Below are 56969 nucleotides of genomic sequence, written 5' to 3'. Positions count from 1 at the left end.
CAGCGTACCGGCGTTGGTGCCGGCGAAGCCCAGCAGGTCGCCGCGATGGTCGCCGGTCGCGTCGATCCCACCGAACTGACCCCTGGCACGCGGCTCGATATCACGCTCGGCCGTCGCGACGCGCCCAGCCAACCACGTCCGCTCGAACGCCTCGCCTTCCGCGCGAAGTTCGATCTGGCGCTCGAAGTCGTCCGCGAAGGCGGCACGCTGCGCCTCGACGCACGCCCCATCGCGATCGACCACACCCCGCTGCGTATCCAGGGTCGCGTCGGTGCCAGCCTGTACCGTGCCGCGCGCGCCGCCGGTGCGCCGGCCAAGGCGGTCGAATCCTATATCCGCACCGTCTCCGGCCTCGTCCCGATGGGACAGGTCGGGCAGGACGACCGCTTCGACATCATCGTCGAGCAAGCCCGCGCCGCCACCGGCGAAGTACAGCTCGGCCAGCTGCTCTATGCCGGGCTTGAGGGGCGGCGCGACGTCCGCCTCGTCCGCTGGCAGGATGGCAGCCGCACCGAATGGCTCGATCCCAAGGGGGTGGGCGAGCGCAAGGGTTCGATGATCTGGCCGGTCGCGGCGCGCATCTCGTCCAATTTCGGCTGGCGCGTGCATCCGGTGCTCGGCTTCCGTCGGCTGCACAAGGGCATGGACTTCGCCGCAGCCTATGGCAGCCCGATCCGCGCAACCACCGATGGCCGGGTCGCGATTGCCGGACGCCATGGTGGCTATGGCAATTTCGTAAAGCTCGACCATGGCGGCGGGCTTGCCACCGGCTATGGCCATATGAGCCGGATCGTCGTCGCGCCCGGCACGCGTGTTACGCGCGGACAGGTGATCGGCTATGTCGGATCGACCGGCCTTTCGACCGGTCCGCACCTGCATTACGAATTGTGGAAGAATGGTGTGCCGGTCAATCCGCGCTCGGTTGCCTTCGCCACGGTGCAACGCTTGCAGGGTGAGGAACTCGGTCGCTTCCGCGCGTTGGTCGGTCACCTGATGGGCGTCACCGCGCGCTGATCAGCGTCCCGTGCGCCAGCGGCGGATAGTGCGTTCGACCATCGCTTCCTCGCCGCCCGATTCCTGCCACAGCGACGTGAACGACGGCGACCCCGATGCCGGGCGGCGTTCGGCCTCCAGCGGATCGAACGCGACCCGGATCGGCGTCGTCACCCCTTCGCCGACGATGATGCATTCGCGATTGCGCAGCGCCGGGATCGCATCGAGGAACCCGCGCGCATCCTCGGGCATCGCCGCGCGCACGAATGCCTGATCGCGTTCGTTGTTGAGCCGCATGGTCAGGATCGTGCCGCACTGCGACAACACTCCTTCGGCAAGGTCGGAGGGGCGCTGGGTGATCAGCCCCAGCGACACGCCGTATTTGCGCCCTTCCTTGGCGATGCGGCCAAGGATGTTGGCCGCCGCCGAATTGGCGCCCGACCGTTCGTTCGGGACATAACGATGCGCCTCTTCGCAAACGAGCAGTACCGGGCGCGATGCCTCGCCCCGCGACCATAGCGCGAAATCGAACACCAGCCGGCTGAGCACCGCGACGACTACCGACGTGATTTCCGACGGTACGCCCGACACGTCGATGATCGAGATCGGCTTGCCCTGCGCCGGGAAGCGGAACACGCGTCGGACGAACGCCGCCATCGTATCGGCGACCAGCATCCCCGAAAACATGAACGCGTAGCGTGGATCGCCGCGCAACTCCTCGATCCGTGCTTTCAGCCGAAGGAACGGCGCATTGTCGCTGGCCCGGTCGAGCCGCGACATTTCCGCCTGTACGATGTTCGACAGGTCGGTCAGCAGATAGGGGATCGGGGTATCGACGGTAAGGCGCGCGACATCCTGCGCCATGCGGCTCTTGCCCTTGGCGGCGAGCAGGCAACGGGCGAGGATATCGGCCTCCACCTGCCGCGCCGCCCCATCGGGCGACAGCAGGATGTCGCAATGTTCCTGGAAATTGAGCAGCCAATAGGGGAGTTGCAGGTTCGATACATCGAGCAACTCCCCGATACCGACAAAGGCCGCGGCATATTCGCCGTGGGGGTCGATCACGACGATATGCCCATGCGGGCTGTTCTCGCAAATGCGGTGCAGGATTAGCGCGGTCGAGGTGGACTTGCCGGTGCCGGTCGATCCGACCAGTGCGAAATGCTTGCCGAGCAGCGCATCAACATACACGGCGGCTCGCATGTCGGGCGCCATATGGACGCGGCCGACGGTGATATGCGGCCGGTCCTGCTTGGCATAAATCTGCCGCAGCGCGTCGCGCGATACCGGATAGACCGGACTGCCCGGCAAGGGATAGCGGGTAACGCCGCGCCGGAAGCCGCGCAGCCCCTGCGTCGGTTCGGGCCGATAAGCCTCGCCCATCAGGTCGACATCGGCGACCAGGTTGATGCCGTCATCGGCCAGCCGGATCGACCGGATGGCAGCGACGATCCACATCCGCCCGACCTGCATCGTCACCAGCGACCCGACCTGCCCGACTTGTCCGGCCGGATCGTCGGGATCGGTTGCCAGTGCCTGTAACGACGGCAGGTCAAGCAGCAGCCGGCTCGACGCACCGGCAATGTCCAGCAGGACGCCGATCGGTGTCGCAACGTCGATCGATTCGGCCGCCCCGGGAACGGACGATGGCGGGCGGGTGTGAGGCGTCATGCCCGGTAAGGTACGGCCGGACCCGTAAATTTTGCGTGTTTAGGTAGGATCGACCTCCACTGACGGTTCGACGTCTTCCCTCCCTGACAAGGGAGGGGTCGCGGGTGGGTCAGCCTGCGAGGGAGCTTTACACAGTCTCTCACCTACCCACCCAAGCGAGCGCAGTGCCCCGCACTGTTCTGGTCATGCCAGGGGCATGACCGACCCAAAGCCCTTGTCAGGGAGGGGAGCAGCTCGCCGATGTTTCAACTGAACGTCGATCGGCACTCGCACGGAGGCGGGAGTCCATATGCGCCAACGTCGCGAATTCGGCCGGAACGTAAGCGATGATGGATTCCCGCCTGCGCGGGAATGACGAAAATTCATGATCGTGGCTGAATGTCGATCGGCCCTATATCCGTTCGCCGCTCAGCCTTTGGCAGACCATGTCGAGCTGCCCCAGCGTCGAATAGCCGACCGTGATCGTTCCACCCTTCTCGCCAAAGACGATATCGACCTTTAGGCCCAGCACGTCGCCTAATTGTCGTTCGAGTGCCCGAAGATCGGCATCGCTCGCGCCGTCTCCGCTGCCGCCCTCGTTCGATGGACGCGGCGTGCGCGCCGGCTTGTCTTCGCGCGGTTCGCGCGCGTTGCGTGCCAGTCGCTCGGCATCGCGGACCGAGAGCCCCTTGGCGACGACCTTTTCGGCGATCGTCTCGGCCCCCGGCACATGGATCAGCGCACGGGCATGGCCCATGCTCAGCCGTTGATCGCCGACCATGTCCTGAATCGGCTTGGGCAGTTCCAACAGGCGCAGCAAGTTGGTGACGTGGCTGCGCGACTTGGCGACGAGGTTCGCCAGCGCTTCCTGCGTATGGCCGAACTCGTCGATCAGCCGGCGATAGCCTTCGGCTTCCTCGATCGCGGTCAGGTCTCGACGCTGTATATTCTCGACCAGCGCGATTTCCATCGTCTCGGCATCGGTGAAGTCGCGAACGACCACCGGCACCTCGTGCAGCCGCGCCCGTTGCGCCGCGCGCCAGCGGCGCTCGCCAGCGACGATCTGATAACCCTTGCCATGCGGCCGCACGACGATCGGCTGGATAACGCCGCGTGCCGAGATCGATTCCGCCAGTTCGTCGAGGGCCGATTCATCGAAGAAGCGCCGTGGCTGTCCGGGCAACGGCGACAGCGCGGTCACCGGCATCTGGCGAACGCCGCTCGGTGGGCCGGAATTGCGCGGGCCAGTCCCCTCGCCATCAGGCTCGCCCAACAGCGAACTGAGGCCCCGGCCCAATCCTCCGGCACGCGGACGGCGCGGTGCTGCCTGCTCGCTCATGCCGCCTCCGCCAAACCGGGCAGCCGCGCGATCACTTCCCGCGCGAGCGCGATATAGGCTTCCGACCCGGCGCAGCGATAATCATAGATCAGCGCCGGCATACCGTGGCTGGGTGCCTCGGACAGACGGACGTTGCGCGGAATCACCGTATCGAACACTACTTTCCCCAATACCGCGCGCACATCGTCCGACACCTGATCGGTCAGCCGGTTGCGGCGATCATACATGGTCAGGACAACGCCGAGGATTGCCAATCCCGGATTGAACCGTCCCCGGATACGCTCGACCGTCGTAAGCAACTGGCTCAACCCTTCGAGCGCGAAGAACTCGCATTGCAGCGGCACCAGCAGCGCATGGCTCGCCACCATCGCATTGATCGTCAGCAGCCCCAGTGACGGCGGGCAGTCGATCAGGATCACGTCCCATTTGCCGCCGCTTGCTTCGACCACCCGATCTAGCCGGTGGGTGCGCGCTTCGAATTCGATCAGCTCGATCTCGGCGCCCGACAGGTCGACCGTCGCCGGCACGATCGACAGGCGCGGCACCCGCGTCGCGACCGCCGCTTCGTTCAGCATCATGTCGCCGACCAGCAAATCATAGGTCGAATATTCGCGATCGTTGCGACCGATCCCTAGTCCGGTCGAAGCATTACCCTGCGGATCGAGGTCGAGGATGAGCACGTCAAGCCCGGTCGCGGCCAGCGCGGTGCCGACATTGATCGCGGTAGTGGTCTTGCCGACGCCCCCCTTCTGGTTCGCGATGGCGATGCAAATCATGCTCGGCGCACTCCCCTGGCGACCACGATCGACGAGGTCGGATCGGTTACGCTGTGTTCCACGTGGAACGTCCCGGCCCAGTCGACACCGGCCTCTGCAACCTCGTCGGCCGCCGAACGTCCCTTCGGCAACACCCATATCGTATTGGAGTCGCTATGCCGATGGCCGATTGCGAACAGCATCGAAAGTTTCGCGACCGCGCGGGCACTGATGATCGCAGCGGGTCGATCGGCCGCGAGTTTTTCGATTTTCGCCTGATGTACCACGACGTTGGTGAGCCCGAGTTCCGTCGCTACTTCCGCCAGTAGCGTCGCCCGCCGCGTGCGCGGTTCGACCAGCACGACCCGCCGATCGGTAAGGATCGCAGCGACGATGCCCGGAAAGCCTGCGCCCGACCCGATATCGATCCAGTCACCATGGGGTGCGGTTTCGGCGAGCGGTATCAACTGCGCTGAATCGAGCAGATGCCGTTCCCAGATATGCTCGATCGTCGACGCCGCGATCAGGTTCTGTTGCGCCGTTTCCGTGACGATGCGATCGGCGAAACGCGCGAGCAACTCGGTCCGGTCCTTGCCGAAACGCGACTCGATCCAGTCGCGCGCTCCCAATTCGTTCATGCCGCCAACTTGCTCGATCGATGATGCAGCAGGATCGCGACCAGTGCTGCAGGCGTTACCCCCTGGATCCGCCCGGCCGCTGCGAGTGTTTCTGGGGCAGCAGAGGTCAGTCGCTCGACCATTTCGTTCGATAGTCCCGGTACCGCGCGGTAAGCGAAGTCGGACGCCAGATCGACATGATCGACCCGCGCCGCCGCCAATTCAGCCGCCTGCCGTTCCAGATACGGCGCATAGCGCGCATCCTCGATCAGTTCGCCAAGGACGTCATCGCGCTCGACAATCCCAAGATGCTGCGGTTCGATGCCGGCGACCAGCAGCCATTCGCTACCGCTTCGCGTATCGGTACCGCTCACCGGCCCCCCGTTGGCGGCCAGTGCATTGGCGACATGGCGCTTGGCAAGCTGATGCCGCAATGCCTCTCGACGCTCGGCGCGCATGTCCTGTTGCGCCTTCCGTTCAGGCGACAATAATTCTGCGGCGGCACCGATCGTGCCGAGCCGGCTTGCGGCATTATCCGACCGCAGGTGCAGCCGATATTCGGCCCGCGCGGTCATCATTCGATAGGGTTCGGACACACCCTGCAGCACCAGGTCATCGATCATCACCCCGATATAGCTCGACTCACGCGGCAGGAGCAGCGGGTCCAGTCCCAGCGCCGCACCGGCGGCATTCGCCCCGGCCACCAGCCCCTGTCCGCCCGCTTCTTCATAGCCGGTCGTGCCATTGATTTGTCCGGCGAAATACAATCCGGCGAGCGCACGCAACGCCAAGGTCGGGGTTAGCGCGCGCGGATCGATATAATCATACTCGACCGCATAGCCGGGCGTGACGATCTCGACCCGTTCCAGCCCGGCGACACTGCGTAGCATTGCCAGCTGCACATCGGTCGGCAGCGAGGTCGAAACGCCGTTGGGATAGACCAGATGCGTATCGAGGCCCTCGGGTTCGAGGAATATCTGGTGCCCGTCGCGATCGCCGAAGCGATGCACCTTATCCTCGATCGACGGACAATAGCGCGGCCCCCGCCCCTCGATCAAACCGCTGAACAAGGGCGACCGGTCCAGCCCGGCGCGAATGATCTCGTGTGTCTCCGCCGTCGTCCGGGCGATCGCGCAGGCCAGCTGCGGCAGCCGCCGGGCGGGATCGGATAGGGGCGACATCGTCCAGATATCCGTATCGGACGGCTGCTCGGGCAGCGCCGCCCAGTCGATCGTTCGCCCGTCGAGCCGTGGCGGCGTACCGGTCTTCAACCGCGCGATCGGCAGTCCCAGATCGCGCAACTGCTGCCCCAGCCGCGTCGCCGCGCGTTCGCCGGTCCGGCCGCCGACAGCACGCTCCTCGCCGCGGAACATCGTTCCGCCCAGGAAGGTACCAGTCGCCAACACGACCGTCTTCGCCGCGATCCGCGTTCCATCGGCGAGTTCGACACCGCTGACCCGATCCCCTTCGACCGACAGCGCCACGGTATCCCCCGCGATGACCGTCAGCTTCGGATGCGCCAACAACGCACGAACCGCCGCCGCATAACGAACCCGGTCGGCCTGTACGCGCGGTCCCTGCACCGCCGAACCCTTCGACCGGTTGAGCATCCGATGATGGATCGCGGCGGCATCCGCCGCGCGTCCCATCAGTCCGTCGAGCGCATCGATTTCGCGGACGATATGTCCCTTGCCCAACCCGCCGATCGCCGGGTTGCACGACATCGCCCCGATCCGCGCCGGTTCGAAATCGATCAACAGCGTGGTCGCGCCGCGCCGTGCTGCGGCCGACGCCGCTTCGGTGCCGGCATGGCCGCCACCGATTACTATCACATCAAAGGTCATGCATAGGTTCCACGTGGAACATCATTTGCCGATACAGAAGCGACCGAACAGATCATCGAGAACCGCCTCGGTCGCACGCATCCCGGTCAGTGCCGCGAATGCCTGAACGCCATAGCGCAGTTCTTCGGCGAGCAACAGTGGATCCTGTTGGTCGGCAGCACGACGTAAAGTTGCGGCCGCGATACGGGAATGCCCGGCTTGCCGCCGGTTGAGCGCCAGGTCATCGATCCTCGGCAACAACGTCCCGGCTTGTTCCTCCAGCGTCCGCCACAACGTGTCGAGACCCGCACCGGTCGTCGCCGATACCGCGATCCGATCCGCAGGGACGCTCCCGTCACGGACGTCGCAGCGTGCGTGCAGCGCAATCGCCTCGACCGGTGCCGGGTCATCGCCCAGCCACAATACGATATCAGCCGTGGCCATTGATCTCGTCGCGCGATCGATCCCGATCCGCTCGATCGCATCGCTGGTGTGTTCGCGAAGTCCGGCGGTGTCGAGAAACAGCCAGGCGATGCCATTGCGGGTAACGGGTATCTCGATCACGTCGCGCGTCGTGCCGGCCACCGGCGAAACGATCGCCGCCTCGCGACCGACCAGCGCGTTGAGCAGGGTCGACTTTCCGGCATTGGGTGGTCCGGCCAACACCACCCGGATGCCATCACGCAACCGCTCGACCGGCGGTATCGCGAGCACCGTCTCGATCGCATCGGCCAAGGCACCGGCATCGCGCCGGACGCTCATCAACACCTCGTCACCGGCGTCGACATCGTCTTCGTCGGCGTGGTCGAGCACTGCTTCGACCATCGCCGACAGCCGCGTGGCGATGGCGGTCCATTCGGCGACGGTCCGCCGCAACCGTCCGTCGCTATTCGCCAATGCCATGCGGCGCTGCGCATCGGTCTCGGCCGACAACAGGTCGCCCAGCCCCTCGGCCTCGGTCAGGTCGATCCGCCCGTTCGCCAGTGCCCGCCGCGTGAACTCGCCGGGTTCGGCGGAGCGCAGCCCATCCATCGCCCCGAGCGTCCGCTCGACTGCGGCAACCACCGCCCGCCCGCCATGGAGATGCAGCTCGACCAGATCCTCTCCGGTCGCGGTCGCCGGTCCCGGAAACACCAACACCAACGCACGGTCGAGCAATTGTCGGTCGACCGGGTCGCACAACATGCGGACGCCCGCCCGTCGGGGCGGCGGCAGGCCGCCGGCCAATCGGGTAGCGGCGGCGACGGCACCCGGCCCCGACATACGCAGCACGGCGATCGCCGCAGGCGGACGCCCGCTCGATACCGCAAAGATCGTGTCAGCCGCCACGGCCCGTCGTCTCGAACATCTTGCGCCAGAAGGTCATGCCCGCTTCGCCCATTGGCGCCCAGCTCTGCATCAACTGGTTGAGCAGTTCGGGACTGACGCCCTTTTCCATCGTATCGGTCAGCATCGCGACATAGCGTTCATGGACCGGCGTGAAGTCGGGCAAGCCCATCGCACGGCGCGCTTCCTCCGGGGTGCAATCGACTTCGACGTGGATTTTCATGGGAGCCCTTCCCGATGGGAGTGATGACATATGATAGGGGGAATTATCGCGGAATGCGACAACGCCCGCCTTTCCGGATGGAGAAGCGGGCGTTGGGTCTGGGGCGGACGCGGGCGAAGCCCGCGTCGTCGGTCGGGGCGGTGCCCCGCCGGCCGGATCGATACGAGTCAGGCAGCGGCACGCCGCCTGCCGCATTCGATCACTGGTTCATGCTGTCGAAGAAATCCTCGTTGGTCTTCGAATTCTTCATCTTGTCGAGCAGGAACTCCATCGCGTCGATGGTGCCCATCTGCATCAGGATGCGGCGCAGGACCCACATCTTCGACAGCTTGGTCTTGTCGACCAACAGCTCTTCCTTGCGGGTGCCCGACTTGCCGACATCCAGCGCCGGGAAGATGCGCTTGTCCGCCACCTTGCGGTCGAGGACGATTTCCGAGTTGCCGGTGCCCTTGAACTCTTCGAAAATGACTTCGTCCATTCGGCTGCCGGTATCGATCAACGCGGTGGCGATGATCGACAGCGACCCGCCTTCCTCGATGTTACGCGCCGCACCGAAGAAGCGCTTCGGCCGCTGGAGCGCATTGGCGTCGACACCGCCGGTCAGCACCTTGCCCGACGACGGCACGACCGTATTGTAGGCTCGGCCGAGACGCGTGATCGAATCGAGCAGGATCACTACGTCTTTCTTGTGCTCGACCAGCCGCTTGGCCTTTTCGATCACCATCTCGGCGACCTGGACGTGACGCTGCGCGGGTTCATCGAAGGTCGAGGACACGACCTCGCCCTTCACGCTGCGCTGCATGTCGGTGACTTCTTCCGGGCGTTCGTCGATCAGCAGGACGATCAGGAACACTTCGGGATGATTGTCGGTGATCGCCTTCGCCATGTTCTGCAACATGACGGTCTTGCCGACGCGCGGTGGTGCTACGATCAGCGTGCGCTGGCCCTTGCCCTGCGGACTGACGATATCGATTACCCGCGCCGACTTGTCCTTGACCGTCGGGTCGAGCTGGTCGAGCGTCAGCTTCTGTTCGGGATAGAGCGGCGTCAGATTGTCGAAATTGACCCGGTGGCGGACCGCATCGGGATCGTCGAAATTGACAGAGACCAGCTTGCTCAGCGCGAAATAGCGCTCGCCATCCTTGGGCGCGCGAACCTCGCCCTCGACAGTATCGCCGGTGCGCAGGCCATGCTTGCGGACCTGGTTCGGCGATACATAGATATCGTCCGGGCCGGCCAGGTAATTGGCCTCCGGGCTGCGCAGGAAGCCGAAGCCGTCCTGCAGAACCTCGATCGTGCCGACCCCCATGATCTGCTCGCCATTTTCGGCGCGCGCCTTCAGGATCGCGAACATCAGGTCTTGCTTGCGCATCGTCGACGCGCCTTCGACGCCCAGTTCCTCGGCCATCGAGACCAGGTCGGCGGGCGCGTGTTTCTTTAAATCTTTGAGATGCATCGGGGGGTGGTCCAGATCAGCGAGGTAGAGGCAAGGTCGGCAGAAAAGGCGGACACAAGCGGCTGGGACGGGCGCACCGAGGACCGAGCGCCACTGCTGATCGACCTAGGTCGCACCTTGCCTCAAGTCAAGCGTCGCTGCTTAGAACGGCTTCACCACCGCCAGCACCACCGCCGCGATCGCCGCCAGCGCGGGCACCTCGTTCGCCAGCCGCAACTGCTTCGGCGTCAGCGTCGGCCGCCCCGCCGCCAACTTCTTCGCATAGCCGACCGCCCAGCCGTGATAGCCGCTCAGCAACACCACCACCAACAGCTTGGCGTGAAGCCAGCCCAGCCCGGCACCACCATCGAACAGCCCGACATTGGCGGCCAGCAACAGCCCCAGCACCCACACGATCACCATCGCCGGGGTCAGGATCATCCGCTTGAGCAACGCCTCACGCCGGATCCAGCGCGGCGGCTCGGCGGGATCGCTCAACCCCTCCTGATGATGCACCAGATAGCGCGGCAGCATGAACAGCCCCGCCATCCAGAAGATGACAAAGATGATGTGCGCCGCCTTCACCCACAGATAAGCGCCGCCCAGAAACCCGCTCACGTGCGCCGCACCCGCGCCACCAGTCGCTCGACATGCGCGATCGGCGTGTCCTGCTGGATGCCATGGCCGAGGTTGAAGACATGCGGGCGATCGGTGAGGGCGGCGAGCACCCGGTCGACCCCGGCGTCCAATGCCTCGCCACCGGCAATCAGCAGCAGCGGGTCGAGATTGCCCTGCACCGGCAAGCCTGTCGGCAGTGCGCGGTCGGCCCAGACCGGATCGACCGTTTCGTCCAGCCCGATCGCGTCGACTCCGGTTTCACGCGCATAGGCGGCGAGCTTGCCGCCGGCCCCCTTGGGAAAGCCGATGATCGGCACCTGTACGCGCGCCCGCAACCCTTCGACGATCGCTACCGTCGGTGCGATCACCCAGCGTTCGAACTCGGTGGGGGCCAGGCTGCCGGACCAGCTGTCGAACAACTGTACCGCCTCGACCCCGGCTTCGACCTGACCGACAAGATAGTCGACCGTCATCGCGACGATCCGGTCGACCAGCGCCTGGACCGCCGCCGGATCACCATAGGCCATCCGCCGGGCCTCGGCCTGCTCGCGGCTGCCCTTGCCCGCGATCATGTAGGTGGCGACCGTCCACGGCGATCCTGCGAAGCCGAGAAACGTCGTCGCTTCCGGCAACGCCGCTGCGACACCGCGCACCGTCGCATATACCGGGTCGAGGATCGTCGCATCGGGTACCAGCGCATCGATTGCCGCCCGCGTCCGCAGTTCGGGTGCCAGTCGCGGCCCCTCCCCCACCTCGAACCACAGCTTCTGCCCCAGCGCGTTCGGCACCATAAGGATGTCGCTGAACAGGATCGCCCCGTCGAACGCGAAGCGGCGCAACGGTTGCAACGTCACTTCGGTCGCAGCAGCCGGATCGTTCACGAGATCAAGGAAGCCCCCCTTCTCGGCCCGTAGCGCGCGATATTCGGGCAGGTAGCGCCCCGCCTGTCGCATGAGCCACATCGGCGGCACGGACAGCTTCTCGCCGGCCAGCACCCGGAGAAGCGGTTTCGGAGAGGGAGAACCGGTCAGCGTCGTCGCTCCTCTACTAATAAGTAGAATCTAATAGGATTGTTGGAAGTGGTTGGGCGGTGGGTAACGGGGCTTATGGTGGATTACCCGAAATGCCAACAGATTGACGCCGCGAAAGCCGCCCAAGTCCGCCGATTCACCCGGCGCCATCCCCGTTATCCACAGCCTATGGGCGGAATCGCTGCCTGTGTCGGGATTGTGGATAAGTCGGGATCGATATCGCGCTTTTCCACAGCTTGGCGGCGGGGGCGAGTTACGCTAGCCCCTGCCCCCGACTTATCCACAGCCTTGTGCAGAAAGGCCCCCGATGCGGCTGCACCTTCACCTCCTGTCCGACTCCACCGGTGAGACGCTGGAGAATATCGCCAAGGCGGCACTGGCCCAGTTCGACGATGTCGATACGATGCGCCATTTCTGGCCGATGGTGCGCTCCGAAGCACATCTCGAACGCATCCTGACCGAGATCGCGGTCAATCCGGGGCTGGTGCTCTACACACTGGTGAACCCGGCCATCCGGCGGATGCTGGAGGCGCGCTGCGCCACACTCGGTTTGCCGATCGTCGCGCCGATGGACGCGGTGAGCAACGCGCTGTCGAGCCTGTTGGGGCAAGAGGCAAAGGCCCGACCGGGGCGGCAGCACAGCCTCGACGCCGCCTATTTCGCGCGTGTCGATGCGATCCAATGGACCATCGCCCATGACGACGGCATCGCGTCGGAGGATTGGGAAGAGGCCGATATCGTCCTCGCCGGCGTGTCGCGTTCCTCGAAAACGCCGACGTCGATCTATCTTGCCAATCGTGGGTACAAGACCGCGAACATCCCGATCGTCGTGGAAAGCCCGCCGCCGCCGATCCTGTTCCGGCTGAACAGCCCGCTGGTCGTCGGGCTGACGACCAGCGCCGACCGGCTGATCGCGATCCGGCGCAACCGGCTGCTATCACTGAACCAGATGCCCGACACCGATTATGTCGAACAGGATGCGGTGGTGCGCGAACTGTCCTTTGCCCGCCGCATGTTCGCCGACAATGGCTGGCCGGTGATCGACGTCACCCGCCGCTCGATCGAGGAAACGGCGGCGGCGATCATCACCCTGTGCAACGAACGCCGTATGGAGCCGCGCGCATGAGCTTCGTCCTCGCCTCGATGAGCGCTACCCGCCGAGCGATGCTCGACGCTGCTGGCATCCCGCATGATGCGATCCCGAGCGGTCTGGATGAAGAAGCGGCCAAGGCAGCGCTTGCCGGTGAAAATCTAAAGCCCCGCGACCTTGCCGATGCGCTGGCCGAGATGAAGGCGATGCGTGCCGCCACCCGTGTCGGCGGGGCGATGGTGCTGGGTGGTGACTCCGTCGTCGCACTGGCCGACGGCACCGTCCTCGACAAGCCGGTCGATCGCGTCGACGCCGCGGCGCATCTCCGCGCCCTGTCGGGTGGTCGCCATGATCTGTTCAGTGCGGCGGTATTCGTCGAGGGGGGCCGTCCGGTCTGGCGCCATATCGGCCATGCCAAGCTGACCGTCCGCCCGCTCTCCGACGCATTCATCGAAACCTATCTCGATGCCGAATGGCCCGCCATTGCCGGTTGCGTCGGCTGTTTCCGGATCGAGGGGCCGGGGGTGCAGTTGTTCGACCATATCGACGGCGATCACTGGACGATCCTCGGCATGCCCTTGCTCGAAATAGCGCGCTATCTGCGCCAACGGGGAATGTTACCCGCATGAAGCCCTATGCCGAAGTGATCGGCGATCCGATCGCCCAGTCCAAATCGCCGCTGATCCACGGCTTCTGGCTCGACCAGCTCGGCATCGATGCCGAGTATAGAAGGTTCCACGTGAAACCCGAGGCGCTGGGGGACTATTTCGCGGCGCGCCGTACAGATCCGCACTGGCGCGGCTGCAACGTCACTGTCCCGCACAAGCTGGCTGCACTCGATCATGTCGCCGATCCGGGCGACGTGCGCGGATCGATCGGTGCGATCAACACCGTGTTCCGTGGCGAAGGCGGCGCGTGGATCGGCACCAATACCGACGCCGCCGGGTTTCATGCGCCGATTGCCGGCCTGGACCTGACGAAGCAGCCGGTCGTGGTGATCGGCGCCGGTGGTGCGGCCCGCGCAATCCTGTTCGGGCTATCGAAACTCGGCGTTGGCCGGGTGACGATCCTCAACCGCAATCCGCTGAAAGCTGCGGCGTTGCTCGCTACCTTCGGGTTGAAGGGCGATGCCCTGCCGCTGACCGCGCCGCTGCCGTCGGCCAAGCTGCTGGTGAACGCCAGCACGCTCGGCATGACCGGTCAGCCGCCGCTCGACATCGATCTGACGCCATTGCCGCAGGATGCGGTGGTGTATGACGCAGTCTATGCCCCGATCGAAACGCCGCTGCTGGCGCAGGCGCATGACCGCGGGCTGGATACCGTCGACGGCCTCGAAATGCTGGTGGGTCAGGCGGCGCTGGCGTTCGAACTGTTCTTCGGCGCGGCCCCGCCCCGCGACCGCGACGACGAACTGCGCGAACGATTGCTGGCATGAGCGCCATTCGCCCCAGCCACAGCGTACCCTCGCAGGCGGGGGTCCAGAGCCGCGCAAAACGGGCGGTTGCTCTTGGCAACCCTGGACCTCCGCCTGCGTAGGGGGACAGCTGGGTTGCTAAAGCCGATCTAAACGTCGGCGAACTGCTCCCTCCCCGATAAGGGAGGGGCTGGGGGTGGGTCGGCTTGGGGCGGGTGCTGCCGTTCCCTCGCAGGCCGACCCACCCCCGACCCCTCCCTTGTCAGGGAGGGGAGAGATAGAACCGTCCTCGAATGTCGATTGGACCGAGTAGAATGACTCACATCCTCGGCCTGACCGGCTCGATCGGCATGGGCAAGTCGACCGTGGCGGCCATGTTCCGCGATCTCGGCGTGCCGGTGTTCGATGCCGATGCGACCGTCCACGCCTTGGAAGGACCGGGCGGCGCGTTGCTTCCGGCGATCGAAGCCGCCTTCCCCGGGACCACCGGTCCGGCCGGACTTGATCGCCCGACGTTACGCGAACGGATCTTCAACGATCACATGGCACGCCGCCAGCTCGAATCGATCGTCCATCCCGCCGTCGCCGCTGCACGACAGCGCTTCCTCGACGACCATGCCGACGCGCCGCTGGTCGTTCTCGATGTGCCGTTGCTGTTCGAAACCGGCGGCGATGCGCGTTGCGACTCCGTCGCCGTCGTCACCGCCGCCCCGGAGGTTCAGCGCGCCCGCGTCCTTGCCCGCCCAACCATGACCGAGTCGGCCTTTGCCGCGATTCTAGCCTCGCAACTGCCCGACTGCGAAAAACGACAGCGCGCGACGCATCTTATCCACACCGACACCACACTCGCCGCGACCAGGGCGCAGGTCGCCGCGCTCGTCGCTTGCATGGGGGGCGGCGAAGGCGGATAAGGTCTCAATGCGCGAGATCGTGTTCGATACCGAAACCACCGGCTTCAAATTTTCGGAAGGGGACCGGCTGGTCGAGATCGGCTGTGTCGAACTGATCAACCGGGTCGAGACGGGCAATGTCTATCATGCCTATTTCAACCCCGGCCGTTCGATGCCGAAGGAGGCGGAGGCGGTGCATGGCTTGTCCGACGCCTTCCTTTCCGACAAGCCCGCCTTCCACACCGCGATCGACGATCTGCTGGCGTTCATCGGCGATAGCAAGCTGATCGCGCACAATGCGACGTTCGACTTCGGCTTTCTGAACGGCGAACTGGGTGCGTGCGGACGCGATCCGATCTGCCTCACCCGCATGGTCGATACGCTGGCGATGGCGCGCAGCCGGCATCCCGGCGCCAAGCATACGCTCGACGCGCTGTGCGTCCGCTTCGGCATCGACCGCAGCCGCCGTGTGCTGCACGGCGCGCTGCTCGACGCGCAATTGCTGGCGCAGGTCTATGTCGAGCTGATGGGCGGTCGTCAGATCGGCTTCGGTCTCGACGCCTCGCCCGCCATCATGGTGGAAACGGTCGAGACCATCGCCCCTTCGCGGGCGCGGCCGCCGCGCCATTTCGCGCCCAGCGCCGACGAACTGGCGGTCCACGCCGCCTTCGTCGCGACTTTGAAGGATCCGCTTTGGGGCCAGTCGCCAACGTGAGGCGTTGACGCTACCCGCTTTCAGCGGCTCACATGATTTCACAATGACGGAGGATTACATGGACATCCGGGTTTCGGGGCACCAGGTCGACACTGGGGACGCACTGAAGGAGATGGTCCAGGAGCGTCTCCAGGGCATCGCCGACAAATATTTCCAGCGCGCGATTTCGGCGACCGCGACCTTCAGCAAGGGACCGCACGATAACGGCTTCGTCTGCGACATCGTCTGTCACGTCACCCAGGGATTGGTGCTGAAGGGGCATAACAGCGGACAGGAGGCACAGGGCGCGTTCGTCGGTGCCGCCGACAAGATCGAAAAGCAGCTGCGTCGCTACACCCGCCGCCTGAAGGATCGCAACGCGGCGCAGGTCGTGGCGATGAACGAAGCCGGAGGATACGATAACGGCTTCGACAATGCCGGTTACACCGTCTTCAACGGTGGCGAGCAGGAAGAAGAGGAGGTTCCGGATGCCCCCCTCATCATCGCCGAAACCCGCGTCGACGTGCCCGATGCCAGCGTGTCGGATGCGGTGATGATGCTCGATCTGCGCAACACCAACGCGCTGCTGTTCAAGAATAGCGGTACCGGATCGTTCAACATGGTCTATCGCCGTCACGACGGCACGATCGGCTGGGTCGAGCCCAATCGCGCAGCCTGACTTGTACGACTTCCACGATCTTTTGACACCCGAAACGGTGCTGGCGGATAACTCCGCCGGCACCCGCAAGGCGTTGTTCACCCACATCGCCTCCGTCGCCGAACCGGTGACGGGGGTCGATGCGAAGCTGCTCGCCGATCGCATGGCTGATCGCGAGAAGCTGGGCACGACGGCGTTCGGTGGCGGCATCGCCATTCCCCATGCCCGGCTCGATCGACCGGGCGCGGTGCGGGGCGTGTTCGTCCGCCTGGCCCGCCCGATCGATTTGGGTGCGGTCGACGAATTGCCGGTCGACCTGGTCTTTGCGCTGTTCTCCCCCGCCGATGCCGGGGGCGATCATTTGAAGGCGCTCGCCCGCATCTCCCGCGCGCTGCGGGACGCGGCGTTTCGCGCCAAATTGCGTGGGGCTGGTTCGGCTGATGCGCTCTACGCGCTGTTGTCGGGTGTCGAGGCGCGTGACGCTGCCTGAGACGCCCGCCGGCGAAGCGGCGCATTTCCGGGCGTTGGAGGCACTCTATGCCGCCGCGCCGATCAACCGCCTGTTCGATTCCCGGCTGGAAATCGTCGAGGCCGGTGTGGCACGCATCCATTTCACCATCGACGAACGCCATTTCCACGCCGCCGGCGCGGCGCACGGCACGACCTATTTCAAGATGCTCGACGATGCCGCCTTCTACGCGGCAAACAGCCTCGTCACCGATCGTTTCCTGCTGACCACCGCGTTCAACCTCTTGCTCCAACGCCCGCTCGGTCCCGGTCGGGTCATTGCCGAGGGACGATGGGTCAGTGGCAAGCGCCGTGTCTTCATTGCCGACGCGCATCTGATCGACGCCGAGGGTGAGGAAGCGGCACGCGGCACCGGCACGTTCATGAAAAGCCGCATCGCGCTCGCCACCCTGCCTGGCTACGTCCAGGGATGAGCGACTGGCCGACGGCGCTGCGCGTCAACGCCTTTGCGCGCGCTGTCGAACAGGCCGGCGGCAGCGCGATGGTATTGGCGAAGGGCGACCGCGATTCCGGCATCGTCCTGCTGCTCGCCATCGATCGCGACGGCACCGCGCGACTGTTCGAACGCGAGCGCGACCTTGATGGCCGGTCGCGGATCGTCCAGCGCAAACCGGATATGGTGGGTGAAGCGGCGCTGACCGACTATTGGCAGGGGCGCCGCGCCCGCGACCCCGATTTATGGGTAATCGAGGCGATCGTCGCAGCAGTCGAACCGTTGGCCGCTGAAACCCTGTGGGCGAATTGACCTGTTAACCTTTTGGGCCGTACCCGCTCTGCAACGAAGAACAGCGCTGTATCGATCCGGGTCTCGATCGGTGGCGCAGTCGGGGGGCAGGCGCGCAGGTTCCACGTGGAACGGGTTTGGCGCACCGGTTCACCGCACGACAGTGACGACGGATGACGCTGCGCTTCCCCATGGCGGTTCTCGCCGCCATGACCTTTTTCGCCGGACTGGGCGCGCCTCTGTCTGCCGAGGAAACCGCCTCGCCCGGACGCGTTACCAACCTGCCGACCGCGGCAAAGGTTCCCGTACAATTCGCCGCTCGCGCTGAAATCGTTCAGGAAATTGCCAAGCCCGCAATCGCTACCGACACCGACGCCGATTTCTCCACGCTCGACGCCGCCGTCGCCGCGCAAACCGCCACGATCGACGACGAAGAACTCAACTGCCTCGCCATCGGCGTCTATTATGAGTCCAAGGGTGAACCACTCGCCGGACAGCTCGCCGTCGCCGACGTCATCCTCAACCGCACCACCTCGGGCCGGTTTCCTGCCTCGGTCTGCGGCGTCCTGACCCAGCGCGGCCAGTTCTCGTTCGTAAAGGGTGGCCGCTTGCCCGACGTCGATACCAGCCGTCCGGCATGGAAGACCGCGGTCGCCATCGCCCGCATCGCCACGCAGGAGCTGTGGGACAGCCCCGCCGAGGGCGCGCTGTTCTTTCACGCCAGCCGTGTCAGCCCGAAATGGCGTCACACCCGCGTTGCCTCGCTCGGCAACCACATCTTCTATCGGTGATTTGGCGGAAGCCACGACGGAAGGCGCTTCCCTCGTTCGCATAATGTTCCTATAATCTGCCGATGGCCAGCCTAGCCCTCGGCGCCCTGCCGCCCGCACCCGACACCTATCCGCTGATCGCTGCCGAGGTTGCGCGTGGCGTTACCCGCATGTTGCTCGCGCATGATCTGACTGCGATGGCCGAAGTACCCTTGGACGGCGGCCGCCGTGCCGACCTGATGGCGATCGATGCGCGCGGACAGATCGTTATCGTTGAGATCAAGGTATCGCGCGCCGACCTGCTCGGTGACGGCAAATGGACCGACTATCTGGGCCATTGCGACCGCTATTTCTGGGCGGTCCCGGCCGGATTCGACGTAAGTCCGCTGGCTGGCGAAGCATTCCTACCCGATCGCACAGGCATCATCGTCGCCGACCGCTACGAAGCGACCATCCTGCGCGAGGCATCGACCACCCCCCTGCCCGCCCATGTCCGCAAGCGCTGCACCCTCGCCTTCGCCCGCCGCGCCGCCCGGCGCCTGATCGGCGCGATGGACCCGGACGCGATCCAGGGGTTCTAGCGTCGCCACCCCGTTCCGTTCGAGCAGCTTCGAGCGCAGTCGAGAAGCGTCCGTCGAGAACCGCCAACGGATCGACGCGTTAAAACCGCCGCCACAACGCCCCGGCCGCCCAGCCGAACCCGACCGACAACAACACCGCCGCCAGCCCGTACAGCACCGACGCCTGTTCCGCCGCCATCGCCACGAACCGTTCGAACCCCGATTTGCGGATATCGATCTCGCGGACTGCAGCCGCCAGCACCCGCCCGTCGCGGATCAGGAACGTCTCCGCCGTGAACTTTCCCACCGGTACGCGCGCCGGAATGGTGATGTTGGTGCGGTACAGCACGTCGTCGGTGATCTCGACCGCGTTTGGTGCCTCGACATACAGCCCAGCTCGCTCGCGCAGGTCGACGAACCCCTTGGCAAAGCGCGCCTGATCCTCCGCCGACGTACCGGCGCTGGGGGATAGTTGCAGGCTACCGAGCCCCAGTTCGTAGATGGCGCGCGTGCGTTCATCGACGATGCGCCCGATCGGCCGCGCCGACGCGATCGCGTAAAAGGACGGGGCGGAGCGGTAGCGCATGCGGTCGGCGTTGACCCAGATACCGGCAACCTTTTCCTTTTCGCGCACCATGATCGACTCGGGCGGCCCCTTCACCACCACGACCACTTCGGCAGGCGTATCGCCCTGCGGCACCCGCCCGCCGGGATAGAGGATCGCCCCGAACAGCAGCAGTTCCGCGCCGGTAAAGCTGTACGCGATCCGCACGTCGCGGGTCGACACGTCGGGCACCAGCACCGGCGCCGCCGCCGCCATCGTCAGCGGGGCGAGCAGCGCAAGGGTCAGCGCCCGCTTCACGCCGGCTGCACCGTAAAGATCTCATCGGGCCGCCACCCCAGCCCAAGCGCCATGCGAAACGCCACCGCCAGCACGATGATCGCCAGCGCCAGCCGCAGATATTCGGGCTTGGCCCGTTGCGCGAACCGCGCGCCGATCTGCGCGCCGGTAACCGATCCGATCAGCAACAGCACCGCCAGCACGATATCGACCGCCTTGGTCGTCAGCGCATGGACCATCGTCGCTGCGGCGGTCACGAACAGGATCTGGAACAGCGAGGTGCCGACCACTACCCGCGTCCCCATGCCGAGCAGATACAGCATCGCCGGCACGAGGATAAAGCCGCCACCCACCCCCAGCAGCACCGTCAGGATACCAGTTGCGAACCCCAGCAGGAGTGGCGCGAACGGCGAGATATACAGCCCCGACGCATAGAACCGCCAGCGCAAGGGCAACGCCGCGACCAGAGGATGATGCCGCCGCCGGGCCCCGCGCGGCGGGATCGCGCCGCGCAACACCCGCACCGCGCCGATCGCTTCCTTCAGCATCAGGCCACCGATCGATCCGAGCATCACGACGTACAGGATGGCAATGACGGTATCGATTTGCCCGCTTGCTTGCAGCAGGCGGAAAATGCCCGCTCCGGCGATCGACCCCAGCACGCCGCCCGCGACCAGCACCCCACCCATGCGGAAATCGACACCGTCGCGGCGCAGGTGCGCGAACACGCCCGAAACGCTCGCCCCGGTGACCTGGCTGGCGGCCGACGCGGCGGCGACGGTCGGCGGAATGCCGTAGAAGATCAGCAGCGGCGTGGTCAGGAACCCGCCGCCGACCCCGAACATCCCCGACAAAAACCCTACCCCGCCGCCCAGCAGGATGATGACCAGCGCATTGACCGACAGGTTGGCGATGGGAAGGTAGAGATCCATGGCCACTCCGGTTACCGCGTTCGCGGGTCCACGGCCAGCCGCCGCTCCTAAAAGTCGCTGCCCAGCGTCAGCGCCAGCCCCGATCCCGGGGCGGCCTTTCCCGCCACCCGCTGCCGCCAGTCGAGCGACAGTCGCACCGCCTGTTTGCCGATCGGCAGTACCGCGACCGCCGATGGCCCGATATCGACCCGCGCCCCCTCACGCTGCGCCACGCCCCAACTGCCAACGCCCAAGCGCAATTGCCCCGATCCGACCCGGTACAGCGCCCGCGCCGCGCCATCGGCATAGGGCTGCGTCCCCGCGCGCAGCACGACCCCGGCCTGCCCATAGCCCTCGACAACGATCCGCTCGCCTATCGCCCGATCGAGGCCGGCGATCACGCCCAGCCCGGTCCCGTCGCCGCTGCGATCGAGTGCGATCCGTCGTTCGGCGACGACCGCCACCGCGCCCCCGCCCGGCCGCCATTCCAGACCGAACGCAGCCTCACTCCCCTGCCCCGCCAGCGGCGCGGCAACTCGACCGACCACTGCGACCCGGTTGCTGGCGCTGACCGGCAACCGCAGCCGCACCCCGGCCTGCCCGCCGCCCAGCTGCACCGGACCGCCCGTCGCCGACCCGCCACGCACCGCCACCCACGCGCTGCCGCTCAGCCCCGGCCGGGCACGACCCGGCGGCAGATCGGGTCGCGGCAGGACCGGCGCGTCAACAGCCGCGGCAACCGGTTGTGCGACCGCCGGCGCAACCGGCGCAACCAGTGCCAGTTCCACTTGGTCCGTAGGCACCATGACGGACCGCACGATCCGCGCCTGTGGATAAGTCCGTCGAAAACCCTGTGGAAAAACCGAGGGCAGCTTCGGGCCATTTGCGTTCGGCGCGGCTACGACCTTCGGCACCACCAGTCCCGCTGCCCCCCGCGTGACGACCTCCACCGCGTCGGGGAGCAGCAGCACGACGCGCATACCGACCCATCCGGCGGTCACGATCGCCAGAAACCGCACCGGCCGCCCCCGCCCCGGCGCGCTCATGCCGGCAGGTCGGTCGGGAAATGATGCGCGGTCTTGTCCCAGCGCACCGGTTGTCCGCGCAGCAGCGCCGCATAGCGCACCACCGCCCGCCGCGCCGCGAACAGCGCCACGAAATTGCTGACGAACACGCGCGGGATCGATCGCAGCGCCTCGCGCCGGCCATAGGCCCGCCGCACCATTCCGAAGCGCACCGCCATCCGCCACAGGAACAGCGCGACATTGGCATACAGCATCCACAGCATGTCACCGTCGATCGCCGCCGGCTCGCTACCGCGCCACCAATGCACCGCCTCGTCCAGTCCCCAGGCAAGCAGCGCGACATAGGCGATGGCGAGTACCGGAATGGCAAGGATCGTGCGCCGGTCGCGCATCCGCATCCAATGGTCGCGCCAGCCGCGGTGCCAGCCGGTGCGGTCCCATCCCGCCAGCGCTATTCCGGTCATCCAGCGCGCCTTTTGCCGGATCGCGGTGGCGAGCGTCGCCGGGAAATAGGCGCGCACCGCGACCGGCGGCCCCTGCGGCGTTTCGCGCGCATGGACGAACACCCCGCGCCCGCCCAGCGCGCGGACGGTCAGGCCCAGTTCGTAATCCTCGGTCAGGCTGGCTTCGTCGAACGGCACCCCACCGCGCGCCACAGCGATCCGCGCCAGCATCGCGATCGAGATCGCGCAGCCGACCCCGGCGAACGGCAATCCAGCGCCCAAGGCATGGCGCACCGGCAATTGCCTCCCATGCGATTCGGCGAATTCGTCGATATAGTGCCCCGATACCCATCGCGACGCCGGATCGGGCAGCGGCAACACCGGAATCTGCACTGCATCGGCATGGCGCAGCATATGGTCGTACAGCCGCAATTCGCCGGGATGCACGACATCCTCGGCATCATGCAGCACGATCGCGGTGAACGCCCTGCCCTCCGCCGCGCCGTCGGCCAGTACCGCGCGCCAGAGCGCGTTGAGGCAGTCGGCCTTGGTCGTCGGCCCGGGTCGTGGCGTCAGCACCATCCGGACACGCCCGTCCTCCGCCGCCACCGCTCCGATCGCCGCGATCGTCGCCGCATCATTGGGATAGGCCCCGGCATAGAGCCGCCAGTCGGGATGGTCGAACCGGCCAAGCGTCGCGCGCATCATCGCACCGATCACCGCCGCCTCGTCCCATGCCGGCACCAGCACGGCGATCCGCCCGGTACAGGTCGCCAGTGGAAAATCGGCCATCACCGGCACCGTCGATCCGCGCCACCGCCTGCGGATCGCCCGCACCAGATACGCGGCATCGACCGCCAGATCGTCGAGGCCGCCGATCAGGAATCCGACAGCGGCGAACAACATAGTTTCGCGCGCGATACCGTCGATCCACGCGACCGCCGCATCCATGATTGCCCCCAACATGCCCCGTATACGAAGCTATTCGGACAGCCGGCAGCGCGGCAAGCGGTCTCAACCGAAAGCATGAACACCATGGTTAAGATTTTTGTGCGTTGCGAATGAACCGTTGCGAGTCCCGGACGTTCGCAAAACCGGTCCTAAATCCCCTTTCGGGACTGGTGCCCCCGCGCACCGGCCGCGCCGAGCGTACCGACGGCGCGGCCGAACCGCGGGCTTGGTTTGATCCCAGCTCGTTGTTTTACCAATAGAAATTGCGAACGACGTCGATCACCCGCCCGCGCCGGGTATCGACCAGCAGCACGTCGTCATAATGGCGGACCCAGCGCTGCGCCCCACGTGCCGGCGGCAGGCGATACCGGCCCGGCTCGTTCACCCAGTAACGCTGTCCATAAAAGGGACGCCCGACCGCCGCGCCGGGGCGAAATGTTTGATAGCGGAACGGCGCGTTCCAGTTGCCGCGCGCATACTGCCCGCGATGGCCGTTGCGATAGCCGCGCCAGTCGTCGCGCCGCCATTGCCGCTCGCGCAGCGTCTGATGGTAATCGGCCCGCGCCCGGTTCAGGTCGCGGCGTTCCTCGCGAATGTCGCGGCGGCTGCCATACCGCAACGCGCGGTTATACTCCTGCCGGGCGTCCCGATAGTCGGCCCGGTCGCGCCGCAATTCGCGCGCCGATTGCGCGGCGGCAGGTGCGGCCATGGTCGGCACGGCGACCGTCGCGGCCAGCATGGCGAGGATGATCTTACGCATATACTCTCTCCCGTCCTCGGTGGATGACGACGGGATGCCCGAGTCGCGCTGAACGACCGGCGAATGCGCTTGTCAGCTTTTTGAAAGGGTTGGGTAGACCGTTTTCGACGGTTCGCTGTTATTGCACGCTCTCGCGAACGTCATTCCCGCGCAGGCGGGAATCCATATGCGCCGACGTTGCGGATCGATCGCTGGTGCAGCGGTTATGGATCCCCGCCTACGCGGGGATGACGCTAAGGAAGGAGCGAGGCCCCTCCCCAACCCTTATTGCTGGCCCGGTCCCGGTCCACCCGTACCCGGCGCACCAACGGTACCGATATTGCCGAACAGGTCGCTGAAGAAGTTCGATTCGCGGCCCAGTGTCGGCGTCTTCTTGTCCGACGGGCTGATGCCGACGACCTGATCGATACCGGTCCGGTCGATCTTGGTCACGTTGCCCGATGGATCGAAGGTGATCTTCAGCGTCGTCTGGTCGACGGCGCGCGGGCGGTTGAACGCCAGATTGCGGCTGTCGCGCGACAGATAGAACCATTCGCGGTCCGAAAACTGCCCGACGAAGGTCGGGGTGCCCAGCGTCTGCAACACCGACTGGCGGGTATCGACGCCCGGCTGCACCGCGTTGACCAGATCGGGATCGATGACATAGCCCTGATGGCTGCGCAGCTTCGTGCAGCCTCCCAGGCCCGCCGCGGCACAGGCGATCATCAGCGCCACTGCGCCACGGGTGGGGAAGCGAACCATAAAATCTCCGTCCAGCGAACGCGCGACCGGGCCACGCCCGATTGCATCGCGCGGCCACGCGTTCAATATGACGGACCCGCGTTATCCACAAGCGCGCCTTTGTCTGCCGGAGAGTCATGCGCCTGCCACGCCTGTTCCGTCGCGCGCCGCCCCCACGCGTCGCCGCCACCCTGTACGACGCGGTCGTCGCGCGCGGGCGGCAACCGCATTGGTATCTGGAGGGCCAGGTGCCCGACACGCTCGACGGCCGGTTCGACATGATCGCCGCGATCCTCGCCATGGTCATGCTGCGACTGGAAGGCGAGGGGGCAGGGGCCGCGCCCGCCGCGTCGCTCGCCGAATGTTTCGTCGACGACATGGACGGGCAACTGCGCCAGATCGGTTTCGGCGACATGGTCGTCGGCAAGCATATCGGGCGGATGATGGCGATGCTCGGCGGGCGACTGGGCGCGTATCGTGACGGGCTGGTCGACGGTTCGTTCGAAGCGGCGCTGGTCCGCAACCTCTATCGCGGCGTCGAACCCGATGCCCATGCGCTCGTTTACGTCGCGGCACATCTGCGCCGGCTGCGCGCCGCGCTCGATACCGTATCGGTCGACGATCTTCTTGCTGGAAAGCTGCCCGAATGACCCCCGAATTCCACCGCCCCGTCCGCATCGACCAGATCGGGGAGGGCGAATTGAAACAGCACATCGCCGCCGATGCCGACGAACGCCGCCGCCTGATGGGCCGCTTCGGCCTGCTCGCGCTCGATTCGCTCGAGGCGGACTACAGCCTGCGCCGCGATGCCGCCGGCATCGTCGCCACCGGTCGGCTGACGGCCGAGGTCGCGCAGCCTTGCGTCGCCAGCGGCGAACCGGTGCCCGAGTCGGTCGACGAATCCTTCACGCTGCGCTTTTTGCCCGAAGGCAGCGTGGAGAGCGGCGAACTCGAACTCGACGACGACGCCATGGACACGATGTTCTATGCCGGGTCATCGATCGACCTCGGCGAAGCCGCCGCCGAAACGCTCGCGCTCGCGCTCGATCCCTACCCACGCAGCCCCCATGCCGAAGAAGCGTTGCGCGCCGCAGGCGTGCTGAAGGAGGAAGAGGCGGGGCCGCTGTCGGCGCTTGGCGGCCTCAAGGACCTGCTCAAGAAATAGGGTTCGCGCGAAGGGCGCGAAGATCGGATTTCGCGCAGAGGCGCGGAGGCGCAGAGAAGGGCAGGGCGGTCGCTGCGAAGCAGCCCTCTTTTCCCGCCACCAAAAAGCGAGCCGTCTGCCGTTCGCGGAGGTCACGCCCGGCGCACAACCCCTCCGCGTCTCCGCGTCTCCGCGTCTCCGCGTCTCCGCGTCTCCGCGTCTCCGCGCCTCCGCGCCTCCGCGCCTCCGCGCGAACCCCTAATCTTCCTTCTTCGCGCCTTCGCTTGAACCAACCATCCCCCGCGCCAGCAACACTGCGACCGCGTCGGCCACATCCTCCGGCGAACGATCCTCGTCCCACACGCCGTAGCGCAGCCCCAGAAACACGTTCATGCCCATGATTGCCCAGGCATGGATTTCGGACACCTTGTCCGAAACCTCGCCCCGTTCCGCCGCCGCACGCAGCCGCGCCGCGATCCGGTCGGCGGTCGTCGAATAATGCAGGCGGAAGCTCGCTGGATCGACGAACTCGGCCTCGTCGATGATCCGATAGATTTCCTTGTGCGCGCGGACGAAGCGGATGAATTCCAGCAACCCGGCCCGCTCCGCCGCAATCTGCCCGTCGGCCTCGCGAATCGCCGGTGCGACATGATCGCGCACCTGTGCCGACATATCGGCGACCAGCGCCCGGAACACCGCGTCCTTCGAATCGAAATAGGTGTAGAAACTGCCCAGCGCCACACCGGCGCGCCGCGTAATCCCGCTGATCGATCCTTCGTGAAACCCCCTTTCCCCGAACTCGGCGGCGGCGGCGTCGAGGATCGTGCGACGCGTGCGACGACCGCGTTCGGTGCGCGGCATCTTGTCGTCGCCGCTGCTGCTCGCCCCCGTCTCGGCCATAAATTTCCTCCCCGGTCCGGGCGGAAGTTGAAACCCGGTTCAGCTTTCAGTATAGCCAAGCGCAACGACGTACAACCCGGCCAAATGGGTGGCGTCCATGCAGGGAGAGGTCGATGCGTCGCACGTTCGGAATCCGCGCCGGTTTGCTGATGGGGGCGGCACTCGTCACCGCACCGGCGCTTGCGCAAACCACCGAAACGCCACCCGAAACCCCCGCCGAAACGGCATCGGTGGTCGAGGATCAGGGCGATGGCGACATCGTCGTCACTGCCCGCCGTCGCGCCGAAAGCGTGATCGACGTGCCGATCGCCATGTCGGTCGTGACCGGCGATCAACTGACCCGCACCGGCGCGGTCGACATCACCGCGTTGCAGGACAAGACCCCCAACCTGACGCTGCAAATCGCGCGCGGTTCCAATTCCACCCTGATCGCGTTCAGCCGCGGCGTCGGCCAGCAGGATCCGCTCTGGGGCTTCGAACCCGGCGTCGGCCTGTATCTCGACGACGTCTATGTCGCCCGCCCGCAGGGCGCGGTGCTCGATATCTTCGACGTCGAACGGGTCGAGGTGCTGCGCGGGCCGCAGGGCACGCTCTATGGCCGCAACACCATCGGCGGCGCGATCAAATATGTGACCAAGCGGCTCGGCAACGACTTCGTCGGCACCGCGCGCGCCTCCTATGGCGCCTATAACCAGCTCGACCTGATCGGGCAGGTGACGGTGCCGCTGGGCGACACGTTCTCGATCGGCGGCGCGGTCGCGCGGTACAAGCGCGACGGATACGGCACCAACCTGACCACCGGCGCCGACCAGTATGACAAGGACGTGCTGGCCGCGCGCGTTTCGGCCGAATGGACCCCGACCGACAGCATCTTCGTGCGCCTCGCCGGCGATCGCACGCTCGACAAGTCGAACCCGCGCCACGGCACCCGACTGCTCGGGAACGGCACCGACGCCCGCTATGCGCCGACCGCCAGCGTCTACGACACCCGCGCGGGGATCGGCGACCGCAACCGCGTCGTGGCGCAGGGCCTGTCACTGACCGGCGAGTTCCAGTTATCCGACCTGCTGACCTTCAAATCCATCAGCGCCTATCGCGAAGGTGCCACCAACACCGTCATCGATTTCGACAACACCGCGCTGCCGACCTTGGACGTGCCCGCCGAATATGACGACTGGCAATTCACGCAGGAACTGCAACTGCTGATCGAGGGCGATCGGGTGCAGGGCGTCGTCGGCCTCTATTACCTCAACGCCGATGCGTCGGGCGCGTTCGACACCGTGCTCGGCGGCCTCAACCTGACCACGCTGACCTCAGGACAGGTCAGGACCAAAAGCTATGCTGCGTTCGGCGACGTCAGCTACGACCTGACCGACCGGCTGAAGGTCTCGGCGGGCCTGCGCTATACCAAGGATGACAAGACCGGCACGGTGTTCCGCCGCAACTATACCGGCATCCGTTCGCCCCGCTTCGGCAATGCCGCCGCCGTGCCGGGGCTGATCCGCACCGATTACACCAACGACCGCAGCTTCGACCAGTTCACCCCGCGTGTCTCGATCAGCTACGAGCCGCGTCAGGATCTGAACCTCTACGCGTCATGGGGCAGGGGGTTCAAATCAGGCGGCTTCGACATGCGCGGCGACGCGGTGTTCACGCCGACGACCGTCAATGGCTACGACCCCGAAAAGATCACCAGCTACGAAATCGGCATGAAGGGCGCGTTCCTCGACCGCACACTGTTCCTCAACATGGCCGGCTATTATTCACGCTATACCGACCAGCAAGTCACCATTCAGGTGCCCAATGTGAATGGCGGCATCGCCAGCTTCGTCGACAATGCCGGTAAGGCGGACATCTACGGCCTGGAGATCGAGGGGCGGATGGTCCCGTCGCGCAATTTCTCGGCGCAGGTATCGTTCGGCTACACCAATGCCGACTACAAGGAATTCCTGACCTTCATCGGCGGCGGCACCACGCCGGTCGACGTCTCGAACCAGCGCGTGTTCCAAAATACACCCGAATTCACCGCCGCCGCCTCCTTCACCGCCTCGACCGATTTCGCTGGTGGATCGCTGTCGGTAACGCCCGAAGTGACGCTGCGCAGCGATTACGCGCTGTTCGAAATCCCGACGCCCGCGCTCGATCAGGACGGCTATGCGCTGGTCAACGCCTCGGCCAACTGGATTTCGGGCGATGGCCGCTACCGGATCGGCATGGCGCTGCGCAACCTGACCGACCAACGCTATCGGGTCGGGGGCTACAACTTCCCCGGCGCGCTCTTCGGCAATTCGATCATCGGCTATTACGGCCCGCCCCGCACCGCGACCGCCACGTTCGAGGTGCGCTTCTAAATCCTCCCCACTTTGTGGGGAGGGGGACCGCCGCGAAGCGGTGGTGGAGGGGGGTGTCCCCAGTCGCAACGGCGGTGGAGGTGGCGCCCCCCCTCCACCATGCTACGCATGGTCCCCCTCCTCGCGGAGCGGGGAGGAGTTAGAGGGCCGACATGAAAAACCCCCGCATCACCCTCGCCATGTTGCTGCTGGTCTACAGCTTCAACTTCCTCGACCGACAGATCCTCGCAATCCTCGCCCAACCAGTCCAGCGCGACCTCGGCCTCGACGACGGGCAGATGGGGATGCTCGGCGGCATCGCCTTCGCCGCGCTCTATTCGACGCTGGCGATCCCCCTCGCACTGGTCGCCGACCGCACCAGCCGCACCTGGGTCATCACCATCAGCCTCGCCGTATGGAGCGCCTTCACCACGCTGTGCGGCACCGCGCAGAATTTCACCCAGATGTTCCTGTACCGCCTCGGCGTGGGGGTAGGGGAGGCGGGCGGCGTCGCCCCGTCCTATGCGCTGATCGCCGACACCTTCCCCCCCGAACGCCGCGCCCGCGCGCTCGCCATCTATTCGCTCGGCATCCCCTTGGGCGCGGCCGGCGGGGTGCTGCTCGGCGGCTATATCGCGCAGGCGGTGGAATGGCGCACCGCCTTCTACACCGTCGGGTTGGCTGGCATCGTCATTGCCCCGTTCTTCCGCTGGATCGTCAAGGATCCGCCGCGTGCCACCGCCAGCGCCGACCGTATCCCGGTCGGCCGCGTGTTCGGCATCTTGGCCGCCAAGCCCAGTTTCTGGCTGCTCGCCTTCGGCGCGGCGGCGGGGTCGATGTGCGGCTATGGCGTCGGCTTCTGGCTGCCCAGCCTGATGATGCGCAGCTTCGGCCTCGACCTGATCCAGACCGGCCAGTTCTTCGGCGCGCTGCTCTTGAGTGGCGGCGTGGCGGGCATCCTGCTTGGCGGCTCACTCGGTGACCGGCTGGGTCAACGCAACAAGCGCTGGTATGCGCTGCTGCCCGCACTCTGCTACATCCTTGGCACGCCGTTGTTCATTGCCGGCGTGTTGTCGAGCGGCTGGCTCGCCGCCTTCGCGCTGTTCGTGATCCCGCAGGCACTGGTCTATGTCTGGCTCGGCCCGGTCCTGACCGCCGTCCAGCACCTCGTGCCAGCGCACATGCGCGCCACCGCCTCGGCCTGTTTCCTGCTCATCAACAACCTGATCGGGCTGGGTCTGGGCAGTTGGGTCGTCGGCCAGCTGTCGAAGGGACTCGCCCCGACCTTCGGCAGCGAATCGCTGCGCTACGCCATCGCCGCCGCACTGTGCCTGTATCTGGTCGCCGGCGCCCTGATGGCACTCGCCAGCCGCCGGCTCGGTCGCGACTGGGTAGCGTGATCTGGTTCACGCGAAGGCGCGAGGAAGAGGAAAAGTAGATTTCGCGCAGAGGCGCAAAGGACGCAGAGAAGGCACTTGCCGCGGCAGCGGCTTTCAAACCAAGTGGCAGCGGATGCGGGGCTTCGCCGGATCGCTGTCAGTCCCCGCGAGCGCCACCCCTTTGCGTCCTCTGCGCCTCTGCGCGAATCAAACTTCTTCGTGCCTCCGCGCCTTCGCGTGAAACCCTCTACCGCTCCCGAGTCGCCGCGAACGTCACCTTGGAATACCGATCGGCAATATACCCGACCTCCCAAGCGCTCTTCGCCAGGAACACCGGATTGCCGTCGCGATCCTTCGCCATCGCCGAACGATGCAGGTCGGTGAACGCCTTCAGATCCGCCGGATCGCCCGCCGAAATCCACCGCGCGGTCTCGAACGGCGCCATTTCCAGCCCCGCCGCGACCTTGTATTCGACATCAAGCCGGCTCAGCAGCACTTCGAGCTGCAACTGCCCGACCACCCCGATCACCCAGTTCGACCCGATATCGGGATAGAAGACCTGCGTGACGCCTTCCTCGGCCATGTCGTCCAGCGCCTTGCGCAACTGCTTGGTCTTGGTCGGATCCTTCAGCACCACGCGGCGCAGGATTTCCGGCGCGAAGTTCGGCAGCCCGGTAAAGCGGACATCCGCCCGCTCCGACAGCGTATCGCCGACGCGCAGCGTCCCATGGTTGGGAATACCGATGATGTCACCCGGATAGGCTTCGTCCGCCAGTTCGCGTTCGCGCGCGAAGAACAGGATCGGCGAATGGATCGCGATCGGCTTGCCATGGCCGGTCGGGGTCAGCTTCATGCCGCGCTTGAACGTCCCCGAACACAGCCGCATGAACGCGATCCGGTCGCGGTGATTGGGGTCCATGTTCGCCTGCACCTTGAACACGAACCCGGTGACGCGATCGTCGGTCGGATCGACCGGGGCGGGTTCGGCCGGCTGCGGGCGGGGCGGGGGGGCGTGGCGGGCGATCGCGTCGATCAGCGAATCGACGCCGAACTCCTTCAGCGCCGACCCGAAATAGACCGGGGTCAGATCGCCCGCACGGTACGCCGCACCGTCGAACGCGGCATAGCCACCGGTCGCCAGCTCAGCCTCTTCGCGAAGCCGCTCGGCCCCTTCCGCCGACAGCACCGCATCGATCCGTTCGTCGTCTAGGCCGCTGAACTGCTCGACCTTGCCCTGAAAATCCTTGGTCCCGACCTCGGGCTGCAACAGCCGGTTGTCGACCAGGTCGTAGATACCTTCGAACTGCCCGCCCATGCCCGCCGGCCACGTCATCGGGCATACGTCGAGTTGCAGCATGTCGGCGACTTCATCGAGCAGCGCGAACGGGTCGCGGCCCTCGCGATCGACCTTGTTGACGAAGGTGATGATCGGCACGCTGCGCAACCGGCACACTTCGAACAGCTTGCGCGTCTGCGGCTCGATGCCCTTCGCGGCGTCGATCACCATCACCGCCGAATCGACCGCGGTCAGCGTGCGATAGGTGTCTTCGCTGAAGTCTTCGTGGCCCGGCGTGTCGAGCAGGTTGAAGGTCAGGCCGTTCCGCTCGAACGTCATCACCGACGACGTGACCGAAATCCCGCGCTGTTGCTCGATCTTCATCCAGTCCGACCGCGCCCGCCGCGCGGCCCCGCGCGCCTTGACCTCGCCCGCCAGATGGATCGCACCGCCGAACAGCAGCAGCTTTTCGGTCAGCGTGGTCTTGCCGGCGTCGGGGTGGGAAATGATCGCAAAAGTGCGGCGATCGGAAATATGGTCCATCGCCGGCCTTTAGGGCTGCACGGGGGAGGCGGCAAGATTCGGCTTCGTGCGAGGGTAGGAAGAAGGGGGGTTCACGCGAAGGCGCGAAGGCGCGGAGTGAAAAAGGTAGATTTCGCGCAGAGGCGCAGAGGAGTTGCGCAAGGTCGAGCCGGCAGCGTTCGGGAGACCGCTTCTATCCCCTGCAACGAGCGAGAAAGCCGCTGTCGCGGCGGAGCCGTACCGCGAGCGTAACCCCTCTGCGCCTCCGCGCCTCTGCGCGAAATCCAACCTGACTTCTTCTCTTCGCGTCTCCGCGCCTTCGCGTGAAAATCAATCTTCCAACGTGACCGACATCGCCGCCCGATGCGACTGTCCCGGCGCAACCCGATGGATGCCGGGCTTGTCGAAGATATCCCCCGCAAACCCCTCCGGATCGGCAATCCCGTCCCACGGCTCGATACAGACGAAGCTGGCACCCGGCTTCGTCCAGATGCCCAGCTTCGGCATCCCCGAAAAATCGACCCGCAGCTGTGGCCCGTCTTCCGCCCCATAGCGCACCCAGGTGCTTCGAACCGGATCGAAAACCAGCGCATCCCGCGCGAACAATGCGTCGGTCAGCGTCAACACCCGATCGACGACCGGATCGGGCCGCCGCTCCGGCGCGATCGTTCCGTTGTCCGCAATCGCGGCCACCGTGCCAACTTCCGCGTCCGAAAACACCATCCGATGCTCCGCACGCGGCCGGCCATAAGGCAGCGGCCATGCGAACGCCGGATGGAAGCCGATGCTCGCCGGCAGGTCGCGATCGCCGGTATTCGTCACCGTCACCTCGCTATGAAGGGTAGCGCCGTCCAGCCGATGTTCCACGTGAAGCATGAACGCGAACGGATACACCTTCCGAGTTTCCGCATCGTCGACCAGTTCGAACCGGACGGAAGTGTCGCTATGTGCAACCTTCGCAAACTTCCGCCGCCGCGCAAACCCGTGCTTGGCCATGTGGAAGACCTCGCCATCGACATGATAGCGATCGTCCTGCACCGCGCCGATGATCGGGAACAGGATCGGTGCATGGCCGGTCCAGAACGCCGGATCGGCATTGGTCATCAGCTCGTGGCCCGTTGCATCCTTGATCGAATGCAGCTCGGCACCCAGCGGTTCGACCGCCACGGTCAGCGTGCCATTGCTCAGGGTCACGGTCATGCGCGCAGGTTCCCGCCGATCTTGGTCGCCGCAGCGACGATCTTGTCCGATACCGCCTTCAACTCGGCATCGGTGAAGCTCTTCGCTCCCGGCTGCAACGTGACCTCGATCGCAAGGCTCTTATGCCCCGGCTCGACGCCAGCGCCCGCGAACACGTCGAACAGCCGCGCATCGACGATCGCTGCCTTGTCCGCACCGCGCACCGCGCGCACCAGCTGGTCGCCGGTGACGCCGTCGGCCACCACGAAGGCGAAGTCGCGGGTCACCGCCTGCAACGCCGGCGGCGCATAGGCCCCGCGCATCGCCCCGCCACCGCGCTTCGCCGGCAGCGCATCGAGATACAGCTCGGCCGCGACCGTGCCCGCCGGCAGGTCGAACGCCCTGGCCAGCGTCGGGTGCAGCACGCCGAAGCTCGCCAGCACAGTCTTCGGCCCCAGCCGCAGCGTCGCCGACTGCCCCGGATGATAGACGTCGCCCGGCGCCTCCATCACCTGCAGGTTGCCGACCGGCGCCCCCGCCGCTTCGAGCAGCGCCAGCAACTCGCCCTTCGCATCGAACGCATCGAAGCCCTGCGCCCTGCCCCCGCGCCAACCGCGTGGGGACCGCTCGCCCGCGAAGACGATACCCAGCGTCATCCGCTCGGCATCGGCCAGATAGCGCCGCCCGATCTCGAACAGCTTCACGCTAGACTGGCCGCGCTTCAGGTTGCGACCCGCCGCACTCAACAGGCCAGGCAGCAGCGATGGCCGCATGATCCGCATGTCGTTGGCGATCGGATTGACGACCTCCCACGCACCGCCACCGAACGGTGCGGCTTCGTCCTCGGCGATGAAGCTCCACGTAATCGCCTCGGCCAGCCCGCGCGCCGCCGCCGCCCGCCGGATGCGCCGCTCCAGCTTCTGTTCGGCCGTCGCGGTCGGCACGGCGACACCCGCCGGCCGGTCGAGCGGGGTGGAGGGGACCTTGTCCAGCCCCTCGATCCGGATCACTTCCTCGACCAGATCGGCGGTGCCGTCGATATCGCGCCGCCACGACGGCACGGTCACCTGCCAGCCATCGCCGACCGTGAAGCCCAGCCGTTCGAGGATATCGCGCTGCCGGTCCTCGGCCACGTCCAGCCCGCCCAGCGTTGCCACCCGCTCCGGCTGGTGCGTGATCGTGCGCGGCGCGACCGGCGGCGATCCCGCCTTGGTCACACCGCTGGCGGTGCCGCCGCACAATTGCAGCACATAATGGGTCGCGATGGCGAGGCCCTGATCCAGAAACGCCGGATCGACCCCGCGTTCGAACCGGGTGCGCGCATCGCTGGTCAGCGCCAGCTTCTGACCCGTCCGCGCGATCGCTTCCGGCGTGAAGTACGCGCATTCGATCAGGACGTCGGTGGTCGTCTCCGACACGCCCGAATGCTCGCCGCCCATGATCCCGCCGATATCGTGCACGGCGGCATCGTCGGCGATCACCGTCTCGCCACCGGCCAGCGTGTACGTCTTGCCGTTCAGTGCCCCGACGCTCTCACCCGGCTGCGCCGTCCGCGCGACCAGCCCGCCGTTCAGCTTGGCAAGGTCATAGACATGCAGCGGCCGCCCCAGATCGAACATCACGTAATTGGTGATGTCGACCAGCGTCGAAATCGGCTTCTGCCCGATCGCATTGAGCCGCTTGCGCATCCAGTCGGGCGATTCGCCATTGGTCAGGCCGCGCACCGCCTGCGCATAGAAGGCCGGACAGCCCGCTTCATCCTCGACCTGCACGTCGGGGCCATCGCCTTCGCCCGCGACGACCGGCACCGCCAGTGGCTTGAGCGTGCCGTATCCCGCCGCCGCCAGATCGCGCGCGATCCCGCGCACGCCCATGCAATCCTGCCGGTTCGGCGTGACGCTGACGTCGATGACCGGATCGTCCAGTCCGGCATAGGCGGGGAAGGGGGTGCCGACCGGCGCGTCGTCGGGCAGTTCGATGATCCCCTCATGATCCTCGCCCAGTTCCAATTCGCGGGTCGAACACATCATGCCGTTCGATTCGACGCCGCGGATCGCTGCGACCTTCAGCACCATGCCATTGGCCGGCACCGTCGCGCCGGGCATCCCGAACACACCGACCAGCCCCGCACGGGCATTGGGTGCGCCGCACACCACCTGCAACGGACCGTCGCCGGCATCGACCGACAACACCTGCAGCTTGTCCGCCTGCGGATGCCGTTCGGCGCTGAGAACGCGGGCGACGCGGAATGCGGCCAGCTTCTCGCCCGGATTCTCGACGCCCTCGACCTCCAGCCCGATCGCGTTCAGCGCGCCCAGGATCGTGTCGAGCGTCGCATCGGTGTCGAGATGCTGCTGGAGCCAGCCATAGGTGAACTTCATGCCGTCACTCCCCCCGACAGCGTGGGAACGTCCAGCGCCGAGAATCCATAATGTTTGAGCCAGCGCAGATCGCCGTCGAAGAACGGCCGCAAATCGTCCATGCCGTATTTCAGCATCGCCAGCCGGTCGACGCCGGTGCCGAATGCAAAGCCCTGCCACTCGTTGGGGTCCAGCCCGCACGCCGCGATGACCTTGGGGTGGACCATACCGCTGCCCAGCACCTCCATCCAGCCGCCATTGCCCTTGGTCGGATCACCGCCGACCACGCGCCGGCCCTTCTCCAGCGTATAACCGATATCGACCTCCGCCGACGGTTCGGTGAACGGGAAATAGCTGGGGCGCAGGCGCAGGACGATGTCGTCGCGCTCGAAATAGGCCTTTAGGAACGTCTCCAGCGTCCATTTGAGATGCCCCATATGGATGCCGCGATCGATCACCAGCCCTTCGATCTGGTGGAACATCGGCGTGTGGGTCGCGTCGCTGTCGCTGCGATAGACCCGGCCCGGCGCGATGATGCGGATGGGCGGCTTTTGCGCCATCATCGTGCGGATTTGCACCGGACTCGTATGCGTGCGCAGGACGTAGCGTTCGGGCGCGCCGGTGGCGGAGCCACCGTCGTCGGACGCTGCTTGGGCAGCGCCGGCCGCGCTTGCGGTTTCCTCGCCCTGCGGGCTTCGGCGCTGCGCGTAGAACGTGTCGTGCATTGCCCGCGCCGGATGCGTTTCGGGAATGTTGAGCGCGGTGAAATTGTGCCAGTCGTCCTCGATCTCCGGCCCCGTCGCCACGGCGAAGCCCAGATCGGCGAAAATCTCCGCCAGTTCGTCCATCACCTGGCTGACGGGATGGACCCCGCCCGGCGCCGGGCGGTCGACCGGCAACGTCAGGTCGACCCGCTCGCTCGCCAGCTTCGCCGCCAGCGCCTTCGCCTCCAGATCGGCCTTGCGCGCACCGATCGCGTTCGTCACCGCCTCGCGCAGCGCATGGATGCCCGGCGCCACCGTCTGGCGTTCCTCGGGCGACAGCGCGCCCAGCGTCTTCAGCAGGCCGGTAATCGCCCCCTGCTTGCCCAGCGCATGAACACGCACCGCCTCCAGCGCGTCGACGCCGGCAGAGGCATCGATGGCGGCGAGCAGGTCGGCACGCAATTGGTCGAGATCGGGGGTCACGGTCGCTCCGCTGGTCTGGATATGGAGCGAGGCTTTATTGCGGAACGATGGCGAAGCCTAGCCCCGTGGCGATGTCGGACCAGTGGGGGTTGGTGGTTTCGATCAACGTCAGTTTCCAGTTGCGCTGCCATTCCTTGATCCGCTTCTCGCGCTGGATGGCGGTTTCGATGCTGTCGTGTCTTTCGAACCAGACGAGGCGGGCGCAACGGTTGCGTCGGGAAAAGCCGTTGAACGTGCCGGCGCGATGCTGGTGCATGCGCTGGACGAGGTTGCTGGTAACACCGGTGTAGAGGGTGCCGTGGCGCCCACTCGCGACGATGTAGACGCAGGGCTCGCGAACGACCTTCATGCCTGCGATCCTATCACATCGTCATCCCGACGAAAGTCGGGATCCATGGACGGGGGTGGGGCTACTGGATCGCGCTGCTGGCAGCGTCGCGTGTCCATGGATCCCGGCCTTCGCCGGGATGACGATGGGGACAGTGAACAAACAACGAAAAACGCCGGCGGGTTACCCCACCGGCGCTTCTCATCCCTCAAACAGGAACCGCTCGCGGGTTACGCGGCGGCCTGTTCCGGCAGGGCGGCCTTCGCCTGCGCGACGATCGCCTTGAAGGCGGCTTCCTCGTGCATGGCGATATCGGCCAGGACCTTCCGGTCGAGTTCGATGCCGGCCAGCTTGCAGCCGTGCATGAACTGCGAATAGGTGATGCCTTCCGCGCGGACACCGGCGTTGATGCGCTGAATCCACAGACCACGGAAGGTCCGCTTCTTCACCTTGCGGTCGCGATAGGCGTACTGGCCGGCCTTTTCGACGGCCTGGCGCGCGATGCGGATCGTGTTCTTGCGACGGCCATAATAGCCCTTCGCCTGATCCAAAATCCGCTTGTGCTTCGCCTTGGTGGTCGTGCCGCGCTTGATGCGTGCCATGTCTCGTTACTCCTTAGCGAAGACCGTAGGGTGCCCATGCCTTGATGTGCGCGACATCGGCATCGGCGAGGACCGAGGTCCCCCGGTTCTGACGGATATACTTCGCGTTGTGCGAGATCAGGCGGTGGCGCTTGCCGGCGACGCCGTGCTTCACCTTGCCGGTGGCGGTGAACTTGAAGCGCTTCTTGACGCCGCTCTTGGTCTTGAGCTTGGGCATTTTGGTCTCCTCAAAAATCACGACGTGCGGATTGCCGCGGCAGCCCCAGATGGCCGGGCGAATCCCGAAAGGTCGTGGAAAGAGCGCGCCCCTAACCCGGATGGGCGCGGAACGCAACCACCGGAACTCGTTACGGCTGCGAACGGTTGAGCGGCGATGGCCGAAGTTTCCCTGACGAACGGCGCCGCAGACGCCTCCCGCGCCCGCAACTGGCGGCGGATCGCGCTCAGGACGCTGGTCGGCATGGTCGGGACGCTGTTCCTGGCGTGGCTGATCCTGTTCGTCACCAGGGGCCGGTTCCTGAAAGGAACGTTCGAACGGATCGCTTCCTCGCAAAGTGGCCGGACGGTGCGCGTGGCGGGCGACTTCCAGTTCTACTTCAATCCGATCGACCTCAAATTTTTGGCGCAAGGGCTGTCGGTATCGAACCCCGACTGGGCCGGCGGCGGCAATCTGTTCGAGGCGAGGAAGCTCGACAGCTCGACCGCGACGCTGACCTTCCTGTTCGGACGCCGCCGGGTCAACTGGCTCGAACTCGACGGTGCACGCGCCGATCTCCACTGGGACGCGGCACGCAAGCGCAACACTTGGACGTTTGGCGATCCGGACAAGCCGGGCAAGAAGCTCGAACTGCCGGTCGTGCGCAGTGGGATCTTCCGCGATACCCGCATCCGTTACCGCGACCCGCAATTCCTTCTCGACGGTACGTTCGACCTGGACACGACGATCAGCGAAGGCACGCAGTTCGCCAGCGCGATTCGCGCGACCGGACGCGGCACGGTGCGCGGCCGTTCGTTCCGCCTGACCGGGAAGCTGCAATCGCCCAACGCGACGATCCGCGGCGGGCAGAATCAACTGACCGCCCGGATCGAGGTCGCGCGATCGGTCGCGATCCTCGCCGGTACCCTGCCGGGGCCGACCGAACTCGACGGATCGAACCTCGCCGTCCGCCTGCGCGGGCGCAACCTGTCGGATGTATTCGCGGTGCTCGGCATCGTCACCCCCAATACCCGCCGCTATCGCCTGATCGGGCGGATGACCAAGGACGGGCCGGACTGGAAATTCACCCGGTTGAAGGGCGTATTCGGCGACAGCGATCTGGCCGGCAGCCTGACCGTGACCCAGCGCGAACCGCGCCTGCTGCTAACCGCAGACCTGACCTCGCGCACGCTCGACATCGTCGATATGTCGGCATTCGTCGGCTACGATCTCGAACGGGTCGAGGCGCAGGGCGCGGCCGGCGTGATCGAGCGCGAAGGCGGCGCCCCCCGCCTGCTCCCCGATGCCAGGCTCAACGTCGAGGCATTGCGCAATTTCGATGCGAAGGTCCGCTACAAGGTCGGTACGGTCCGTGCGCGCAGCCTGCCGGTGTCGAACGTCGACTTCACCCTCGACCTGAACGACCGGCTGCTCAAACTGTCGCCGCTGACCTTTGCGATGGCACGCGGCAATGTCGCGTCGGACGTGGTGATCGATGCACGGCGCCGCCCCGCCGTCACCGATTACGACATACGCCTGTCGCCGACGCCGATGGGGCGGCTGCTCGCCGGCTGGGGCGTCGAGGAAGCGGGCACGTCGGGTACGGTCAAGGCGCGGGTGAAGCTCACCGGCACCGGCGACACCGTGCACGATTCGCTCGGCAGTTCGAACGGCCGCATCGCGGTCATCCTGCCCGCCGGCAGCTTCTGGACGCGCAACGTGCAATTGTCCGAACTCGACCTTGGCACCTTTGCGCAAAAGATGTTCGAGGGGCGGTTGAAGGAACCGGTGCGGATCAATTGCGGGCTGATCGGCTTCACCGTGCGGAATGGCGTCGCGGCGGCCGACCCGATTCTGATCGATACGCAGAAGAACGTCATGATCGGGCGCGGCGGCTTCAGCTTCCGCAACGAATCGATCGACTTGGCCTTCCGCGCCGACTCCAAACGCTTCTCGCTGTTCGCCGGCCAGTCGCCGGTCGGCGTCGGCGGCTATTTCGCGGCGCCACGCTATTCGGTCATCAGCCCCGAACTGCTCGGCCGCGCCGGCGCCGGCCTCGGCCTTGCGGTGGTCGCCACGCCGCTCGCGGGCGTACTGGCGTTCGTCGATCCGGGCGATGCCAAGGGTGCGGCCTGCGGTCCGATCCTCGCCGGCGCGACCGCTCGGGCGCAGCGGACCAAGGATGGTGAGGTGCGGGATGACGTGGGGCGGGGTGCGACCGCCAAGGCCGAGAACGGCCGCTCGAACCGCGGCGAGCGTAAGGAGCAGCGGAAGAAGTTTCTCGGGATTTTTTGATTTTCACGCGAAGGCGCGAAGGCGCGAAGAGAAGGTAGATTTCGCGCAGAGGCGCGGAGGCGCAGAGAGGTTTCCTCGGCGGAGACGGGTCGCGTTCGGGAGACGGTTTCCTCCGTTGCAGCGAAGACTTGGAGCCGCTGTAGCGGCTGCCTTTGCCGGGAACGCAACGTCTCCGCGCCTCCGCGCCTCTGCGCGAAATCTACCTTCTAAACCTGCTTCGTGCCTTCGCGCCTTTGCGTGAAAATCACATAATCCCCGGAAACGCCCCGCCATCGATCAACAGGCTCTGCCCGGTAATAAACCCGGCCTTTTCCGAACAAAGGAACGCGCAGGCCGCGCCGAACTCGGCCGGATCGCCGATTCGCTTCGCCGGGATCGCCTCCGCCCGCTTCGCCTTTTCCTCAGCTGGGGTGGTGCCGTTCTTCTGCGCCGCCGCCTCGCTCATCGATGCGATCCGGGCGGTATCGAACGATCCGGGCAACAGGCCGTTGATCGTGACGTTCGATCCTACCACCGCCCGCGCGATCCCCGCCACGAAACCGGTCAGCCCGGCGCGCGCCCCGCTCGACAGGTCCAGCCCCGGCAGCGGCATCTTGACCGATCCGGAGGTGATGTTGATCACCCGTCCGAAGCCCCGGTCGACCATGCCCGGCAACACCGCCTGCAACAGCAGCGCCGGGGTCACGAAATTGCTCTCCAGCCCTGCACGGATGCCGTCGGCCTGCAATTCGGTATAGGGTTTGACCGGCGGCCCGCCATTATTGTTGACCAATATGTCAGGGTCGGGACAGGCGGCGAGCAAGGCGGCGCGCCCTTCCTCGGTCGACAGGTCGGCGACGACCTCTGTCACCGTCACCCCGGTTTCCTCGCGGATCGCCGCCGCCGTCGCCGCCAGCTTGGCGGCATCGCGGCCGTTGACGACGACATCGACCCCGGCCCGCGCCAGTTCCAGCGCGCAGGCGCGACCCAGCCCGGCGCTCGATGCGCATACGATCGCCTTGCGGCCGGCAATTCCCAGATCCATGCGAACTCCCTTATTTCTTCAGCCGCCAACCGGTGCGGAAGATCACCGCGATCACCGTGACGCAAATGCACAGGAACGTGAACGTCGCGCCGAGGCTCGCGGCCACCGAAACATCGCCCGCCCCGAAAAAGGTCCAGCGAAACCCGCTGATCAGATAGACGATCGGGTTGAATAGGCTGATCGTCCGCCAAATGCCGGGCAGCATGTCGATCGAATAGAAGGCCCCGCCCAGGAACGTCAGCGGCGTCACCACCAGCAGCGGAATGACCTGCAATTGTTCGAACCCCTTGGCCCATAGCCCGAGGATGAAGCCGAACAGGCAGAAGGTGACCGCGACCAGCAGAAGATAGCACAATGCCCAGAACGGGTGCGCTACTGCCACGTCGACGAACAGATGCGCCGTGGCGAAGATCACCAGTGCCACGATCACCGACTTGCTCGCCGCCGCACCGACATAGCCGACCAGCGTCTCCAGCGTCGAAACCGGTGCCGACAGCAATTCATAGATCGTCCCCGACCATTTCGGCATGAAGATGCCGAAACTGGCGTTGAAGATGCTTTCGGTCAGCATCGTCAGCATCATCAATCCGGGGACGATGAACGCGCCATAGGGCACGCCGCCGACCTCGTTCATCCGGCTGCCGATCGCGGTGCCGAACACCACGAAATACAGCGATGTGGTGATGACCGGCGTCGCCAGCGACGTCCACAGCGTCCGCCCGAACCGCGCCAGTTCGAAGCGATAGATGGCCAGCACGCCATGCCAGTTGAAGGTCATGCCCGGCTCTCCTGTTCATGCACCAGCCCGACGAAGATATCCTCGAGGCTCGACTGTTTCGTCGCGATATCCTTCCACGCGATCCCCGCTTCGTCGACGGCGCGCAGCAACGCGCGCACGCCGTTGTCGTCGGCATTGGCATCGAACGACAGTGTAAGTGCATGGCCTTCGTCGGACAGGGTCAGCGGCCAGCGCGACAGCGCGCCCGGCACCTCCGCAAGCGGTTCGGGCAGGGTCAGCGTCAGCGTCTTCTTGCCCAGCTTGCGCATCAACGCCGCCTTTTCATCGACCAGGATCAACCGCCCCTTGGCGATCACGCCGACCCGGTCGGCCATTTCCTCGGCCTCTTCGATATAATGGGTCGTCAGGATGATGGTGACGCCGCGTTCGCGCAGGTCATGGACCAGCCGCCACATGTCGCGGCGCAGCTCGACATCGACACCCGCGGTCGGTTCGTCGAGGAACAGGATGTCGGGTTCGTGGCTCAGCGCCTTGGCGATCATCACCCGGCGTTTCATGCCGCCCGACAATTCGGTCATCTTGGCATCGCGCTTGTCCCACAGCGTCAGGTCGCGCAGCAGCTTTTCGATGAACGCCGGATCGCCATGCCGCCCGAACAGCCGGCGCGAAAAGGTGACGGTCGCCATCACCGTCTCGAACGCGTCGGTCAGCAATTCCTGCGGCACCAGCCCGATCCTTGTCCGCGTCTCACGATAATCGCGCACCGTGTCGAACCCGGCGGCGGTGATCGTCCCAGCGCTGGGCGTAACGATGCCGCACACGATGCTGATCAGCGTCGTCTTGCCCGCCCCGTTCGGCCCCAGCAGCGCGAAGATCTCGCCCTTGCCGATATCGAGGTCGGTCGGCTGCAACGCGACCGTGCCGGACTTGTACGTCTTGGCGACGCCCCGGATCGAAAGAATGGTTTCCATGGAACGGCTTGTTCCATGGTTTGATGACGGAGAAAAGGCTCAGGCGGCCGGCGCCGTCTTTGCCTTGCGTGCTTCCGCCACCGCTGCCTGCAATGCCGGCAGCGTCTGTGCACCGCCCAGCACCTGATCGCCGACGACCCAGGACGGCGTGCCGCTGAAGCCGAGCCCGCTGGCGGTCTTCATATTGCGTTCGATCTCGCCCGCAATCTGCGGCGATGCGATCGCGGTGCGCGCTGCGGTCATGTCGAGTCCCGCGGTCCGCGCCGCGGCCTCGATCGATCCGGTATCGACCCGTCCCGCGGCATAGAGCGCATCGTGGAACGGCTTGAACTTCCCCTGCTGCGCCGCTGCCAGCGCCCATTCGGCGGCGGTGCGGCTGTCGCGCGACAGGATCGGCAACTCGCGATAGACGATGCGGACGTTCGGGTCGCTCGCGATCAGCCCGGTGATCGCGGGCAGGCTGGCGCGGCAGAAGCCGCAGGCATAATCGAGATAGGCGACGACACTGACATCACCGTTCGGATTGCCGGCGACCGCGCCGGGAAAGGGTTCGACGATCGCCGCGCGGTTGGCGGCGACGGCCTTGCCCGCTTCCTTCGCCTGCAACCGCCGCATCGCTTCGGGCAGGATCTCGGGATTGGCGAGGATATAGTCGCGCACCACGGTCCCGGTCGCCGTCCGGTCGGTCGTCACGCGCTGCGCGACGATCGCGCCGCCTGCTCCGGCAAGCGCTGCCGCAGCCAGCATCGCGATATTGCCCATCCGCCCCATGGTCAGCCCCGCCGCCTGCGATTGCGCTTGTCTTCCTCGAGAGCAGTCTGCGACGTCATTTGAATATCCTGTGCCCGAATCCAGTCGCTAGAACCCTGCGGCAACAGGCCCATCGCCCGCCGCGCGCTGGCCAGCGCCATGCCATTGTCGCCGATCAGCGACGTATATTCCGCCATCGCCAACGCGACGCGAGCCAGGTCACCGCGCCGTTCGTACAGGATGCTCAACTGATACCAGGCGAACGGGTTCTGGTTGTCGCGCGCGACTGCCTGTTTCAGCACGCGTTCCGCTTCGTTCAGCAGCGCCGGGTCCTCCGTCGCGATCAACGCGTGGCCGAAACTCGCGGCGATCAACGGCGACGACCGCGTTTGCTCGGTCGCCTCGCGCAGCGCCGACAATGCTTCCTTGGGCTTGCCCGATTCGAGCAGGATCTGCCCTTCGAGTTCGAGGAAATAGGGGTCGTCGGGCGCCGATTTGACCAGCGCCAGCGTCTCGTCCGCCGCCTGCTCGGGATATCCCGATTTGTGATAGGCATAGGCGCGCGCATAATGGGCATAGACGCTCTGGTCGCTGGCCGGATAGCGGCGCAGCGTATCCTTGGGATCGCTGACATAGCCGCGCAGCTTCGCCTGCACGCGCTTGAACCGGACTTCCAGCACCGGATCGGTCTGGTTCTTGAACGACGCCGCCGACTGCACGTCCTGCGTCAGATTGGCGATGCGCTCGCCGCTCAAGGGGTGGGTGCGCTGGTAGCTGTTGTCCTGCGGGATGGCGAGGCGATATTCCATGTTCTGGAGCTTCTTGAAGAAGTCCAGCATCCCCTGGCCCGAGATATCGGCGCCGCGCAGGAAGCGCGTGCCGGCGGCGTCGGCGGCGCTTTCCTGCGTCCGGCTGAACGCCAGATAGCTGCTCATCGCCGCCTGCTGTCCGGCCGCCAGGATGCCCGCACCCGCTTCGCCTGCGCCCGCCGCCATCGCCGCAACGCCCAGCAACAGGCTGAGGACGGTGATGCCGGTCGCCGGCGCCATGCCGCGCCCGGCCAGGGGCACGTGTCCGCCGACGATATGGCCGATTTCATGGGCGATGACGCCCTGCACCTCGTTCGCATCATCGGCGGCGTCGATCAGGCCCGAATGGATATACACCGTCTGCCCGCCCGCGACGAAGGCGTTGATCGACTTGTCCTGCAACAGCACGACGTTGAAGTTGCGCGGGTCGAGGCCCGCCGCAACCGCGATCGGCCGCGACATGTCGTTCAGCAGCGCCTCGGTCTCGGCATCGCGCAGCAATGACTGCGCGGCGGCCGGCTGTACGAACAGGAGAATGGCGGCAGCGATGCCGCCCAGCGCGCGCTTCATGAACGTCCTTATCGGCCATCGGCCGGACACGGGTCAACGCCGCGTGTGGCCGGGTCGCGCTGAACCGTGGCTTAAGCGGTCGCGCGCAGTTCGGGCGGGGAACCGAACAGCTTGATGCCGAGCGGCGGTTCGGACAAGTCGCCGCCGCGTGCGCGCACCGCGAAATCGACGATCCGCCCGACCGAATCATACCCGCACGGTTTCGACACGACACCTAGCGCGCCGTCGACGCCGTCGTTCAGCAGATTGGGGTTGGCGGTCAGGAAGATCACCGTCGTACCATAATTAAGCCCGAGCATCCGGCCGATCATCGGCCCGGTCGGTCCGTCGCGCAGATTGCAATCGACCAGCGCGACATCAGGTCGCGCGACTGCCAACTCCATCGCCTTCGACATGTCGGGCGCAATGCCTACCGGCCGATAGCCATGTTCTTCCAACGACGCTTCCAGGTCGAACGCGACCAGCATTTCGTCCTCGACGATCAGGACGGTAGGCGAGGAAAGGTACGCTTCGGACATATCAATGGGTGGCAACGCCGCAAGGTCGCATCCGGTTCCGTTTCCCTGATGATGGCAATGATCGTGCGCCTGACGGTCGATACTCGCAACAACATGGGTTGTATCGCGGTGACGCCGCCGCTAATGGCCGCGGCGGGCCACGCTGTCCCAACGCAGCGCGTGCTCTCTGTGAGGAGAGACTGACATGACTGATCTTCCGCCTAAGCCGGCTACCACTCCCGCTCGCCCGTATTTTTCGTCCGGGCCTTGCGCCAAGCCGCCGGGCTGGTCCGCCGACCGCCTCAACCCCGTCAGCCTCGGCCGGTCGCACCGTTCGAAGATCGGCAAGCAGCGTCTGCAATATTGCATCGATCTGATGCGCGAATTGCTGAAGCTTCCCGACACCCATCGCATCGGCATTGTCCCCGGTTCGGATACCGGCGCGTTCGAAATGGCGATGTGGACGATGCTGGGCGCCCGCCCCGTCACCGCGCTCGCCTGGGAAAGTTTCGGCGAAGGTTGGGTGACCGATGCGGTCAAGCAGCTCAAGATCGATCCGACTGTCGTGCGCGCCGAGTACGGCCAGCTGCCCGACCTGAACGCGATCGACTGGACCCACGACGTCCTGTTCACCTGGAACGGTACCACGTCGGGCGTCCGCGTCCCCAACGCTGATTTCATCCCGGGCGAGCGCCAGGGGCTGTCCTTCGCCGACGCGACCTCTGGCGTGTTCGCCTATGACATCGACTGGGCCAAGATCGACGTCGCGACGTTCAGCTGGCAGAAGGTGCTGGGCGGCGAGGGCGCGCATGGCGTGCTGATCCTCGGCCCGCGCGCCGTCGAACGCCTTGAAACCTACACCCCCGCCTGGCCGCTGCCCAAGGTCTTCCGCCTGGTGTCGAAGGGCAAGCTGACCGAAGGCATCTTCAAGGGCGAGACGATCAACACCCCGTCGATGCTGGCGGTCGAGGATGCGATCTTCAGCCTCGAATGGGGCAAGTCGCTGGGCGAAAACGGCCTGATCGCGCGCAGCGACGCCAATGCCGCCGCGCTCGACAAGATCGTCGAGGAACGGGACTGGCTCGGCCATCTCGCCGCCGATCCGGCGACCCGGTCGAAGACCAGCGTCTGCCTGACCGTCGAAGGGGCCGACGAGGCGCTCATCAAGAAGATGGCCGCGCTGCTCGAAGCAGAAGGTGCTGCCTATGACGTCGCGGGATATCGCGACGCGCCGGCGGGCCTGCGCATCTGGTGCGGCGCGACCGTCGATACCGCCGATATCGAGACGCTCGGGCCGTGGCTCGACTGGGCCTACGCCACGGCGAAAGCGGCCTAAAGCCCTCTCCCCTTCAGGGGAGAGGGTTGGGAGAGGGGCTGTCACGCCACCTCTCCGCCCGCTCCCCGTCTTCCCCTCTCCCCGGCCCTCTCCCCTGAAGGGGAGAGGGAGAAGGAACACGACATGCCCAAGGTACTGATTTCCGACAAAATGGACCCGAAGGCCGCCCAGATCTTCCGCGAACGCGGGGTCGAGGTGGACGAGATCACCGGCAAGACGCCCGAGGAACTGATCGCGATCATCGGCGACTATGACGGCCTCGCCATCCGCTCGTCGACCAAGGTGACCAAGGCGATCCTCGACGCTGCCAAGAACCTGAAGGTCGTCGGCCGCGCCGGCATCGGCGTCGACAATGTCGACATCCCCGCCGCCTCGGCTGCCGGCGTCGTCGTGATGAACACCCCGTTCGGCAACTCGATCACCACCGCCGAACACGCCATCGCACTGATGTTCGCGCTCGCCCGCCAACTGCCCGAGGCTGATGCCTCGACCCAGGCGGGCAAGTGGGAAAAGAACCGCTTCATGGGCGTCGAGCTGACCGGCAAGACGCTGGGCCTGATCGGTGCGGGCAACATCGGCTCGATCGTCGCCGACCGTGCGCAGGGCCTGAAGATGAAGGTCGTCGCCTTCGATCCGTTCCTGTCGCCCGAGCGTGCGATCGAGATCGGTGTGGAAAAGGTCGAGCTCGACCAGCTGCTGGCGCGTGCCGACTTCATCACGCTGCACACCCCGCTGACCGACCAGACCCGCAACATCCTGTCGGCGGAAAATCTGGCGAAGACCAAGAAGGGCGTGCGGATCATCAACTGCGCGCGCGGCGGCCTGATCGACGAGGTTGCGCTCAAGGCAGCGCTCGACAGCGGCCATGTCGCGGGCGCGGCGCTCGACGTGTTTGTGCAGGAGCCGGCGAAGGAGTCGCCGTTGTTCAACACGCCGAACTTCATCTCGACCCCGCATCTGGGCGCGTCGACCAGCGAGGCGCAGGTGAACGTCGCGATCCAGGTCGCCGAGCAGATGGCCGACTTCCTCGTGTCGGGCGGCGTGACCAACGCGCTGAACATGCCGTCGCTGTCAGCCGAAGAGGCACCGCGCCTGAAGCCGTACATGGCGCTCGCCGAAAAGCTCGGCAGCCTGGTCGGGCAGCTGACCACCGGCGTCATCGCCCGCGTGTCGGTGCATAGCGAAGGTGCCGCCGCCGAACTGAACCAGAAGCCGATCGTCGGTGCGGTGCTGGCCGGGTTCCTGCGCGTCCAGTCGGACACGGTGAACATGGTCAACGCACCCTTCCTTGCCAAGGAACGTGGCATCGAAGTGCGCGAAGTCCGTAACGACCGTGAAGGCGATTACCACACGCTGATCCGCGTCAGCCTGAAGACCGAAGCCGGGGAACGCTCGGTCGCCGGCACCTTGTTCGGCAACGCCCAGCCGCGTCTGGTCGAACTGTTCGGCATCAAGGTCGAGGCCGATCTGGCCGGCCACATGCTCTATGTCGTCAACGAAGACGCGCCGGGCTTTATCGGCCGCATCGGTACGACGCTGGGCGAAGCGGGCGTGAACATCGGTACCTTCCACCTCGGCCGGCGCGATACTGGCGGCGAAGCGGTGGTGCTGCTCTCGGTCGACGAAGCCGTCACGCCCGAACTGGTGGCGAAGGTCCGCGCGCTTCCGGGCGTCAAGACGGTCATGCCGCTCAAGTTCTGATCGGCTTGCACGGATATGGGCGAACGGGCTGTCGGAGCGATCCGGCAGCCCGTTCGTGCTTCGGGCGCGGTGACGGTTTCACCGCGTCGCGACTCGCGCTAGGGGAACGCCATGAACGATACCGGCCTCCTGCCCGAAGGGTTTCACGACCGCCTGCCCCCCGCCGCCGATGGCCTGCGCCGTTTCGAAGGGGCGGTGCTGGGCGTCGCGCATGGCTATGGCTATGAGCAGGTCGACCCGCCCCTCGCCGAGTTCGAGGCGGGGCTGGCCGGGCGGCTGAAGGGTACGGCGGCGACCGATGCGGTGCGCTTCGTCGATCCGGTCAGCCAGCGGACGCTGGCGATCCGTCCCGACATCACCGCACAGGTCGCGCGGATCGCGGCGACGCGCATGGGCCACCACCCGCGCCCGGTGCGACTCTCCTATGCCGGGCCGGTGCTGAAACTGCGCGCGGGCGAACTCGCCCCCCGCCGGGCGTCACGGCAGATGGGGGCCGAGCTGATCGGGCTCGACAGCGTGGGCGCGGCGATCGAGATCGTGACCGTGGCGGTCGAGGCGCTGGCGGCGGCAGGCGTCACGGGCATCTCGATCGACTTCACCCTGCCCGATCTGGTCGCGACGCTGGCCGGCGATCCGCCGGGGCCGCAGCATGATGCCTTGATTGCGGCGCTGGACGCCAAGGATGCCGGGCGCGTCGCGGCGATCGATCCGGCCTATCTGCCGCTGGTCGAGGCGGCCGGGCCGTTCGATCCGGCCCTTGCGCGGCTCCGTGCAACCGATCAGGCCGGACGGCTCACGTCGCGGCTCGACGCGATCGAGGCGGTGGCGGCGACGCTGCGGGGCCGGGTGGCGGTGACGCTCGATCCGACCGAGCGGCACGGCTTCGAATATCAGAGCTGGCTGGGTTTCTCGCTGTTTGCACACGGCGTGCTGGGCGAGATCGGCCGCGGTGGCAGCTATACGGTGTGCCATGTCGATGGCCGCGAGGAGCCGGCGGTCGGCTTCTCGCTCTACGCCGATGCGCTGCTCGACGCCGGGCTGGGTGCCAAGGACCGTCGGCGGCTGTTCCTGCCGCTAGGTACCGATCCGGCGGACGCGGCACGGCTGCGCGGTGAGGGCTGGGTGACGGTCGCGGCGCTGGAGGCGGACGATACGCCCGAAGCGCAGCTATGCACGCATCGCTGGGCGGACGGCACGGTCATTCCGCTCGCATAGGAAAAGGGGCGGCACGCTGGCCGCCCCGATCCGGTTTATTCGGCAGCCTTGGGCTTGCGGCCGCGACGGCGCGGCGCGTCGCCGGCTTCGCTTTCGACAGCGGCTTCTTCCGTATCGCTACCGCGTGCCTTGCGGCCGAGGCCGATGCGCTTGGCCATGTCACGACGGCTCTGCGAATAGGTTTCGGCGACCATCGGATAGTCGGGACGCAGGCCGTACCGCTCGCGATAGGTTTCGGGGGTCAGGCCGTGGCCGGCAAGATGACGGCGCAGCGTCTTGTACGGCTTGCCGTCGATCATCGAAATGATGTGGTCCTTCGACGCCAGCGACTTGCGCACCGACACGGCGGCGACATGTTCCTGCTGCGGCGCGGCCTCTTCCTGCTCGACGCTGCCCGACGCCAGACCCAGAACCGTCGCGTGCATCGTTTGCAGGAACGTCGGAACATCCTCTGCGGCGACGCGGTTGTTGCTGTTGTTCAACCAGGCGATGGTCAGTTCGGTCGCTAGTTCGATCGCGTTCAGTTCGGATCCGTCTTCGGACATGGAGTTCTCCTTTTCTGGCTCGGCCTTTGCGTTGCGTGAACCGTCAGGTCAATAGGTCCGATCTGGTGCAAAGATAGATTTCGACCGATTATGAGAAATATTTCGACTCTTTCAACCCGTCGTCACCAATTGTTTATCCCATGTTGATCTGAAATACCGGGTCGGGTTGGTATCCAAAATCGAGACGGCGAACATTAGCCTTCGATGGTATCGGTCCTGAAAATGGTCGCAGGACGATGTTGCAGCGCAGAAGCGGGAAGGCAAAGGATTAATGGACGTGCCGGTTTCGGACCCTAACGATCCCGTATGGCAGGAAATCGCCGAAAGGATGCCGGTACTGGCATGGATCGCCGATCGCGACGGGCAGCTCCTGTGGGGCAATCGCCGCTGGTACGAAGAGATCGACATGGTATCGATCGGTGATCTTTGGACGAAGTCGCTGCCGGCGGAAATACGGGATGCGGCGATGACGACCTGGGCCACAGGTACGGCCAGCGGTGGTGCCTTCACTCTGTCTATCGAATGCGGCAGCACCCGCGACGGCGCGACCCGCTGCGTCGTGACGCCCGCTGCACCTGACATGCAAGGTCGTTTCCGCTGGTTCGCCATCGCCGGCGACAATGCGGGGCAACGTCGTGCGGAGAGTACACAGTTCGCCACCCAGGCCGAACTCGACACGCTGACCAACGCCATGCCGCAAATGGTGTGGGCAACGCGGCCGGACGGCTATCACGACTATTACAATGCCCAATGGTATCGCTTCACCGGCATGCCCGCCGGATCGACCGATGGGGAGGAATGGAACGGTATGTTTCATCCCGACGACCAGGAGCGGGCCTGGGGCAAATGGCGGCACAGCCTGGCCACCGGCGAAGCGTACGAGATCGAATATCGGCTGCGCCATCGCAGCGGCGGATATCGCTGGGTGCTGGGGCGGGCGTTGCCGGTGCGCGATGGCGCCGGCCAGATCGTCCGCTGGATAGGCACCTGTACCGATATCGATTCGTCGAAGCGCGCCGCCGAACAGAATGATATTCTCAGCCGCGAACTCAGCCACCGCATCAAGAATATCTTTGCGATCATCACCGGGCTAATCCGCATGTCGGCGCGGCGGATACCGGCCGTGCGGGGCTTCGCCGACGATCTGGCCGCGCGCGTTGCCGCACTCGGGGCGGCGCACGACCTCGCCCGCCCGCACAGCGAAGTGTCGCGCCCCGTGGTGGGGGAGGCGACGTTGCACCACGTCCTGCGCGAACTCCTGTCGCCATATGCGGAGGTTCAATGGCAGGTGACCGGCGATGACGTGGCGATCGACGATCGCGGGGCGACGCCGGTTGCGCTGCTGTTCCACGAACTGGCGACCAACGCCGCCAAATATGGCGCGCTGTCGACTGCCGATGGCCGGGTCGCGATTCATACGACCTGTCGTGGCAACGACCTGACCGTCGATTGGCGAGAACAGGGTGGTCCGACGATCGATCGCGCGCCCGATACGGTGGGCTTCGGAACTCGGCTGGCGACGCTTAGCATCGAACAGCAACTGGCGGGCACCATCGCCCGCGACTGGCAGCGCGAAGGGTTGGCGGTGCGGGTCGAGGTCGCCTGCGACGCGCTGGTGCGCGAGCCACGGACCGAGGCCGCCGACTGACACGAAAAGGGCGACCCGTCAGGGCCGCCCTCTCGTTCGTGGCACGGATCGTCGCGATCAGTTGCCGAAGGTGCGCTGCCACCAGCCGCGACGCGGCGTCTGGTTCTCGTCATCGGCCGATGCCTCTTCCGCAGCGGCCGGTTCTTCGGCGACCGGTTCGGCAGCGACCGGTTCCGGTGCCGGAGCAGCTTCGGCCGGCTCCGCCTCGGGCGCTTCGGTCGCCTTGCGACGCGGCGCACGGCGCTTCTTGGGCGCAGGCTCCGCCTCGGCCTCGACCGGTGCTTCCTCGGCCGGGGCCGGCTCGGCATCGGCCTTGCGGCGGCGCGTCCGCTTCGGCTTGGGCACTTCGGCGACCGGCTCGGCTTCGACCGCAGGCGTCTCGACCGGTTCGGGCGTGACGACCGGCACGGCGTCGCCGGCCTCGACGGTCACCGGTTCGGCCGGCGCAGCGTCGGCAACCGCCTCGACCTTGGCACGGGCGCTCGGGCGACGACGCGTCCGCTTGGGGGCCGGCGTCGGTTCGGCTTCGACCACTTCCGGTTCCGCCGCAGCGGGTTCCTCGGCTACGACCGGCTCGGCGGCATCGTCCTCGGCCGGCAGATCGGCGACCGTGCCGGCACCGTCGGCGGCATCGAACGCACCCTCGCCCCGGCGACCGCCGCGACGGCCGCGCCGACGACGCTTGCGCCGGCTGCCGTCATCGGCGGTTTCGGCTTCGGGAGCGGCATCGTCCGCGCCGTCACCTTCGCCGGTTTCGGCTTCGACTGCGTCTTCACCGTCCACGTCGCTGTCGGCATCGTCGCCGGCGTCGCCCTCGACTTCGCCTTCCTCGCGGTTGCGACCGCGACGGCCGCGACGGCGGCGGCGGCGCTTGCCACGACCTTCACCCTCGTCGTCGCCCCGTGCCGGACGCGCGGTTTCCTCGACCGCTTCGTCCTCGACCTCGTCGTCGATCTCGTCCTCGATATCGTCATAGGCATCGTCTTCGTCGTCGATGACGACCAGCGGCTCGATCTTCGGCGGATGTGCGGGCGGCGGGCCGGATGCTTCGACCGCCATGCGCGCGCCCTCGATCTCGGCATCGGGCACGATCTCGACGGTTACGCCATAGCGATCCTCGACCTCGGCGATATCGGCACGCTTCTTGTTGAGGACATAGAAGGCCGCTTCCTGGCTGGCGCGCAGCACGATCAGCGATCCGCGACCGCGCGCCGCCTCGTCCTCGATCAGGCGCAGCGCCGACAGCCCCGCCGACGAAGCGGTGCGGACCAGGCCGGTGCCCTCGCAATGCGGGCACTGGCGGGTCGATGCCTCGAGTACACCGGTGCGCAGCCGCTGGCGGCTCATTTCCATCAGGCCGAAGGCGGAGATGCGGCCGACCTGGATCCGGGCGCGATCGTTCTTCAACGCCTCCTTCATCGCCTTCTCGACCTTACGGACGTTCGATCCGTGATCCATGTCGATGAAGTCGATGACAACCAGACCGGCCATGTCGCGCAGCCGCAGCTGCCGCGCGATTTCCTGCGCCGCTTCGAGGTTGGTCGCAGTCGCCGTCTGTTCGATATTATGTTCGCGGGTCGAACGCCCCGAGTTGATGTCGATCGACACCAAAGCCTCGGTCGGGTTGATGACCAGATAGCCGCCCGATTTCAGCTGCACGACCGGATTGTACATCGCGGCCAGCTGATCCTCGACATGCGCGCGCTGGAACAGCGGCACGGCGTCGGCATATTGCTTCACCCGCCGGGCATGGGCCGGCATCAGCAGCCGCATATAGTCCTTGGCGTGGCGGAAGCCGTCCTCGCCCTCGACGATTACCTCGTCGATATCCTTGTTGTAGATATCGCGGATCGCGCGCTTGATGAGGTCGCTGTCGCCATAGACCAACGCCGGCGCCGACGAGGTCAGCGTTTGGTCGCGAATCCCGTCCCACAGCCGGGCGAGATAATCGAAGTCGCGCTTTATCTCTTGGCGTGAGCGCTGGAGCCCGGCGGTGCGGACGATGCAGCCCATCGACGCCGGCAGCGTCAGTTCGGCCATGATCGACTTCAACCGCTTGCGATCGGCGGCCGAGCTGATCTTGCGCGAAATGCCGCCGCCATGCGCGGTGTTCGGCATCAGCACGCAATAGCGGCCGGCGAGCGACAGATAGGTGGTCAGCGCCGCGCCCTTGTTGCCGCGCTCTTCCTTGACGACCTGTACCAACAGCACCTGCCGGCGGCGGATGACGTCCTGGATCTTGTAGCGGCGACGCAGGTTCAGCCGGCGCTGGCGCAGCGCCTCGACCGCGGCATCGTCGCCGCCACCCTTGCGGCGGCGCGGGGCGGGGGCGTCCTCGCCCTCTTCGTCGTCGTGATGATCGTCGTCCTCGTCACGCTCGACGACTTCGACACCGCCCTCGGCATCGTCGTCATGATCGTGATCGTCGTAATCGACATCGTCGTCATGCTCGCCGGCGCGCAGCGCGGCCTCCTCGGCGGCATGCTCGGCTTCTTCGGCCAGCAGCGCGTCGCGGTCTTCCTTCGGTATCTGGTAATAATCGGGGTGGATTTCGGAAAAGGCGAGGAAGCCGTGGCGATTGCCGCCGTAATCGACGAACGCCGCCTGCAGCGACGGTTCGACCCGCGTCACCTTGGCGAGATAGATATTGCCCTTGAGCTGCTTGCGCTCGGCCGATTCGAAATCGAATTCCTCGATCCGGTTACCCTTGACGACGGCGACCCGGGTTTCCTCCCGGTGGCGAGCGTCGATCAACATCCGCGTGGTCATGATAGTGTCTCCGGGCGCGCGGGACGGCTGTGCCAGTCGGCGCGCCTAAACGCGCGGCGGGGCCTGTGCCCGGTGCCTGCGCGCGATTGCTGGGATATGCGTCTGCTCGTACGGGCAGTCCGGGAATTTCCGGGCGGACAACCGTCGCCCCGACGCCGGCCGCGACAGCGGCACAGGCGGTACGGGACGGAACTTGCCACATGCGAACATCAACCTGAATAAATCCCGCAGGCGGTTGCGCGCGGGATGTCGCATCGGTTCCGCTGGGACAGGCCCGGGACCGACGTGACATAGGCGTAGCATTCGCCATCGTGAACGGCAACAGCGCGACCATGCTTCCTTACACGGTACTCTTGGCCAGTGTTTTAGGTTAAATTAAGCTTTACCATGATTATTAGAACCCGGTTGTTGGCGGAGTCGCTACGACACGGGTTCCTGAAAAGGAGGAAGAGGCGCGTCGTCATGGCTTTGCGCTGGACCAGCTTTGGTAAGGGACGCTGCGGGATGCGGCACGCGCTCGCGCTGACCCTGGCCTGCGCGACGTTCGCGTCGCCGGCCAGCGCCCAGCGCATCGACGCGGTCGAGGCGGGCAGCGACCGGATCGTCCTGCGCTTCGACGCGCCGGCAATCGGCGCCAGCAGCTTCGCGATGGCCGGACCCGATCGCATCGTCGTCGACCTCGACGGCATCCGCCCCGGTGGCCGCAGCGAAGCGGGCGGCGCGATCCGGGCGGTACGACAGGGCGTACGCGGCGATGGCGGCAGCCGGATCGTGCTCGACCTGGCCGAATCGACGATGGTCACCGGCGGCAGCTTTGCCGATGGCGGCCGTCGCCTGACGCTCGACCTGCGCCCGGTGAATGCGCAGCGTTTCGCACGCGCCGCCGTTGCGGGGCGGATGCGGTTCCAGCCACCGCCGGTGATCGGCGCGATCGTCCCTGCTTCCTCGTCGGCGGCGATGGTCGTCGACCGGCGACAGCGTGCCACCGCCAGCGTGCCGGTACCGGTCGCGCGCCTGCGACGGGGCCTGCCCCTGCCGCGGGTGGACGGTGAAGCCGACCGGCCGCTGGTCGTGATCGATGCTGGCCATGGCGGGCATGATCCCGGCGCGATCTCTTCGCATGGCGGGCTGCGGGAGAAGGATCTGACGCTCAAGACCGCGCGCGCGATTCGCGATGCGCTGCTCGCCGGTGGCCGGGTCCGCGTCGCCATGACCCGCGACCGCGACCAGTTTCTGGTGTTGCAGGAACGCTATGCCATCGCCCGGCGCTTGGGGGCCAGCCTGTTCATCTCGGTCCATTGCGACAGCGCCGACAACCCCGATGCCAGCGGTGCCAGCATTTACACCCTGTCCGAAGTCGCATCCGACCGCGAAGCTGCGCGCCTCGCCGCGCGCGAGAACAAGGCCGATATTCTCGCCGGTGTCGATCTCGGCCGGCAATCGGCCGACATTTCCTCGATCCTGATCGACCTGACCCAGCGCGAGACGATGAACGAATCGGCCGGCTTCGCCCGGTTGCTTGGCCGTGAGGCGAAGGGTGTGATCCCGCTCAAGTCCAACTATCACCGCATGGCGTCGCTGATGGTGCTGAAGGCGCCCGACCTGCCGTCGATCCTGTTCGAAACTGGCTATCTGTCGAACGAGGCCGATGCGAAGCGGCTCGATTCGGTCGACGGTCGCAAGGCGATTGCGAAGAGCGTGACGCAGGCGGTCGAAATCCACTTCGCCCGGCGCATGGCGGCGCGGTGAACGCGACCGGCTGACCACACTCGGCCGGGTTCCTGCGCGGGCGAGACCTCTGCAAATACCTGCGCTGCACCACATACTCGCCGTACCCCCGCGCAGGCGGGACTGTTTACACCGGCAGCATTTTGGATTCTTGTCTGTTCCCGAGGGTTGAGACAGGGA

General features: G+C 66.1%; 54 protein-coding genes (1 of these 54 running past the window's edge). 22 read left to right on the top strand and 32 right to left on the bottom strand.

What is annotated here, in order from left to right:
• A protein-coding gene (locus tag ASE59_RS14585) for a M23 family metallopeptidase (protein WP_056457752.1) crosses the window boundary here: on the top strand, nucleotides 1-1014 show its 3' portion. 438 nt of this gene lie to the left of the window's left edge; 1014 of the gene's 1452 nt are visible here — the last part of the coding sequence; its start codon lies off the left edge, out of view; it ends in the stop codon at nucleotides 1012-1014.
• On the opposite strand, the gene ASE59_RS14580 is transcribed toward ASE59_RS14585, so the two are convergent.
• The 10 genes from ASE59_RS14580 to hemE form a co-directional block, all read right to left on the bottom strand.
• Nucleotides 1015-2664, bottom strand: a complete 1650-nt coding sequence (locus ASE59_RS14580) for an ATP-binding protein (protein WP_056457749.1) — start codon at nucleotides 2662-2664, stop codon at nucleotides 1015-1017.
• Nucleotides 2665-3055: 391 nt separating this feature from the next.
• The gene (locus tag ASE59_RS14575; RefSeq protein ID WP_056457746.1) at nucleotides 3056-3982 is read right to left on the bottom strand and encodes a ParB/RepB/Spo0J family partition protein; all 927 of its coding nucleotides are present in this window, start codon (nucleotides 3980-3982) and stop codon (nucleotides 3056-3058) included.
• Complete coding sequence (locus tag ASE59_RS14570; RefSeq protein WP_056457743.1) at nucleotides 3979-4758, bottom strand: ParA family protein; 780 nt, start codon at nucleotides 4756-4758, stop codon at nucleotides 3979-3981. Before ASE59_RS14570 ends, ASE59_RS14575 begins: the two co-directional genes overlap by 4 nt.
• Entirely contained in the window at nucleotides 4755-5375 is a 621-nt protein-coding gene (gene rsmG, locus ASE59_RS14565) for a 16S rRNA (guanine(527)-N(7))-methyltransferase RsmG (RefSeq protein WP_056457740.1), read from the bottom strand. Before rsmG ends, ASE59_RS14570 begins: the two co-directional genes overlap by 4 nt.
• Entirely contained in the window at nucleotides 5372-7198 is a 1827-nt protein-coding gene (gene mnmG / locus ASE59_RS14560; RefSeq protein WP_056457737.1) for a tRNA uridine-5-carboxymethylaminomethyl(34) synthesis enzyme MnmG, read from the bottom strand. The genes rsmG and mnmG overlap by 4 nt, the downstream gene beginning before the upstream one ends.
• Before the next feature lie 21 nt (nucleotides 7199-7219).
• The gene (mnmE, locus tag ASE59_RS14555) at nucleotides 7220-8506 is read right to left on the bottom strand and encodes a tRNA uridine-5-carboxymethylaminomethyl(34) synthesis GTPase MnmE (RefSeq protein ID WP_056457734.1); all 1287 of its coding nucleotides are present in this window, start codon (nucleotides 8504-8506) and stop codon (nucleotides 7220-7222) included.
• Nucleotides 8496-8726, bottom strand: coding sequence for a DUF6489 family protein (locus tag ASE59_RS14550; protein WP_056457732.1), 231 nt, complete (start codon nucleotides 8724-8726; stop codon nucleotides 8496-8498). The genes mnmE and ASE59_RS14550 overlap by 11 nt, the downstream gene beginning before the upstream one ends.
• Before the next feature lie 199 nt (nucleotides 8727-8925).
• Nucleotides 8926-10182 (bottom strand): transcription termination factor Rho, encoded by a 1257-nt coding sequence (gene rho, locus ASE59_RS14545; protein ID WP_056457730.1) that lies wholly within the window; start codon nucleotides 10180-10182, stop codon nucleotides 8926-8928.
• Nucleotides 10183-10323: 141 nt separating this feature from the next.
• On the bottom strand, nucleotides 10324-10779 hold the full coding sequence (locus ASE59_RS14540) for a CopD family protein (RefSeq protein ID WP_056457727.1): 456 nt from the start codon (nucleotides 10777-10779) through the stop codon (nucleotides 10324-10326).
• Entirely contained in the window at nucleotides 10776-11810 is a 1035-nt protein-coding gene (gene hemE / locus ASE59_RS14535; RefSeq protein ID WP_056457725.1) for a uroporphyrinogen decarboxylase, read from the bottom strand. The genes ASE59_RS14540 and hemE overlap by 4 nt, the downstream gene beginning before the upstream one ends.
• Before the next feature lie 307 nt (nucleotides 11811-12117).
• Here hemE and ASE59_RS14530 point away from each other — a divergent pair, with 307 nt between their 5' ends.
• The 11 genes from ASE59_RS14530 to ASE59_RS14480 all read left to right on the top strand — a co-directional run bounded on the left by ASE59_RS14530 (nucleotide 12118) and on the right by ASE59_RS14480 (nucleotide 19159).
• The gene (locus tag ASE59_RS14530; protein ID WP_056457721.1) at nucleotides 12118-12936 is read left to right on the top strand and encodes a pyruvate, water dikinase regulatory protein; all 819 of its coding nucleotides are present in this window, start codon (nucleotides 12118-12120) and stop codon (nucleotides 12934-12936) included.
• Complete coding sequence (locus ASE59_RS14525) at nucleotides 12933-13529, top strand: Maf family protein (protein ID WP_082458481.1); 597 nt, start codon at nucleotides 12933-12935, stop codon at nucleotides 13527-13529. The genes ASE59_RS14530 and ASE59_RS14525 overlap by 4 nt, the downstream gene beginning before the upstream one ends.
• Complete coding sequence (locus ASE59_RS14520) at nucleotides 13526-14335, top strand: shikimate dehydrogenase family protein (protein ID WP_056457718.1); 810 nt, start codon at nucleotides 13526-13528, stop codon at nucleotides 14333-14335. The genes ASE59_RS14525 and ASE59_RS14520 overlap by 4 nt, the downstream gene beginning before the upstream one ends.
• 293 nt (nucleotides 14336-14628) lie before the next feature.
• Nucleotides 14629-15225 carry a dephospho-CoA kinase gene (gene coaE / locus ASE59_RS14515; RefSeq protein WP_056457715.1) on the top strand — a complete coding sequence of 199 codons (597 nt, stop codon included), beginning with the start codon at nucleotides 14629-14631 and terminating at the stop codon, nucleotides 15223-15225.
• 7 nt (nucleotides 15226-15232) lie between these two features.
• On the top strand, nucleotides 15233-15919 hold the full coding sequence (gene dnaQ, locus ASE59_RS14510; RefSeq protein ID WP_056457712.1) for a DNA polymerase III subunit epsilon: 687 nt from the start codon (nucleotides 15233-15235) through the stop codon (nucleotides 15917-15919).
• 58 nt (nucleotides 15920-15977) lie between these two features.
• Nucleotides 15978-16577 (top strand): ribosome hibernation-promoting factor, HPF/YfiA family, encoded by a 600-nt coding sequence (gene hpf / locus ASE59_RS14505; RefSeq protein WP_056457709.1) that lies wholly within the window; start codon nucleotides 15978-15980, stop codon nucleotides 16575-16577.
• Nucleotide 16578: 1 nt separating this feature from the next.
• Nucleotides 16579-17046, top strand: a complete 468-nt coding sequence (locus ASE59_RS14500; RefSeq protein ID WP_056457705.1) for a PTS sugar transporter subunit IIA — start codon at nucleotides 16579-16581, stop codon at nucleotides 17044-17046.
• Nucleotides 16997-17497: a PaaI family thioesterase gene (locus ASE59_RS14495; RefSeq protein WP_082458480.1), complete on the top strand. Its 501-nt coding sequence runs from the start codon at nucleotides 16997-16999 to the stop codon at nucleotides 17495-17497. Before ASE59_RS14500 ends, ASE59_RS14495 begins: the two co-directional genes overlap by 50 nt.
• Nucleotides 17494-17829, top strand: a complete 336-nt coding sequence (locus tag ASE59_RS14490) for a DUF1491 family protein (RefSeq protein ID WP_056457699.1) — start codon at nucleotides 17494-17496, stop codon at nucleotides 17827-17829. Before ASE59_RS14495 ends, ASE59_RS14490 begins: the two co-directional genes overlap by 4 nt.
• A 152-nt stretch (nucleotides 17830-17981) precedes the next feature.
• Complete coding sequence (locus ASE59_RS14485) at nucleotides 17982-18599, top strand: cell wall hydrolase (protein ID WP_082458479.1); 618 nt, start codon at nucleotides 17982-17984, stop codon at nucleotides 18597-18599.
• 62 nt (nucleotides 18600-18661) lie between these two features.
• On the top strand, nucleotides 18662-19159 hold the full coding sequence (locus ASE59_RS14480; RefSeq protein ID WP_056457693.1) for an MmcB family DNA repair protein: 498 nt from the start codon (nucleotides 18662-18664) through the stop codon (nucleotides 19157-19159).
• 79 nt (nucleotides 19160-19238) lie between these two features.
• Here ASE59_RS14480 and ASE59_RS14475 read toward each other — a convergent pair whose 3' ends face one another.
• The 6 genes from ASE59_RS14475 to ASE59_RS14450 form a co-directional block, all read right to left on the bottom strand.
• Nucleotides 19239-19958, bottom strand: a complete 720-nt coding sequence (locus ASE59_RS14475; protein WP_156360098.1) for a TIGR02186 family protein — start codon at nucleotides 19956-19958, stop codon at nucleotides 19239-19241.
• Nucleotides 19959-19996: 38 nt separating this feature from the next.
• The gene (locus ASE59_RS14470) at nucleotides 19997-20911 is read right to left on the bottom strand and encodes a sulfite exporter TauE/SafE family protein (protein ID WP_056457688.1); all 915 of its coding nucleotides are present in this window, start codon (nucleotides 20909-20911) and stop codon (nucleotides 19997-19999) included.
• Between the two features lie 47 nt (nucleotides 20912-20958).
• The gene (locus tag ASE59_RS14465) at nucleotides 20959-21936 is read right to left on the bottom strand and encodes a hypothetical protein (protein ID WP_056457685.1); all 978 of its coding nucleotides are present in this window, start codon (nucleotides 21934-21936) and stop codon (nucleotides 20959-20961) included.
• Nucleotides 21933-23324 (bottom strand): glycosyl transferase family protein, encoded by a 1392-nt coding sequence (locus tag ASE59_RS14460; protein ID WP_056457682.1) that lies wholly within the window; start codon nucleotides 23322-23324, stop codon nucleotides 21933-21935. Before ASE59_RS14460 ends, ASE59_RS14465 begins: the two co-directional genes overlap by 4 nt.
• A 235-nt stretch (nucleotides 23325-23559) precedes the next feature.
• A complete protein-coding gene (locus ASE59_RS14455) occupies nucleotides 23560-24069 on the bottom strand; it encodes an RcnB family protein (protein WP_056457679.1) in 510 nt (169 codons plus the stop codon).
• Between the two features lie 264 nt (nucleotides 24070-24333).
• Nucleotides 24334-24810 (bottom strand): outer membrane protein assembly factor BamE, encoded by a 477-nt coding sequence (locus ASE59_RS14450; protein WP_056457815.1) that lies wholly within the window; start codon nucleotides 24808-24810, stop codon nucleotides 24334-24336.
• A 116-nt stretch (nucleotides 24811-24926) separates the two neighbouring features.
• Between ASE59_RS14450 and ASE59_RS14445 the strand changes: the two genes are divergently transcribed.
• Both ASE59_RS14445 and ASE59_RS14440 read left to right on the top strand, forming a co-directional pair.
• Complete coding sequence (locus ASE59_RS14445; RefSeq protein ID WP_056457676.1) at nucleotides 24927-25439, top strand: ubiquinol-cytochrome C chaperone family protein; 513 nt, start codon at nucleotides 24927-24929, stop codon at nucleotides 25437-25439.
• Nucleotides 25436-25954 carry a YceD family protein gene (locus ASE59_RS14440; RefSeq protein ID WP_056457673.1) on the top strand — a complete coding sequence of 173 codons (519 nt, stop codon included), beginning with the start codon at nucleotides 25436-25438 and terminating at the stop codon, nucleotides 25952-25954. Before ASE59_RS14445 ends, ASE59_RS14440 begins: the two co-directional genes overlap by 4 nt.
• Nucleotides 25955-26191: 237 nt before the next feature.
• On the opposite strand, the gene ASE59_RS14435 is transcribed toward ASE59_RS14440, so the two are convergent.
• Complete coding sequence (locus tag ASE59_RS14435; protein WP_056457669.1) at nucleotides 26192-26833, bottom strand: TetR/AcrR family transcriptional regulator; 642 nt, start codon at nucleotides 26831-26833, stop codon at nucleotides 26192-26194.
• Nucleotides 26834-26946: 113 nt separating this feature from the next.
• Here ASE59_RS14435 and ASE59_RS14430 point away from each other — a divergent pair, with 113 nt between their 5' ends.
• Both ASE59_RS14430 and ASE59_RS14425 read left to right on the top strand, forming a co-directional pair.
• On the top strand, nucleotides 26947-29184 hold the full coding sequence (locus ASE59_RS14430) for a TonB-dependent receptor (protein WP_056457666.1): 2238 nt from the start codon (nucleotides 26947-26949) through the stop codon (nucleotides 29182-29184).
• A gap of 152 nt (nucleotides 29185-29336) precedes the next feature.
• The gene (locus ASE59_RS14425; protein ID WP_056457663.1) at nucleotides 29337-30563 is read left to right on the top strand and encodes a spinster family MFS transporter; all 1227 of its coding nucleotides are present in this window, start codon (nucleotides 29337-29339) and stop codon (nucleotides 30561-30563) included.
• A gap of 226 nt (nucleotides 30564-30789) precedes the next feature.
• On the opposite strand, the gene ASE59_RS14420 is transcribed toward ASE59_RS14425, so the two are convergent.
• From ASE59_RS14420 to rpmI, 7 genes are all read right to left on the bottom strand, one after another.
• Nucleotides 30790-32361: a peptide chain release factor 3 gene (locus ASE59_RS14420; protein ID WP_056457660.1), complete on the bottom strand. Its 1572-nt coding sequence runs from the start codon at nucleotides 32359-32361 to the stop codon at nucleotides 30790-30792.
• 309 nt (nucleotides 32362-32670) lie between these two features.
• On the bottom strand, nucleotides 32671-33540 hold the full coding sequence (locus tag ASE59_RS14415; RefSeq protein WP_056457657.1) for an aldose 1-epimerase family protein: 870 nt from the start codon (nucleotides 33538-33540) through the stop codon (nucleotides 32671-32673).
• Nucleotides 33537-35900, bottom strand: coding sequence for a phenylalanine--tRNA ligase subunit beta (gene pheT, locus ASE59_RS14410; RefSeq protein ID WP_056457654.1), 2364 nt, complete (start codon nucleotides 35898-35900; stop codon nucleotides 33537-33539). The genes ASE59_RS14415 and pheT overlap by 4 nt, the downstream gene beginning before the upstream one ends.
• Entirely contained in the window at nucleotides 35897-37066 is a 1170-nt protein-coding gene (gene pheS / locus ASE59_RS14405) for a phenylalanine--tRNA ligase subunit alpha (RefSeq protein ID WP_056457652.1), read from the bottom strand. The genes pheT and pheS overlap by 4 nt, the downstream gene beginning before the upstream one ends.
• A 34-nt stretch (nucleotides 37067-37100) precedes the next feature.
• On the bottom strand, nucleotides 37101-37415 hold the full coding sequence (locus ASE59_RS14400) for a GIY-YIG nuclease family protein (RefSeq protein WP_056457649.1): 315 nt from the start codon (nucleotides 37413-37415) through the stop codon (nucleotides 37101-37103).
• Nucleotides 37416-37624: 209 nt separating this feature from the next.
• Entirely contained in the window at nucleotides 37625-37996 is a 372-nt protein-coding gene (rplT, locus tag ASE59_RS14395; RefSeq protein WP_055757215.1) for a 50S ribosomal protein L20, read from the bottom strand.
• Nucleotides 37997-38009: 13 nt separating this feature from the next.
• Nucleotides 38010-38213 (bottom strand): 50S ribosomal protein L35, encoded by a 204-nt coding sequence (rpmI, locus tag ASE59_RS14390; protein WP_056457646.1) that lies wholly within the window; start codon nucleotides 38211-38213, stop codon nucleotides 38010-38012.
• Between the two features lie 156 nt (nucleotides 38214-38369).
• Here rpmI and ASE59_RS14385 point away from each other — a divergent pair, with 156 nt between their 5' ends.
• Nucleotides 38370-40487 (top strand): AsmA family protein, encoded by a 2118-nt coding sequence (locus ASE59_RS14385; RefSeq protein WP_056457639.1) that lies wholly within the window; start codon nucleotides 38370-38372, stop codon nucleotides 40485-40487.
• Between the two features lie 244 nt (nucleotides 40488-40731).
• Here the strand turns inward: ASE59_RS14385 and ASE59_RS14380 are convergent, their stop codons facing one another.
• From ASE59_RS14380 to ASE59_RS14355, 6 genes are all read right to left on the bottom strand, one after another.
• A complete protein-coding gene (locus tag ASE59_RS14380) occupies nucleotides 40732-41511 on the bottom strand; it encodes an SDR family oxidoreductase (protein WP_056457636.1) in 780 nt (259 codons plus the stop codon).
• Nucleotides 41512-41521: 10 nt separating this feature from the next.
• On the bottom strand, nucleotides 41522-42289 hold the full coding sequence (locus tag ASE59_RS14375) for an ABC transporter permease (RefSeq protein ID WP_056457633.1): 768 nt from the start codon (nucleotides 42287-42289) through the stop codon (nucleotides 41522-41524).
• On the bottom strand, nucleotides 42286-43221 hold the full coding sequence (locus ASE59_RS14370) for an ABC transporter ATP-binding protein (protein WP_056457631.1): 936 nt from the start codon (nucleotides 43219-43221) through the stop codon (nucleotides 42286-42288). The genes ASE59_RS14375 and ASE59_RS14370 overlap by 4 nt, the downstream gene beginning before the upstream one ends.
• 39 nt (nucleotides 43222-43260) lie before the next feature.
• On the bottom strand, nucleotides 43261-43983 hold the full coding sequence (locus tag ASE59_RS14365) for a DsbA family protein (protein ID WP_235515791.1): 723 nt from the start codon (nucleotides 43981-43983) through the stop codon (nucleotides 43261-43263).
• An 11-nt stretch (nucleotides 43984-43994) separates the two neighbouring features.
• On the bottom strand, nucleotides 43995-45350 hold the full coding sequence (locus ASE59_RS14360; RefSeq protein WP_056457625.1) for a M48 family metalloprotease: 1356 nt from the start codon (nucleotides 45348-45350) through the stop codon (nucleotides 43995-43997).
• Between the two features lie 71 nt (nucleotides 45351-45421).
• Nucleotides 45422-45883 (bottom strand): response regulator, encoded by a 462-nt coding sequence (locus ASE59_RS14355; protein WP_235515790.1) that lies wholly within the window; start codon nucleotides 45881-45883, stop codon nucleotides 45422-45424.
• Nucleotides 45884-46052: 169 nt separating this feature from the next.
• Between ASE59_RS14355 and ASE59_RS14350 the strand changes: the two genes are divergently transcribed.
• The 3 genes from ASE59_RS14350 (at nucleotide 46053) to ASE59_RS14340 (ending at nucleotide 50099) form a co-directional block, all read left to right on the top strand.
• Nucleotides 46053-47183 carry a phosphoserine transaminase gene (locus ASE59_RS14350; protein ID WP_056457619.1) on the top strand — a complete coding sequence of 377 codons (1131 nt, stop codon included), beginning with the start codon at nucleotides 46053-46055 and terminating at the stop codon, nucleotides 47181-47183.
• Nucleotides 47184-47306: 123 nt separating this feature from the next.
• Nucleotides 47307-48884, top strand: coding sequence for a phosphoglycerate dehydrogenase (gene serA, locus ASE59_RS14345; protein WP_056457616.1), 1578 nt, complete (start codon nucleotides 47307-47309; stop codon nucleotides 48882-48884).
• Between the two features lie 111 nt (nucleotides 48885-48995).
• Entirely contained in the window at nucleotides 48996-50099 is a 1104-nt protein-coding gene (locus ASE59_RS14340; protein WP_056457613.1) for an ATP phosphoribosyltransferase regulatory subunit, read from the top strand.
• Nucleotides 50100-50134: 35 nt separating this feature from the next.
• Here ASE59_RS14340 and ASE59_RS14335 read toward each other — a convergent pair whose 3' ends face one another.
• The gene (locus ASE59_RS14335; protein WP_056457611.1) at nucleotides 50135-50644 is read right to left on the bottom strand and encodes a MucR family transcriptional regulator; all 510 of its coding nucleotides are present in this window, start codon (nucleotides 50642-50644) and stop codon (nucleotides 50135-50137) included.
• A gap of 277 nt (nucleotides 50645-50921) precedes the next feature.
• Between ASE59_RS14335 and ASE59_RS14330 the strand changes: the two genes are divergently transcribed.
• The gene (locus ASE59_RS14330) at nucleotides 50922-52292 is read left to right on the top strand and encodes a sensor histidine kinase (protein WP_235515789.1); all 1371 of its coding nucleotides are present in this window, start codon (nucleotides 50922-50924) and stop codon (nucleotides 52290-52292) included.
• A gap of 57 nt (nucleotides 52293-52349) precedes the next feature.
• Here the strand turns inward: ASE59_RS14330 and ASE59_RS14325 are convergent, their stop codons facing one another.
• Nucleotides 52350-55061 carry an Rne/Rng family ribonuclease gene (locus tag ASE59_RS14325; protein WP_235515788.1) on the bottom strand — a complete coding sequence of 904 codons (2712 nt, stop codon included), beginning with the start codon at nucleotides 55059-55061 and terminating at the stop codon, nucleotides 52350-52352.
• Nucleotides 55062-55565: 504 nt separating this feature from the next.
• On the opposite strand from ASE59_RS14325, the gene ASE59_RS14320 reads away from it, so the two are divergent.
• Nucleotides 55566-56810, top strand: a complete 1245-nt coding sequence (locus tag ASE59_RS14320; protein WP_156360096.1) for an N-acetylmuramoyl-L-alanine amidase — start codon at nucleotides 55566-55568, stop codon at nucleotides 56808-56810.
• Nucleotides 56811-56969: the final 159 nt, after the last annotated feature.

The sequence above is a fragment of the Sphingomonas sp. Leaf10 genome, from assembly GCF_001421245.1.
In the GTDB taxonomy this organism is placed as follows: Bacteria; Pseudomonadota; Alphaproteobacteria; order Sphingomonadales; family Sphingomonadaceae; genus Sphingomonas.
Note: the sequence above shows the minus strand (reverse complement) of the source record. Positions and strands in the feature narration are given on the sequence as shown.

Coding starts and splice junctions, on each gene's coding strand:
- ASE59_RS14465 (WP_056457685.1), bottom strand. CDS start 21,936: ATGAGCGCGCCGGGGCGGGGGCGGCCGGTGCGGTTTCTGGCGATCGTG.
- ASE59_RS14420 (WP_056457660.1), bottom strand. CDS start 32,361: ATGGACCATATTTCCGATCGCCGCACTTTTGCGATCATTTCCCACCCC.
- ASE59_RS14575 (WP_056457746.1), bottom strand. CDS start 3,982: ATGAGCGAGCAGGCAGCACCGCGCCGTCCGCGTGCCGGAGGATTGGGC.
- ASE59_RS14435 (WP_056457669.1), bottom strand. CDS start 26,833: ATGGCCGAGACGGGGGCGAGCAGCAGCGGCGACGACAAGATGCCGCGC.
- ASE59_RS14495 (WP_082458480.1), top strand. CDS start 16,997: ATGCGCTCTACGCGCTGTTGTCGGGTGTCGAGGCGCGTGACGCTGCCT.
- ASE59_RS14570 (WP_056457743.1), bottom strand. CDS start 4,758: ATGATTTGCATCGCCATCGCGAACCAGAAGGGGGGCGTCGGCAAGACC.
- ASE59_RS14460 (WP_056457682.1), bottom strand. CDS start 23,324: ATGTTGGGGGCAATCATGGATGCGGCGGTCGCGTGGATCGACGGTATC.
- ASE59_RS14490 (WP_056457699.1), top strand. CDS start 17,494: ATGAGCGACTGGCCGACGGCGCTGCGCGTCAACGCCTTTGCGCGCGCT.
- rho (WP_056457730.1), bottom strand. CDS start 10,182: ATGCATCTCAAAGATTTAAAGAAACACGCGCCCGCCGACCTGGTCTCG.
- ASE59_RS14365 (WP_235515791.1), bottom strand. CDS start 43,983: ATGGGCAATATCGCGATGCTGGCTGCGGCAGCGCTTGCCGGAGCAGGC.
- ASE59_RS14480 (WP_056457693.1), top strand. CDS start 18,662: ATGGCCAGCCTAGCCCTCGGCGCCCTGCCGCCCGCACCCGACACCTAT.
- serA (WP_056457616.1), top strand. CDS start 47,307: ATGCCCAAGGTACTGATTTCCGACAAAATGGACCCGAAGGCCGCCCAG.
- pheT (WP_056457654.1), bottom strand. CDS start 35,900: ATGAAGTTCACCTATGGCTGGCTCCAGCAGCATCTCGACACCGATGCG.
- mnmG (WP_056457737.1), bottom strand. CDS start 7,198: ATGACCTTTGATGTGATAGTAATCGGTGGCGGCCATGCCGGCACCGAA.
- ASE59_RS14320 (WP_156360096.1), top strand. CDS start 55,566: ATGCGGCACGCGCTCGCGCTGACCCTGGCCTGCGCGACGTTCGCGTCG.
- ASE59_RS14430 (WP_056457666.1), top strand. CDS start 26,947: ATGCGTCGCACGTTCGGAATCCGCGCCGGTTTGCTGATGGGGGCGGCA.
- dnaQ (WP_056457712.1), top strand. CDS start 15,233: ATGCGCGAGATCGTGTTCGATACCGAAACCACCGGCTTCAAATTTTCG.
- ASE59_RS14470 (WP_056457688.1), bottom strand. CDS start 20,911: ATGGATCTCTACCTTCCCATCGCCAACCTGTCGGTCAATGCGCTGGTC.
- ASE59_RS14385 (WP_056457639.1), top strand. CDS start 38,370: ATGGCCGAAGTTTCCCTGACGAACGGCGCCGCAGACGCCTCCCGCGCC.
- ASE59_RS14415 (WP_056457657.1), bottom strand. CDS start 33,540: ATGACCGTGACCCTGAGCAATGGCACGCTGACCGTGGCGGTCGAACCG.
- ASE59_RS14360 (WP_056457625.1), bottom strand. CDS start 45,350: ATGAAGCGCGCGCTGGGCGGCATCGCTGCCGCCATTCTCCTGTTCGTA.
- hpf (WP_056457709.1), top strand. CDS start 15,978: ATGGACATCCGGGTTTCGGGGCACCAGGTCGACACTGGGGACGCACTG.
- ASE59_RS14485 (WP_082458479.1), top strand. CDS start 17,982: ATGACGCTGCGCTTCCCCATGGCGGTTCTCGCCGCCATGACCTTTTTC.
- ASE59_RS14475 (WP_156360098.1), bottom strand. CDS start 19,958: ATGGCGGCGGCGGCGCCGGTGCTGGTGCCCGACGTGTCGACCCGCGAC.
- rsmG (WP_056457740.1), bottom strand. CDS start 5,375: ATGAACGAATTGGGAGCGCGCGACTGGATCGAGTCGCGTTTCGGCAAG.
- ASE59_RS14370 (WP_056457631.1), bottom strand. CDS start 43,221: ATGGAAACCATTCTTTCGATCCGGGGCGTCGCCAAGACGTACAAGTCC.
- ASE59_RS14375 (WP_056457633.1), bottom strand. CDS start 42,289: ATGACCTTCAACTGGCATGGCGTGCTGGCCATCTATCGCTTCGAACTG.
- rplT (WP_055757215.1), bottom strand. CDS start 37,996: ATGGCACGCATCAAGCGCGGCACGACCACCAAGGCGAAGCACAAGCGG.
- ASE59_RS14580 (WP_056457749.1), bottom strand. CDS start 2,664: ATGACGCCTCACACCCGCCCGCCATCGTCCGTTCCCGGGGCGGCCGAA.
- ASE59_RS14455 (WP_056457679.1), bottom strand. CDS start 24,069: ATGCGTAAGATCATCCTCGCCATGCTGGCCGCGACGGTCGCCGTGCCG.
- ASE59_RS14440 (WP_056457673.1), top strand. CDS start 25,436: ATGACCCCCGAATTCCACCGCCCCGTCCGCATCGACCAGATCGGGGAG.
- ASE59_RS14380 (WP_056457636.1), bottom strand. CDS start 41,511: ATGGATCTGGGAATTGCCGGCCGCAAGGCGATCGTATGCGCATCGAGC.
- ASE59_RS14525 (WP_082458481.1), top strand. CDS start 12,933: ATGAGCTTCGTCCTCGCCTCGATGAGCGCTACCCGCCGAGCGATGCTC.
- ASE59_RS14400 (WP_056457649.1), bottom strand. CDS start 37,415: ATGAAGGTCGTTCGCGAGCCCTGCGTCTACATCGTCGCGAGTGGGCGC.
- coaE (WP_056457715.1), top strand. CDS start 14,629: ATGACTCACATCCTCGGCCTGACCGGCTCGATCGGCATGGGCAAGTCG.
- ASE59_RS14325 (WP_235515788.1), bottom strand. CDS start 55,061: ATGACCACGCGGATGTTGATCGACGCTCGCCACCGGGAGGAAACCCGG.
- ASE59_RS14350 (WP_056457619.1), top strand. CDS start 46,053: ATGACTGATCTTCCGCCTAAGCCGGCTACCACTCCCGCTCGCCCGTAT.
- ASE59_RS14340 (WP_056457613.1), top strand. CDS start 48,996: ATGAACGATACCGGCCTCCTGCCCGAAGGGTTTCACGACCGCCTGCCC.
- ASE59_RS14335 (WP_056457611.1), bottom strand. CDS start 50,644: ATGTCCGAAGACGGATCCGAACTGAACGCGATCGAACTAGCGACCGAA.
- ASE59_RS14530 (WP_056457721.1), top strand. CDS start 12,118: ATGCGGCTGCACCTTCACCTCCTGTCCGACTCCACCGGTGAGACGCTG.
- ASE59_RS14445 (WP_056457676.1), top strand. CDS start 24,927: ATGCGCCTGCCACGCCTGTTCCGTCGCGCGCCGCCCCCACGCGTCGCC.
- ASE59_RS14425 (WP_056457663.1), top strand. CDS start 29,337: ATGAAAAACCCCCGCATCACCCTCGCCATGTTGCTGCTGGTCTACAGC.
- ASE59_RS14550 (WP_056457732.1), bottom strand. CDS start 8,726: ATGAAAATCCACGTCGAAGTCGATTGCACCCCGGAGGAAGCGCGCCGT.
- ASE59_RS14450 (WP_056457815.1), bottom strand. CDS start 24,810: ATGGTTCGCTTCCCCACCCGTGGCGCAGTGGCGCTGATGATCGCCTGT.
- rpmI (WP_056457646.1), bottom strand. CDS start 38,213: ATGCCCAAGCTCAAGACCAAGAGCGGCGTCAAGAAGCGCTTCAAGTTC.
- ASE59_RS14520 (WP_056457718.1), top strand. CDS start 13,526: ATGAAGCCCTATGCCGAAGTGATCGGCGATCCGATCGCCCAGTCCAAA.